The sequence below is a fragment of the Escherichia sp. E2748 genome (assembly GCF_005781125.1).
In the GTDB taxonomy this organism is placed as follows: Bacteria; Pseudomonadota; Gammaproteobacteria; order Enterobacterales; family Enterobacteriaceae; genus Escherichia.
Map to the genome: position 1 here is coordinate 115,344 of NZ_VATP01000003.1, position 56,920 is coordinate 172,263.

At 51.4% G+C, this 56,920-nt stretch carries 53 protein-coding genes, 1 tRNA gene, 2 pseudogenes and 1 riboswitch (1 of these 57 running past the window's edge); of the genes and pseudogenes, 29 read left to right on the plus strand and 27 right to left on the minus strand.

Features of this window, described 5'->3' with window-relative positions:
- From FEK42_RS06235 to ygiW, 3 genes and pseudogenes are all read right to left on the minus strand, one after another.
- A pseudogene (locus FEK42_RS06235) lies at positions 1-848 on the minus strand (ABC transporter substrate-binding protein); its annotated part reaches 127 nt to the left of the window's first position; the annotation flags it as partial.
- Between the two features lie 27 nt (positions 849-875).
- Complete coding sequence (locus tag FEK42_RS06240) at positions 876-1,358, minus strand: GyrI-like domain-containing protein (protein ID WP_130210337.1); 483 nt, start codon at positions 1,356-1,358, stop codon at positions 876-878.
- 51 nt (positions 1,359-1,409) lie between these two features.
- Positions 1,410-1,802 carry an OB fold stress tolerance protein YgiW gene (gene ygiW / locus FEK42_RS06245; protein ID WP_096251400.1) on the minus strand — a complete coding sequence of 131 codons (393 nt, stop codon included), beginning with the start codon at positions 1,800-1,802 and terminating at the stop codon, positions 1,410-1,412.
- A 151-nt stretch (positions 1,803-1,953) separates the two neighbouring features.
- Here ygiW and qseB point away from each other — a divergent pair, with 151 nt between their 5' ends.
- The 4 genes from qseB to FEK42_RS06265 all read left to right on the plus strand — a co-directional run bounded on the left by qseB (position 1,954) and on the right by FEK42_RS06265 (position 4,995).
- Complete coding sequence (qseB, locus tag FEK42_RS06250) at positions 1,954-2,613, plus strand: quorum sensing response regulator transcription factor QseB (protein WP_135492252.1); 660 nt, start codon at positions 1,954-1,956, stop codon at positions 2,611-2,613.
- A complete protein-coding gene (gene qseC, locus FEK42_RS06255) occupies positions 2,610-3,959 on the plus strand; it encodes a quorum sensing histidine kinase QseC (RefSeq protein WP_135492251.1) in 1,350 nt (449 codons plus the stop codon). Before qseB ends, qseC begins: the two co-directional genes overlap by 4 nt.
- Before the next feature lie 109 nt (positions 3,960-4,068).
- Positions 4,069-4,650: an NADPH:quinone oxidoreductase MdaB gene (gene mdaB / locus FEK42_RS06260; protein ID WP_000065430.1), complete on the plus strand. Its 582-nt coding sequence runs from the start codon at positions 4,069-4,071 to the stop codon at positions 4,648-4,650.
- A 30-nt stretch (positions 4,651-4,680) separates the two neighbouring features.
- Positions 4,681-4,995, plus strand: coding sequence for a putative quinol monooxygenase (locus FEK42_RS06265; RefSeq protein WP_000633737.1), 315 nt, complete (start codon positions 4,681-4,683; stop codon positions 4,993-4,995).
- A 44-nt stretch (positions 4,996-5,039) separates the two neighbouring features.
- Here FEK42_RS06265 and FEK42_RS06270 read toward each other — a convergent pair whose 3' ends face one another.
- The 5 genes from FEK42_RS06270 to FEK42_RS06290 are packed head-to-tail and all read right to left on the minus strand — an operon-like array spanning position 5,040 to position 9,717.
- Entirely contained in the window at positions 5,040-5,927 is an 888-nt protein-coding gene (locus tag FEK42_RS06270) for a MurR/RpiR family transcriptional regulator (protein ID WP_000614953.1), read from the minus strand.
- Complete coding sequence (locus tag FEK42_RS06275) at positions 5,924-6,871, minus strand: iron-siderophore ABC transporter substrate-binding protein (protein ID WP_135492249.1); 948 nt, start codon at positions 6,869-6,871, stop codon at positions 5,924-5,926. The genes FEK42_RS06270 and FEK42_RS06275 overlap by 4 nt, the downstream gene beginning before the upstream one ends.
- 10 nt (positions 6,872-6,881) lie before the next feature.
- Complete coding sequence (locus tag FEK42_RS06280) at positions 6,882-7,919, minus strand: iron ABC transporter permease (RefSeq protein ID WP_001490512.1); 1,038 nt, start codon at positions 7,917-7,919, stop codon at positions 6,882-6,884.
- A gap of 8 nt (positions 7,920-7,927) precedes the next feature.
- Positions 7,928-8,911, minus strand: coding sequence for an iron ABC transporter permease (locus FEK42_RS06285; RefSeq protein WP_135492247.1), 984 nt, complete (start codon positions 8,909-8,911; stop codon positions 7,928-7,930).
- Positions 8,908-9,717, minus strand: coding sequence for an ABC transporter ATP-binding protein (locus tag FEK42_RS06290; RefSeq protein ID WP_135492245.1), 810 nt, complete (start codon positions 9,715-9,717; stop codon positions 8,908-8,910). The genes FEK42_RS06285 and FEK42_RS06290 overlap by 4 nt, the downstream gene beginning before the upstream one ends.
- Positions 9,718-10,090: 373 nt before the next feature.
- On the opposite strand from FEK42_RS06290, the gene FEK42_RS06295 reads away from it, so the two are divergent.
- The gene (locus FEK42_RS06295) at positions 10,091-12,232 is read left to right on the plus strand and encodes a TonB-dependent siderophore receptor (protein WP_131162526.1); all 2,142 of its coding nucleotides are present in this window, start codon (positions 10,091-10,093) and stop codon (positions 12,230-12,232) included.
- A 63-nt stretch (positions 12,233-12,295) separates the two neighbouring features.
- Here FEK42_RS06295 and parE read toward each other — a convergent pair whose 3' ends face one another.
- Genes parE through nudF form a run of 5 tightly spaced genes read right to left on the minus strand, consistent with a single transcriptional unit; the run spans position 12,296 to position 16,702 of the window.
- Complete coding sequence (parE, locus tag FEK42_RS06300; RefSeq protein WP_130210353.1) at positions 12,296-14,188, minus strand: DNA topoisomerase IV subunit B; 1,893 nt, start codon at positions 14,186-14,188, stop codon at positions 12,296-12,298.
- A gap of 28 nt (positions 14,189-14,216) precedes the next feature.
- A complete protein-coding gene (gene yqiA / locus FEK42_RS06305) occupies positions 14,217-14,798 on the minus strand; it encodes an esterase YqiA (RefSeq protein WP_000105733.1) in 582 nt (193 codons plus the stop codon).
- Positions 14,798-15,625, minus strand: a complete 828-nt coding sequence (cpdA, locus tag FEK42_RS06310) for a 3',5'-cyclic-AMP phosphodiesterase (RefSeq protein ID WP_130218206.1) — start codon at positions 15,623-15,625, stop codon at positions 14,798-14,800. The genes yqiA and cpdA overlap by 1 nt, the downstream gene beginning before the upstream one ends.
- Before the next feature lie 24 nt (positions 15,626-15,649).
- On the minus strand, positions 15,650-16,072 hold the full coding sequence (locus FEK42_RS06315) for a DUF1249 family protein (protein ID WP_000833390.1): 423 nt from the start codon (positions 16,070-16,072) through the stop codon (positions 15,650-15,652).
- A complete protein-coding gene (gene nudF, locus FEK42_RS06320; protein ID WP_021564655.1) occupies positions 16,073-16,702 on the minus strand; it encodes an ADP-ribose diphosphatase in 630 nt (209 codons plus the stop codon).
- Positions 16,703-16,906: 204 nt separating this feature from the next.
- On the opposite strand from nudF, the gene tolC reads away from it, so the two are divergent.
- The 6 genes from tolC to dsbI all read left to right on the plus strand — a co-directional run bounded on the left by tolC (position 16,907) and on the right by dsbI (position 24,024).
- A complete protein-coding gene (tolC, locus tag FEK42_RS06325; protein ID WP_130210361.1) occupies positions 16,907-18,388 on the plus strand; it encodes an outer membrane channel protein TolC in 1,482 nt (493 codons plus the stop codon).
- 147 nt (positions 18,389-18,535) lie between these two features.
- Complete coding sequence (locus FEK42_RS06330; RefSeq protein WP_000831534.1) at positions 18,536-19,207, plus strand: DUF1190 family protein; 672 nt, start codon at positions 18,536-18,538, stop codon at positions 19,205-19,207.
- A 5-nt stretch (positions 19,208-19,212) separates the two neighbouring features.
- Complete coding sequence (locus tag FEK42_RS06335) at positions 19,213-20,373, plus strand: glutathionylspermidine synthase family protein (protein ID WP_135492243.1); 1,161 nt, start codon at positions 19,213-19,215, stop codon at positions 20,371-20,373.
- A gap of 482 nt (positions 20,374-20,855) precedes the next feature.
- Positions 20,856-22,652: an aryl-sulfate sulfotransferase gene (locus FEK42_RS06340; protein WP_135407891.1), complete on the plus strand. Its 1,797-nt coding sequence runs from the start codon at positions 20,856-20,858 to the stop codon at positions 22,650-22,652.
- A gap of 17 nt (positions 22,653-22,669) precedes the next feature.
- The gene (locus FEK42_RS06345) at positions 22,670-23,338 is read left to right on the plus strand and encodes a thiol:disulfide interchange protein DsbA/DsbL (protein WP_000040018.1); all 669 of its coding nucleotides are present in this window, start codon (positions 22,670-22,672) and stop codon (positions 23,336-23,338) included.
- A gap of 14 nt (positions 23,339-23,352) precedes the next feature.
- Positions 23,353-24,024: a protein-disulfide oxidoreductase DsbI gene (dsbI, locus tag FEK42_RS06350; RefSeq protein WP_130218214.1), complete on the plus strand. Its 672-nt coding sequence runs from the start codon at positions 23,353-23,355 to the stop codon at positions 24,022-24,024.
- 47 nt (positions 24,025-24,071) lie between these two features.
- On the opposite strand, the gene ygiD is transcribed toward dsbI, so the two are convergent.
- A complete protein-coding gene (gene ygiD, locus FEK42_RS06355; protein WP_167852517.1) occupies positions 24,072-24,860 on the minus strand; it encodes a 4,5-DOPA dioxygenase extradiol in 789 nt (262 codons plus the stop codon).
- A gap of 142 nt (positions 24,861-25,002) precedes the next feature.
- Between ygiD and zupT the strand changes: the two genes are divergently transcribed.
- Entirely contained in the window at positions 25,003-25,776 is a 774-nt protein-coding gene (zupT, locus tag FEK42_RS06360; protein ID WP_135492241.1) for a zinc transporter ZupT, read from the plus strand.
- Positions 25,777-25,831: 55 nt separating this feature from the next.
- Here the strand turns inward: zupT and yqiD are convergent, their stop codons facing one another.
- Both yqiD and ribB read right to left on the minus strand, forming a co-directional pair.
- A complete protein-coding gene (gene yqiD, locus FEK42_RS22765) occupies positions 25,832-26,002 on the minus strand; it encodes a protein YqiD (RefSeq protein WP_165382779.1) in 171 nt (56 codons plus the stop codon).
- Between the two features lie 263 nt (positions 26,003-26,265).
- Complete coding sequence (gene ribB / locus FEK42_RS06365) at positions 26,266-26,919, minus strand: 3,4-dihydroxy-2-butanone-4-phosphate synthase (RefSeq protein ID WP_113305203.1); 654 nt, start codon at positions 26,917-26,919, stop codon at positions 26,266-26,268.
- Between the two features lie 103 nt (positions 26,920-27,022).
- Positions 27,023-27,171: riboswitch (FMN riboswitch) on the minus strand.
- A 121-nt stretch (positions 27,172-27,292) separates the two neighbouring features.
- Here ribB and ubiK point away from each other — a divergent pair.
- Positions 27,293-27,592, plus strand: a complete 300-nt coding sequence (gene ubiK, locus FEK42_RS06370; RefSeq protein WP_064529620.1) for a ubiquinone biosynthesis accessory factor UbiK — start codon at positions 27,293-27,295, stop codon at positions 27,590-27,592.
- 34 nt (positions 27,593-27,626) lie between these two features.
- Here the strand turns inward: ubiK and glgS are convergent, their stop codons facing one another.
- On the minus strand, positions 27,627-27,827 hold the full coding sequence (glgS, locus tag FEK42_RS06375; protein WP_130210460.1) for a cell surface composition regulator GlgS: 201 nt from the start codon (positions 27,825-27,827) through the stop codon (positions 27,627-27,629).
- Positions 27,828-28,093: 266 nt separating this feature from the next.
- On the opposite strand from glgS, the pseudogene FEK42_RS06380 reads away from it, so the two are divergent.
- The 4 genes and pseudogenes from FEK42_RS06380 to ibsE all read left to right on the plus strand — a co-directional run bounded on the left by FEK42_RS06380 (position 28,094) and on the right by ibsE (position 31,086).
- A pseudogene (locus FEK42_RS06380) lies at positions 28,094-28,724 on the plus strand (OB-fold-containig protein).
- Between the two features lie 26 nt (positions 28,725-28,750).
- Complete coding sequence (locus tag FEK42_RS06385; protein WP_135492238.1) at positions 28,751-30,412, plus strand: flotillin family protein; 1,662 nt, start codon at positions 28,751-28,753, stop codon at positions 30,410-30,412.
- A 238-nt stretch (positions 30,413-30,650) separates the two neighbouring features.
- A complete protein-coding gene (locus FEK42_RS06390; RefSeq protein ID WP_104917541.1) occupies positions 30,651-30,710 on the plus strand; it encodes a type I toxin-antitoxin system Ibs family toxin in 60 nt (19 codons plus the stop codon).
- Positions 30,711-31,026: 316 nt separating this feature from the next.
- Complete coding sequence (gene ibsE / locus FEK42_RS06395; RefSeq protein WP_001387082.1) at positions 31,027-31,086, plus strand: type I toxin-antitoxin system Ibs family toxin; 60 nt, start codon at positions 31,027-31,029, stop codon at positions 31,084-31,086.
- A 119-nt stretch (positions 31,087-31,205) separates the two neighbouring features.
- On the opposite strand, the gene hldE is transcribed toward ibsE, so the two are convergent.
- From hldE to ygiF, 3 genes are read right to left on the minus strand one after another with little or no spacing between them, the layout of a single operon-like run.
- Positions 31,206-32,639, minus strand: a complete 1,434-nt coding sequence (hldE, locus tag FEK42_RS06400; RefSeq protein ID WP_130218220.1) for a bifunctional D-glycero-beta-D-manno-heptose-7-phosphate kinase/D-glycero-beta-D-manno-heptose 1-phosphate adenylyltransferase HldE — start codon at positions 32,637-32,639, stop codon at positions 31,206-31,208.
- 47 nt (positions 32,640-32,686) lie between these two features.
- A complete protein-coding gene (gene glnE / locus FEK42_RS06405; protein WP_138211769.1) occupies positions 32,687-35,527 on the minus strand; it encodes a bifunctional [glutamate--ammonia ligase]-adenylyl-L-tyrosine phosphorylase/[glutamate--ammonia-ligase] adenylyltransferase in 2,841 nt (946 codons plus the stop codon).
- 22 nt (positions 35,528-35,549) lie between these two features.
- Positions 35,550-36,851 (minus strand): inorganic triphosphatase, encoded by a 1,302-nt coding sequence (ygiF, locus tag FEK42_RS06410; protein ID WP_135492236.1) that lies wholly within the window; start codon positions 36,849-36,851, stop codon positions 35,550-35,552.
- A gap of 243 nt (positions 36,852-37,094) precedes the next feature.
- Between ygiF and FEK42_RS06415 the strand changes: the two genes are divergently transcribed.
- Positions 37,095-37,715: a TIGR04211 family SH3 domain-containing protein gene (locus FEK42_RS06415; protein WP_130210468.1), complete on the plus strand. Its 621-nt coding sequence runs from the start codon at positions 37,095-37,097 to the stop codon at positions 37,713-37,715.
- Between the two features lie 63 nt (positions 37,716-37,778).
- Entirely contained in the window at positions 37,779-39,017 is a 1,239-nt protein-coding gene (gene cca / locus FEK42_RS06420) for a fused tRNA nucleotidyltransferase/2',3'-cyclic phosphodiesterase/2' nucleotidase/phosphatase Cca (protein WP_135410472.1), read from the plus strand.
- A 362-nt stretch (positions 39,018-39,379) separates the two neighbouring features.
- On the opposite strand, the gene bacA is transcribed toward cca, so the two are convergent.
- Together bacA and folB are read right to left on the minus strand one after the other, a co-directional pair.
- Positions 39,380-40,201, minus strand: a complete 822-nt coding sequence (gene bacA, locus FEK42_RS06425; RefSeq protein ID WP_130210446.1) for an undecaprenyl-diphosphate phosphatase — start codon at positions 40,199-40,201, stop codon at positions 39,380-39,382.
- 90 nt (positions 40,202-40,291) lie between these two features.
- Positions 40,292-40,660, minus strand: a complete 369-nt coding sequence (folB, locus tag FEK42_RS06430) for a bifunctional dihydroneopterin aldolase/7,8-dihydroneopterin epimerase (protein WP_130260136.1) — start codon at positions 40,658-40,660, stop codon at positions 40,292-40,294.
- A 104-nt stretch (positions 40,661-40,764) separates the two neighbouring features.
- On the opposite strand from folB, the gene plsY reads away from it, so the two are divergent.
- A complete protein-coding gene (gene plsY / locus FEK42_RS06435; RefSeq protein WP_130210442.1) occupies positions 40,765-41,382 on the plus strand; it encodes a glycerol-3-phosphate 1-O-acyltransferase PlsY in 618 nt (205 codons plus the stop codon).
- A gap of 12 nt (positions 41,383-41,394) precedes the next feature.
- Here plsY and ttdR read toward each other — a convergent pair whose 3' ends face one another.
- Positions 41,395-42,327 (minus strand): L-tartrate utilization transcriptional activator TtdR, encoded by a 933-nt coding sequence (gene ttdR / locus FEK42_RS06440; RefSeq protein WP_130260137.1) that lies wholly within the window; start codon positions 42,325-42,327, stop codon positions 41,395-41,397.
- 206 nt (positions 42,328-42,533) lie between these two features.
- On the opposite strand from ttdR, the gene ttdA reads away from it, so the two are divergent.
- Genes ttdA through ttdT form a run of 3 tightly spaced genes read left to right on the plus strand, consistent with a single transcriptional unit; the run spans position 42,534 to position 45,559 of the window.
- Positions 42,534-43,445 (plus strand): L(+)-tartrate dehydratase subunit alpha, encoded by a 912-nt coding sequence (gene ttdA / locus FEK42_RS06445; RefSeq protein WP_135492991.1) that lies wholly within the window; start codon positions 42,534-42,536, stop codon positions 43,443-43,445.
- A complete protein-coding gene (gene ttdB / locus FEK42_RS06450; RefSeq protein WP_021559517.1) occupies positions 43,442-44,047 on the plus strand; it encodes a L(+)-tartrate dehydratase subunit beta in 606 nt (201 codons plus the stop codon). The genes ttdA and ttdB overlap by 4 nt, the downstream gene beginning before the upstream one ends.
- Before the next feature lie 48 nt (positions 44,048-44,095).
- On the plus strand, positions 44,096-45,559 hold the full coding sequence (gene ttdT, locus FEK42_RS06455; protein WP_138211770.1) for an L-tartrate/succinate antiporter: 1,464 nt from the start codon (positions 44,096-44,098) through the stop codon (positions 45,557-45,559).
- A gap of 42 nt (positions 45,560-45,601) precedes the next feature.
- Here the strand turns inward: ttdT and tsaD are convergent, their stop codons facing one another.
- Entirely contained in the window at positions 45,602-46,615 is a 1,014-nt protein-coding gene (gene tsaD / locus FEK42_RS06460) for a tRNA (adenosine(37)-N6)-threonylcarbamoyltransferase complex transferase subunit TsaD (protein ID WP_001264352.1), read from the minus strand.
- 237 nt (positions 46,616-46,852) lie between these two features.
- Between tsaD and rpsU the strand changes: the two genes are divergently transcribed.
- The 3 genes from rpsU (at position 46,853) to rpoD (ending at position 50,960) form a co-directional block, all read left to right on the plus strand.
- The gene (rpsU, locus tag FEK42_RS06465; protein ID WP_001144069.1) at positions 46,853-47,068 is read left to right on the plus strand and encodes a 30S ribosomal protein S21; all 216 of its coding nucleotides are present in this window, start codon (positions 46,853-46,855) and stop codon (positions 47,066-47,068) included.
- A gap of 110 nt (positions 47,069-47,178) precedes the next feature.
- The gene (gene dnaG / locus FEK42_RS06470; protein ID WP_131162535.1) at positions 47,179-48,924 is read left to right on the plus strand and encodes a DNA primase; all 1,746 of its coding nucleotides are present in this window, start codon (positions 47,179-47,181) and stop codon (positions 48,922-48,924) included.
- A gap of 194 nt (positions 48,925-49,118) precedes the next feature.
- Positions 49,119-50,960 carry an RNA polymerase sigma factor RpoD gene (rpoD, locus tag FEK42_RS06475; protein WP_064529606.1) on the plus strand — a complete coding sequence of 614 codons (1,842 nt, stop codon included), beginning with the start codon at positions 49,119-49,121 and terminating at the stop codon, positions 50,958-50,960.
- A gap of 78 nt (positions 50,961-51,038) precedes the next feature.
- Here rpoD and mug read toward each other — a convergent pair whose 3' ends face one another.
- Positions 51,039-51,545: a G/U mismatch-specific DNA glycosylase gene (gene mug / locus FEK42_RS06480; protein WP_135492992.1), complete on the minus strand. Its 507-nt coding sequence runs from the start codon at positions 51,543-51,545 to the stop codon at positions 51,039-51,041.
- A 125-nt stretch (positions 51,546-51,670) separates the two neighbouring features.
- Between mug and FEK42_RS06485 the strand changes: the two genes are divergently transcribed.
- Positions 51,671-51,746 (plus strand) — tRNA-Ile (locus FEK42_RS06485).
- A gap of 53 nt (positions 51,747-51,799) precedes the next feature.
- Here the strand turns inward: FEK42_RS06485 and nfeF are convergent.
- Positions 51,800-52,564: an NADPH-dependent ferric chelate reductase NfeF gene (gene nfeF, locus FEK42_RS06490; protein ID WP_135492993.1), complete on the minus strand. Its 765-nt coding sequence runs from the start codon at positions 52,562-52,564 to the stop codon at positions 51,800-51,802.
- Positions 52,565-52,840: 276 nt separating this feature from the next.
- Between nfeF and nfeR the strand changes: the two genes are divergently transcribed.
- The gene (gene nfeR / locus FEK42_RS06500) at positions 52,841-53,464 is read left to right on the plus strand and encodes a DNA-binding transcriptional regulator NfeR (protein WP_000017991.1); all 624 of its coding nucleotides are present in this window, start codon (positions 52,841-52,843) and stop codon (positions 53,462-53,464) included.
- A 119-nt stretch (positions 53,465-53,583) separates the two neighbouring features.
- On the opposite strand, the gene aer is transcribed toward nfeR, so the two are convergent.
- Entirely contained in the window at positions 53,584-55,104 is a 1,521-nt protein-coding gene (gene aer, locus FEK42_RS06505; RefSeq protein ID WP_138211771.1) for an aerotaxis sensor receptor Aer, read from the minus strand.
- Between the two features lie 417 nt (positions 55,105-55,521).
- Between aer and ygjG the strand changes: the two genes are divergently transcribed.
- Entirely contained in the window at positions 55,522-56,901 is a 1,380-nt protein-coding gene (ygjG, locus tag FEK42_RS06510) for a putrescine aminotransferase (protein WP_167852532.1), read from the plus strand.
- Positions 56,902-56,920 lie beyond the last annotated feature (19 nt).

The following is a 56,920-nucleotide window of genomic DNA, read 5'->3' on the forward strand; positions in this document are numbered from 1 at the left end:
TGCTGGTTGATAATGGCCTCGGCCTGTTGATACAGCACGTTACGTTTCCCCGCATCAGTGGTTTGCGCCGCCTGATTCAATATCGCGTCATACTGCGTGTTTTTCCAGTCACCGACGTTCTCTTCACTATCGCTTTTAAGCGTGTTCAGGAAAGTGGAAGCATCATTGTACGTCGCATCCCACGACTGCCGCGACAACATGAAATCACCGCTACGCCGGGCATCAAGATACGTTTTCCACTCCATCGTGCGCAGCGTCACCTGTGCGCCAAGCCATTTTTTCCATTCGGAAGACAAGGCTATCGCCGTTTTCTCATGCAGATCGTATTTGTTGTAGAACAGTTCAAAGCGTAGCGGGTGAGAGGCGTCGTATCCCGCCTGTTTCAGCAAGGCTTTTGCCATCGCGACGCGCTCACTCATTGGCTGTTGCAATTCATCGAACGTCGTCGCACTAAAAACTTCTATCTCTGGCGGCGTCAGCGTGGTTGCAGGCGTTCGCAGCCCGAGTACCTTTTGCGCGATTAACGGCCTGTCGACCGTCAGATATAGCGCCCGCCGGACACGCACGTCGCCAAACGGCGGTTTCTGCGTGTTGAAATTGTAATATTCGCTGTTCAGACGCGGGATAATCTGCAGCTCGCCAGGCCGTGATTTTTCAATAGCGGGAATTTGCTGCGCCAGAACCCAGGTAAGATCGACCTCTCCCGCGCGATAGCGGTTATAGCCAGTGACCGAATTATCCAGGGCCAGATACTCGACCTGCTGCAAAACGGTATGCTCTGCATCGCGGTACTTAGAATTTTTGCGAGCAGTAATCTTTTCGTTAACGACCCACTTATCAAGCACAAAGACACATTTGGCTCACAAGATTCCCCATCACACCAACGGCACATAAACATCCGTTTCCAGTCGCTGCTCTGTCATCCCTTCGGCAAGATTGGTGTAGTGAAACAGGAGCGGTGCTTTACGCATTTTCTCACCACTTTCAGGAAGCCAGCGGCGAATGATGGCCCAGATGGTATGAGATATGTTATCCGGATCGCCAACATGGCGGGCAACGGCATAGCGCCCCGAAGTAAGTTCACCATTACTCACGCCATAACGATTCTCCGGAATCGGTTCGTTAACACTGCCGCAGATATCAAAGCGAAACGCATCTGGTGCGGTGGTGGCAGGATCGTCCCAGGCGACGCCAAAGGTCTGGCTTTGATTAACAGGGGAAAGCCCCGTCTCTTTGCGCCACATGATAAATTTCGCCACGCTGTAGTTGAGCAACTCAGGACTACCGCGATGCGGCAAAATCGCCACATGGGTGGATGGAAAATCGATAACACTTACTTTCAAGGTCTGGTTTTTCATTTTGCCTCCCTGCGAAATTATTCCCGGGAACGCGTCCCGGGAGCGGTAAAATTACGGGTTTACTTTGCGGATCTGTTTAACGTCAATTTCAACAGAGTTCCAGTCTTTATCCACTTCGCCCTGAATCTCAACCGTATCTTTCGGCGTTACCGTCACACCGTTCCAGCGTTTGTGGTCGATATCTACATTGATGGTGCCGCTGGCATCTTTGAACAGGTACAGATCGTCAGAGATGCGCTCAACGATATTCCCGCGCAAGGTTACCCAGGTGTCGTCACGCAGAGATTTCGCGTTTTCTACGTTAGTTACGCTGCCGTTCGGCCCCTGGAATCCTCCGGTCTGACTTTGTGTTGCCGATGGGCCAGAAAAACCACCCTGCTCTGCTGCCATTACCGGTGCGCTGCACAGGGCCATTACTGCAATTGCTGCTGCGAATTTTTTCATGTTTGTTACTCCCTTTAATGTCTGTTTCCGAGCATTAAACAAGATAGTCCTTAACAACTTCTTAAGGAAAAAAAAGAAAATTTAGGGCTGTACAGAGCACGTTACAACACGGTTTACTTGCAACAAATACAGTTATCGCAGGGATGAAAAGATGCGAATTTTACTGATAGAAGATGACATGCTGATTGGCGATGGCATCAAAACAGGTCTGAGTAAGATGGGTTTTAGCGTCGACTGGTTTACGGAAGGTCGTCAGGGAAAAGAGGCGCTCTATAGCGCACCTTACGACGCGGTAATTCTGGATTTAACCTTACCGGGAATGGATGGCCGCGATATTTTGCGCGAATGGCGAGAAAAAGGTCAACGTGAGCCGGTACTGATCCTGACCGCGCGCGACGCACTGGCGGAGCGCGTAGAAGGTTTGCGCCTGGGGGCCGACGATTATCTGTGCAAACCTTTTGCGCTGATAGAAGTCGCCGCCCGGCTGGAAGCCCTGATGCGTCGAAGCAACGGGCAAGTCAGTAATGAGTTACACCACGGCAACGTCATGCTCGACCCCGGCAAACGTATCGCCACGCTGGCTGGCGAACCCTTAACGCTGAAACCAAAAGAATTTGCCCTGTTGGAATTACTGATGCGTAACGCTGGTCGGGTACTGCCACGCAAACTGATTGAAGAAAAACTGTATACCTGGGACGAAGAGGTCACCAGCAATGCCATTGAAGTGCATGTACATCATCTGCGGCGCAAACTTGGCAGTGACTTTATTCGTACCGTTCACGGTATAGGCTACACATTAGGTGAGAAATGAAATTTACCCAACGCCTTAGTCTGCGAGTCAGGCTGACGCTGATCTTTTTGATTCTGGCCTCGGTGACCTGGCTGCTTTCCAGTTTTGTCGCCTGGAAGCAAACAACGGATAACGTCGACGAGTTGTTCGATACCCAGTTAATGCTGTTTGCCAAACGGTTAAGTACGCTCGATCTCAACGAAATCAACGCGGCAGATCGTATGGCAAGAGCGCCGAAGAAATTCAAACACGGTCATGTAGATGATGATGCGCTAACCTTTGCCATCTTTACCCACGATGGAAAAATGGTGCTCAACGATGGCGACAACGGGGAGGATATTCCCTATCACTATCAACGAGAAGGATTTACTAACGGTCAACTGGTAGATGAAGATGATCCCTGGCGTTTTGTCTGGATGACGTCGTCTGATGGTAAATACCGCATTGTTGTAGGTCAGGAATGGGAATACCGTGAAGACATGGCGCTGGCGATTGTCGCCGGGCAATTGATCCCGTGGCTCGTTGCGTTACCCATTATGTTAATCATCATGATGGTACTGCTGGGTCGTGAACTCTCGCCGCTGAACAAACTGGCGCTTGCGCTACGTTTGCGCGATCCCGACTCAGAAAAACCACTTAACACCGCAGGTGTACCCAGCGAAGTGCGTCCACTGGTCGAGTCGCTGAATCAACTGTTCGATCGTACACATGCGATGATGATCCGTGAGCGGCGCTTTACCTCTGATGCAGCTCACGAACTGCGCAGCCCATTAACGGCGCTGAAAGTGCAAACCGAAGTCGCACAGCTTTCCGATGATGATCCACAGGCACGGAAAAAAGCACTAATGCAATTACATTCCGGGATCGATCGCGCTACCCGCCTGGTTGATCAGTTGCTCACCCTGTCGCGGCTCGACTCACTGGATAATCTTCAGGACGTCACGGCGATTCCGCTTGAGGATCTCCTGCAATCGGCAGTGATGGATATCTACCACACGGCGCAGCAGGCAAAAATTGACGTGCGGCTGACGCTCAATGCCCACGGCATCAAACGCACCGGGCAACCGCTATTGCTAAGTCTACTGGTCCGAAATCTGCTGGATAACGCAGTACGTTACAGTCCACAGGGCAGCGTGGTGGACGTCACTCTGAATGCAGATAATTTCACCGTAAGAGACAACGGTCCCGGTGTGACGCCAGAGGCACTGGCGCGAATTGGTGAACGTTTCTACCGCCCCCCTGGACAAACCGCTACCGGCAGCGGGCTTGGGCTGTCGATTGTCCAGCGAATCGCCAAATTGCATGGCATGAATGTTGTGTTTGGGAATGCGGAACAAGGTGGATTTGAGGCGAAGGTGCGCTGGTAGTGGTGATATTTTTGCAAAATTCGCAAAAGACTTTGCACATTTTGCTAATTTCACCGCACAGCTCTGTGACGTACTATAGTCGGCAAACGTCTCACCTTGAGGATAAAAAATGAGCAACATCCTGATTATCAACGGCGCGAAAAAATTCGCCCACTCCAATGGTCAACTGAACGACACCCTGACCGAAGTCGCGGATGGCACGCTGCGCGACCTCGGGCATGATGTCCGCATCGTTCGCGCCGACAGCGACTACGATGTCAAAGCCGAAGTACAAAACTTTCTCTGGGCTGATGTGGTGATCTGGCAGATGCCAGGCTGGTGGATGGGCGCACCGTGGACGGTGAAGAAATATATCGATGATGTGTTCACCGAAGGTCACGGCACGCTGTATGCCAGCGATGGTCGTACCCGCAAAGATCCGTCGAAAAAATACGGTTCTGGCGGCCTGGTACAGGGCAAAAAATATATGCTTTCCCTGACCTGGAACGCACCAATGGAAGCCTTCACCGAAAAAGACCAATTCTTCCACGGCGTTGGCGTTGACGGCGTGTATCTGCCGTTCCATAAAGCAAACCAATTCCTGGGTATGGAACCGCTGCCGACATTTATCGCTAATGATGTGATAAAAATGCCTGATGTTCCCCGCTATACTGAAGAATATCGCAAGCATCTTGTAGAGATTTTTGGTTAACTAGGGCTCTGGCTTTAGAAGGAGTTAACCATGATTACAGTAATCGCAGAAATCCGTACTCGTCCTGGTCAACATCACCGTCAGGCGGTATTGGATCAATTTGCTAAAATCGTTCCAACCGTACTGAAGGAAGAAGGTTGCCACGGCTATGCGCCGATGGTGGATTGCGCTGCTGGCGTGAGTTTCCAGTCTATGGCGCCGGACTCTATCGTGATGATTGAGCAGTGGGAAAGCATCGCGCATCTTGAAGCGCACTTGCAGACCCCGCACATGAAAGCGTACAGCGAGGCCGTAAAAGGCGATGTGCTGGAGATGAATATCCGCATCCTGCAACCGGGGATTTAACATTCCTGAAAAGAGGCCGGTGTTGCTACCGGCCTCAGGTCAGATTAGCCATTCTTTCTTCCCGTTTTCAAACCCCGATGGAAATCGTTAATTCGCTTAATGGTTTTAACCGCACGCTGCGGCATCGCGGAAGCCACCGACCAAACAATCATTTCCAGGCACAACAATACCGTACCATGTAGTGGCGTTTTCCCCTTTTCATCCCCGCGCGGAACATGAATCACGATACTGGCGTCTTTGCTAAAACGTGAATCCAGCGCGTTTGTCAGCAAAATAACAGGGATCCCCAGCCGTCTCGCTTCACGCAGCGTTGTCAGCCCTTCCCGGTGCGCAGATTTTTGCGCCATCATGATCAGAACATCACCTCGCTGAAGCGCGATCAATTGCTCGGCAAGGCCAATACCCGTACGGTTTAGCGCCGTGGCAGGCAAGCCTATGCGGTTGAATAGTCGTGCGGTATAGTCCGCCAGAATCCCCGAAGCGCCAATGCCAAAAATTGCGACTTGCCGTGCCTGCACCAACAACGCTACCGCTTGCGCAAGCGCGTGGCGGTTTTCAGGCTCTGACAGGACATTACAGGTATACAAATGCCCTTCAAGAACAAAGTCGATTGCGGTGTTAACATCGCTCGTCAAGTTACTCACCGTCGTAGACATCTTTTCGCTGGAGCTAAGGGCTGGACCAAGCCACTGTTCCAGAGTGCGTTTTAGATCACGCAGCCCGGCAAACCCCAGGGCCTGTATAGCCCTGATAACTGTGGCATCGGAAGTGTTCAACGTGGCCGCAATTTCCATCGCTGTTTGCTCGAGAACCACTTCACGATGCTCATTAATGTAGCTGGCGACAGCTCTTAACCCAGGCGTTAACTGACTCGCGCGAGTGCGAAAACGCTCACCATAAATATCAACCCGCGTTTTGTCTTTCTGGATCATTTAGCCTCCGGTAGAGGTCGTCCCGCAATTTGTGATTGTATCTGCGCAGCCATCAGCCCCAGAGATGCAAAGGAGTTAGAAATCGCCTCTTCACGAGAAATCAACACATAGCGCCCTGAACGACAGGCCGTCAGAAACTGACACCACCCCGGCATGACTTTTTCCATTGCTGCCAGCTCATCCTGAGGTTTACCACCAGTGTCGCCGCGCCAGGTTGCAAAAACAAAATCGGCATCCAGTTCAGGCAAACGCTCCGCGCTCACATCCATTCGCCCACCTTCAGGAATGCTCTCAATCAGCGGCGGAAAGCGAAAACCAGCATCGCGTAATACCCGCCCCAGCGAATGATAGCTATGCATCACATTAATTTTTCCCTGATTTGCCTGAATCACCGATACCGTTATTTTTTGGCTGTCCAGCGTCGCCTTCAGCGCATTGATTTGTGCCTGATAGCGGCGTTCAAGTATCGCCAGCTGCGCCTGTGTTCCTGTAAGTTCTGCCAGCTTGCGGTAGATTTCTGGCGCCCCCCCTTTGAGATGATCAATGCTCACCGTGGGCGCAATTTTTTCCAGTTGTTCAATAGGCGTATTACGGGTCGGTTCTGTGATGATCAGGTCAGGCTTTGCCGCCACAATCGCTTCAATATCAATGTCGGCTGTTCCAATGAAGGCGATCGATGAATTATCGAAGTCGATACCTGTCAGTAATGCGCCTGATCGAATGAAATGGCTACCGTCAGGCCGTGTTCGCCCGTGGCTGGCGACAGGAGGTACACCAAGCTCAATCAGAGGAATAGTGATATCAAGATCGTGTAAAGAGACAATTCTCTTTGGATGTGCGGGCACTGTGACTTTGCGCCCTAAATCATCGGTAAACACCTGAACAGGTTCTGTCGCGCGGGCAAAAAATGACAACAGTATCAGCAGAGAAAAAAATAAACGCATATAACTCCCGTTAAAAACTGTTCCTGCGCTGCCAGAGCAGTAGCAAAAAGAATGGTCCACCAATCAATGAAATAATGATTCCGGCAGGCAGTTGCAAAGGCAAAAAAGCCAAACGACCAATGCTATCCGCCAGGATGACTAACAACGCCCCCGATACGGCGCTCCCCAGCAGTAATGTCGTCTGCCCGCCACGTAGAATAAAACGTGATATATGGGGTGCTATCAATCCGACAAAACCGATGTTACCAACACACGAAACGCAGACGGCTGTCAGGATTATTGGTGCGGCTACACGTAACAACGCCAGACGAGAACTATTCACCCCTAACCCGGTTGCAACCTGATGACCAAGCAGAGCGATATCCGCCGTCCTGGCGGTGAACAGCAATAAAAGAGCGGCTGGCAACATCCAACAGGCTGAAATACCGACTAACATCCAGTTAGCTGCATGCAGGCTTCCCGATAACCACATCAATGCAGTTTGTACATCTCGAACATCTGCAGTGGTCATAAATACACCGATACCGGCGGCGAAAAACCAGGAAACACCAATGCCAATCAGAACAAATCGCGGGCGGGAAATATCGCGCGCACAAAAAATCACGATTAAAGCCACCAACAAGCCACCAGCAAGACCAGCCACTGGACGCCAGAACATTCCCAGCATGGGAAACTGGAAAATCAGCCACAGCACCGCCACGCTACATCCTTCTTTGACGCCGATTAAACCGGGATCGGCAAGGCCGTTACGCGCAATGGATTGCATTGCGGCCCCCGCCATACCTAACATGGCCCCGCATAGCAATGCCATGATGACTCTCGGCAAGCGAATATCCTGCACAATATAACGTGCGTCTGTGCTTACGTTTTCTGGAGCAAACAACGCTCGCCCTACTTCCGATGCTGGGACGGAGAAAGAGCCATGCATCAGACCGAATATCAGTATTCCAACTGCAAACAGAAACAGCCCACCAAGCAACACCAGATTTTTAGGGCGTACCAGCGTCGAAAACTTACCAACACGTAGTGGGCGTAGCCCGACGTTCATTATCCGACTCATTTGAACATCCTCGTCGCCATAATGACAAAAACGGGCGCACCAACTAACGCCGTCATGACACCGGTCGCTAACTCATGGGGCGTGAAAAGCGTCCGGGCAATAATATCTGCCAGTAATAGCAGTAAGGCACCGACACAGGCTGAAAGAGGGAGCAGAACGCGCAGATCCGCTGATACCAGACGCCGGACAATCTGCGGTACCAACAGGCCGACAAAACCAATGGGGCCAGCAATCGATACGGCTGCGCCACAGAGCAACGCGATCGCAAGCAGGGTGAATGTTCGCGTGCGGAGTACCGAGACGCCCAGCCCCTGCGCCATGCGATCGCCCAGTGCCAACATGTTAAGAGAGGGCGCAAGGTAAAGGGCTAACACAAATCCCCCCAGAGAAAACCAGCCGGACGTACCCAACGTCGCCCAATCCTGCCCCGCTAAATCACCCGCTAGCCATGTCCGCATTGCCAGCAAGGTTTGTTCGTCAAGAATCAGGATTGCCGCCGTTATTGAGGACACGAACGCCGATAGCGCCACGCCGCATAAGGTAACTTTCATTGGCGTCAACCCTGAACGCCCTGCGGAGGAAAGCAGCAATATCAACAGGAACAATAACGCGCCTCCCGCAGATGCCAGCAGTGGACGTCCAACAGGAAAGGCCAGTCCAAGCGCGCTGGAGGCAACGACAGCGAGGGCTGCTCCGGCATTTAAGCCTAAAATATGTGGCTCTCCCAATGGGTTACGAATGACAGCCTGCAACAAAGCACCAGCAACACCAAGAGAAGCACCGGTGAGCAATGCTGCAGCTAAACGCGGCAAACGGAGTCTTACAATCACGTTGTGATCGAAGTTTTGCGGTTCAAAATGAAGAAATGACTGCAACACCGTTTGTGGTGCAATAAATCGGGCACCTATCCCTGGATATACCACGCATCCCACCAACAGTAAGGCGAGGAAAAAAACAGTAACCAGCCCCGTGCGCATCATACTTTTTCTACACCACGAAACGGCATGAAAAACGGTTTTCCCGTCAGAGGATTTATTGATGCGTGAACATCAACGTCAAAGACAGCTTTTACCAGCTCAGGCGTGCAATTTTCCCCCTCATTTAACACACGCACCACTTTCCCCTGGCGTAAAAATATCAGCGTATCGCCATAATTCACGGCAAAATTCAGATCATGCAACACCACGACGACAGTACGCCCGTGATGACGCGTTAAATCATGTAATAACTCAAGAATTTCAACCTGATAACGTAAATCAAGCCAGGTTGTGGGTTCATCCAGCAGGATATAAGGCGTCTTTTGCGCCAACACCATCGCAATCCAGCATCGCTGGCGCTGCCCCCCGGAGAGTTTTTCAACCGGTAAATGTGCAAACTCCTGCGTACCGGTTAATTTCAGAGCCTCTTCTACCGCCTGCTCATCGGCGTCGCTCCATTGACGTATGAAATTCTGCCAGGGAAAACGCCCACGCGACACCAGTTCATAAACGGTTAAGCCCTCCGGCAATAATGGCGACTGCGGCAAGATCCCAAGTCTGCGGGATAACGTTTTCGTTGGTTGCTCGTGAATCGCTTTACCATCCAGCAATATCGCGCCGCCCATGGGTTGCAAGATACGTGCAATGGTGCTGAGCAACGTCGACTTTCCACAGCCGTTTGCCCCAACCAGAACGGTCATTTTTTCTGTGGGAACGGAGAAAGAAACACCATCAACAATGATTTTCTTGTGATACCCGGCAGAAACATTGTCGAGGATCAGCCCCTGCCCTTTTGCGTTATGTGCCACGTGTACGCCAACTTAATCAAAGACAAACAAAAATAAAACTCATTCTCCTTTGAGAGTTTGACGCCACAAAATGTAGTAGTCAAGAAGTTAAAAGCCATACAAAAACAAGGTAAATAACAGGTGAAATATTTTTAATAATAAAAATAAAATCATTAAATATTAACAGGTTAATATCAATTTAATTGCATTAACCTCTCATAAAAACACATGTAGCAATTTTTTGTTATTTCTCATTTACTACTACATCACCGCGTGATTGAATGATTCTCAATTACATATCCGATGGCGAAATAACAAACGGATAGTGCTTAGTGAGCAACAAGAAACAATTTTCACTCGCGACAATCCGTGAGTTTTTGGGATAACAGACTAAATGGCTAAGTTCACACCTTCATTCTCAGGAATCAAAGGTCGGGCGCTCTTTTCACTGCTCTTTGCAGCACCGATGATTCATGCAACCGACACTGTAACGACCAAAGATGGCGAAACAATCACTGTTACAGCGGATGCAAATACCGCAACTGAGGCGACCGATGGTTATCAACCCCTGAGCACCTCCACGGCGACATTAACCGATATGCCGATGCTGGATATCCCGCAGGTGGTCAATACGGTTAGCGATCAGGTTCTGGAAAATCAGAACGCGACGACGCTGGATGAGGCGCTTTATAACGTCAGTAACGTGGTACAGACCAATACATTAGGCGGAACTCAGGACGCCTTTGTACGTCGTGGGTTTGGTGCTAACCGGGATGGCTCCATCATGACCAATGGTCTGCGAACCGTACTTCCTCGTAGCTTCAACGCTGCAACTGAACGTGTGGAAGTGCTAAAAGGTCCGGCCTCCACGCTGTATGGCATTCTCGATCCTGGCGGACTGATTAACGTCGTGACAAAGCGCCCGGAAAAAACATTCCATGGTACTGTCTCAGCCACTTCCTCCAGTTTTGGCGGAGGCACTGGGCAACTGGATATCACAGGCCCCATTGAAGGTACTCAGCTGGCATATCGCCTGACGGGGGAAGTGCAGGATGAAGATTACTGGCGGAATTTCGGTAAAGAGCGCAGCACATTTATTGCCCCATCACTCACCTGGTTTGGTGATAATGCAACAGTAACCATGCTCTATTCACATCGGGATTATAAAACGCCGTTCGATCGTGGAACGATTTTCGACCTTACGACGAAACAGCCCGTCAACGTTGATCGAAAAATACGTTTCGACGAACCGTTTAATATTACAGATGGTCAGTCCGATCTGGCGCAACTCAACGCAGAATATCATCTCAATAGCCAGTGGACAGCGCGCTTTGATTACAGCTACAGCCAGGATAAATACAGCGATAATCAGGCTCGTGTTACCGCGTATGATGCAACGACAGGAACGCTGACACGGCGTGTTGATGCAACTCAGGGATCTACCCAGCGTATGCATTCTACTCGTGCGGATCTGCAAGGGAATGTTGATATTGCTGGATTCTATAATGAGATTCTGGGTGGGGTGTCATATGAATATTATGATCTTCTGCGCACAGATATGATTCGCTGTAAAAACGCTAAAGATTTCAATATCTACAACCCTGTTTATGGCAATACCAGCAAATGCACAACGGTTTCGGCGTCGGACAGCGATCAGACGATCAAACAGGAGAGCTACTCAGCTTATGTACAGGATGCGCTCTATCTGACCGATAACTGGATTGCCGTCGCCGGGCTCCGCTATCAGTATTACACGCAATATGCGGGTAAAGGCCGTCCTTTTAATGTCAATACTGACAGCCGCGATGAACAATGGACGCCCAAACTGGGGTTAGTCTACAAACTGACGCCATCGGTATCCTTATTTGCGAATTATTCGCAAACATTTATGCCGCAATCGTCAATTGCCAGCTACATCGGCGATCTTCCACCGGAATCATCTAATGCTTACGAAGTCGGGGCAAAATTCGAGCTGTTCGATGGTATAACCGCAGATATTGCGCTGTTTGATATCCATAAACGTAACGTGTTGTATACCGAAAGTATTGGTGATGAAACCATCGCCAAAACGGCAGGCCGCGTTCGTTCAAGAGGGGTAGAAGTCGACCTTGCAGGAGCATTAACAGAAAACATTAATATCATTGCCAGCTACGGCTATACCGATGCTAAGGTTCTGGAAGATCCTGATTATGCAGGAAAACCATTGCCGAATGTTCCTCGTCATACCGGTTCGCTATTCCTGACCTATGACATTCATAACATGCCTGGCAATAACACACTAACGTTTGGCGGTGGCGGACATGGCGTAAGCCGTCGTTCGGCAACCAATGGGGCTGACTATTATCTGCCAGGCTATTTTGTTGCCGATGCCTTCGCCGCATACAAAATGAAATTGCAGTATCCAGTCACTCTGCAATTAAACGTCAAAAACCTGTTTGATAAAACGTATTACACCTCTTCCATCGCCACAAATAATCTGGGTAATCAGATTGGCGATCCGCGTGAAGTACAATTCACGGTGAAAATGGAATTTTGATAAAAAAAGCCCGGTATACGCGTGTATACCGGGCTATGTTTTATTCTCCTGACGGGAAGATCATCAGACCTCAATCTCCGCCATGTCACCTTTCTCTTGCAACCAGTTACGGCGGTCTTCCGAGCGTTTCTTCGCCAACAGCATGTCCATCATCGCGTCGGTACGCTGATCGTCTTCATCGTCGATGGTCAACTGCACCAGACGGCGAGTGTTCGGGTCGAGCGTGGTTTCACGTAGTTGCAGCGGGTTCATTTCACCCAGACCTTTAAAACGCTGGACATTTGGCTTGCCTTTCTTGCGTTTTAATTGTTCGAGCACGCCCTCTTTCTCTTCTTCCGTCAAGGCGTAATAGACCTCTTTACCAAGGTCAATGCGGTAGAGCGGTGGTAGCGCTACATATACGTGACCATGTTTCACCAGCGTACGGAAGTGTTTTACAAACAAGGCGCAGAGCAACGTGGCAATGTGCAGACCATCGGAATCAGCATCCGCCAGGATACAGATCTTGCCATAACGCAGTTGGCTAAGATCGTCGCTGTCAGGATCGATACCGATCGCTACCGAAATATCGTGTACTTCCTGTGAGGCCAGCACTTCGTCGGAAGAAACTTCCCAGGTGTTAAGGATCTTACCTTTCAGCGGCATGATCGCCTGATATTCACGATCGCGCGCCTGCTTGGCAGATCCACCTGCGGAGTCCCCTTCCACGAGGAACAGTTCGGTACGGTTAAGATCCTGCGCGGTACAGTCTGCCAGTTTGCCAGGCAGTGCCGGGCCGCTGGTCAGCTTTTTACGCACCACTTTTTTGGCCGCACGCATACGGCGCTGGGCGCTGGAAATCGCCATCTCCGCCAGCAGTTCAGCCGCCTGAACGTTCTGGTTCAGCCACAAGGTGAAGGCATCTTTCACCACGCCCGAAACGAATGCCGCACACTGACGCGAAGAGAGACGCTCTTTGGTCTGCCCGGCAAACTGCGGATCCTGCATTTTTACTGACAGCACATAGGCGCAGCGATCCCAGATATCTTCCGCCGACAGCTTCACGCCGCGCGGCAGAATGTTGCGGTATTCGCAAAACTCACGCATCGCGTCCAGCAGCCCCTGACGCAGACCGTTAACGTGCGTACCGCCCTGCATCGTTGGGATCAGGTTGACGTAGCTTTCGGTCAGCAGTTCGCCACCTTCCGGCAGCCACAAGAGCGCCCAGTCCACCGCTTCGGTATCGCCAGAAAAATTACCGATAAACGGTTTTTCCGGCAGCGTCGGCAGACCATTTACCGCTTCCGCCAGGTAATCATTCAGACCGTCCTGGTAGCACCAGCGTTGTTCGGTATTGTTGATCTCATCTTTAAAAGTGATCTCAACGCCAGGGCACAGTACCGCTTTGGCTTTCAGCACATGTGTAAGACGGGAAACAGAGAAGCGCGGGCTGTCAAAGAAAGTTTCATCCGGCCAGAAGTGCACGCTGGTGCCTGTGTTGCGTTTACCGCAAGTACCAACAACCTGTAAATCCTGCACCTTTTCGCCATTTTCAAAGGCGATGTTATAAATCTGACCATCGCGGCGCACGTTAACTTCTACGCGCTTCGACAGGGCGTTAACCACCGAGATCCCCACGCCGTGCAGACCGCCAGAGAACTGGTAGTTTTTGTTAGAAAATTTACCGCCCGCGTGCAAACGGCAAAGGATCAGTTCTACCGCCGGAACACCTTCTTCCGGGTGAATATCCACCGGCATCCCACGGCCATCGTCAATCACTTCCAGCGACTGGTCAGCATGTAAAATAACGTCCACGCGTTTTGCGTGACCGGCCAGTGCTTCATCCACACTGTTATCAATGACTTCTTGCCCCAAATGGTTAGGGCGAGTGGTATCGGTATACATCCCCGGACGGCGGCGAACCGGCTCAAGCCCGGTGAGTACCTCAATGGCATCAGCGTTATAAGTTTGCGTCATGGTTTAAGTTAGTAATTCGAGTTGATCGTCAGAGATGGTGCAGACCAAGAAAATCGACGATCGGGTTGAAATAATCTTCGAAGCCCGTGAATGCGTGGTTGCCGCCTTCTATAACAGTCTGGCGGCAGGAAGCGTAGTACGCCACCGCCTGGCGGTAATCCAGCACTTCATCTCCCGTCTGTTGCAGCAGCCAGATCAAATCCGGCGCTTCCAGCGGGTCAATCTGCATGACTTTAAGATCGTAAATATGGCGAGACTCTAGCACATATTGCTGCCCGGTGTAGGGGTTCTCGTTCTGACCGAGATAGTCAGTAAGCAGTTCAAACGGGCGCACCGCCGGGTTTACCACCACTGCGGGCAGCATAAAACATTGCGACAACCAGGTGGCGTAATATCCCCCCAGTGACGAACCGACAATACCCAGCGAATCGCCGCCATGTTCCAGGACAATGGATTCCAGCAGTTCTGCCGCATCGGAAGGATACGGCGGTAACTGCGGAATAATCATCTCAACGTCAGGGTGATGTTCCGCCAGCCAGTTTTTCAACAAGCTCGCTTTCGCAGAACGCGGCGAACTATTGAAACCGTGTAAATAAAGAAGCGTCGACATCAGTAACCTTCTGAAGCGGTATCTGGTTGGAAACGGGAGTCTGCCAGGCGGTGTACTTCTGTGGTCAGCGTGCCATCGGCATGGAGTTCCAAGGTACGCCAACCGGGCGCGATGGTGTCCAGCGTGAAGTTGGAACAGTGCGGCTTAAACTGCACGCAGGTCGATGGCGTTGCCAGCAGGCGACGACCGTTCCAGTCGAGATCCAGTTCCTGATGGATATGGCCGCATAACAGATATTTGACGTGCGGAAACTTCACCAGCACGTTATCCAGTTCGCCCGCGTTACGCAGACTGTGTTGGTCAAGCCAGCTACAGCCCGCAGGCAACGGATGATGATGCAGCAAAAGCAAGGTATGGCGCTCTGGCGCATCAGCCAGTTTACGTTCCAGCCACTCGAGTTGAAACTCGCTTAGCTCACCGTGCGGTACGCCAAACACCTGGCTGTCCAGCAACAGGATTTGCCACTGTTCACCGATAAACACGCGTTTCGCTGAAGATATACCCGCGTCCTGTAGCGCGCTGTACATCGCAGGCTGGAAATCATGGTTGCCCGGCAGCCAGACGCAGGGCGCACGAAAACTTGCGATGCCTTCAGCGAAGTGCTGATAGGCCGCAGCCGTTTGATCCTGCGCTAAATCACCTGTCGCGACAATCAGGTCGAATTCGTGCTGGTGTGGGCGAATCGCCTCCAGCACCGCCTGGTAACTTTCCCAGGTGTTCACCCCTAACAGGGCTTCGTGCTTTTGCGCAAACAGGTGAGTATCGGTAATTTGTAAAATCCTGACTCTGGACTCACCAGCCAGAGGAAGGGTTAACAGGCTTTCCAAATGGTGTCCTTAGGTTTCACGACGCTAATAAACCGGAATCGCCATCGCTCCATGTGCTAAACAGTATCGCAACCAGTCCGCTAAAAACTGATTAATTTGATGCTTTTCGTCGCGTTGATGCAACTTTTTATTAGGATAATCATACCGCGCTTTGAAGCGAAAAATCTGCTGACTTGAACACACTTCAGCCACCATCGCGTCATGATACAGACGCACAGTCATCGACGGAAGGCTCCAGTAACTGATCGCTGGCGCAATCTGTTCAATAGTCACCAGGGTAGTGTATCGGGTCGATTCCACAATCGTTAGCCGATATTGTGCGTTTGCCACCTGATAGCTTACGGTTTCACCGGGTGCGTCATTGCGCGGTAACAAACGGCGCAATTGTGAAAAGTTCATCTCGCACAGGCGCATCATTTCAGGAAAGTCAGGTGTGTAACGCTTCATTTATGCCCACTCATTTTTTAACGCTTGATGATGCAGTTGCAGCCATTGCAAAGCGATGACCGACGCTGCGTTGTCGATTTTCCCCTCTTCTACCCATTGGTATGCCTGTTCCCGACTTACCACATGAACGCGAATATCTTCGTTTTCATCAGCCAGACCGTGAATGCCGCTTGCGGTCGTGGCGTCCACTTCGCCCACCATAATTGACGAACGCTCGCTGGTGCCGCCTGGGCTTGCCAGGAAACTTAACACCGGTTTAGTCCGTTTCACTTTTAGTCCCGCCTCTTCAATCGCTTCGCGACGGGCAACATCTTCCACACTCTCACCTTCTTCAATCATCCCGGCAACCATTTCCAGTAACCAGGGCGTTTCGCTGGTGTCATACGCGGCAATTCGTATCTGCTCAATCAGTACAACTTCATCGCGCACTGGGTCAAAGGGTAGCAAGACTGCGGCGTGACCGCGTTCAAAAATTTCCCGCCGGACCTCATGACTCATTTGCCCGTTGAATAAACGATGACGAAATCTATAAAGATCTAATGAAAAAAAGCCGCGATAAAGTGTTTCTCGTGCAATAATTTCTACATCGTTTTTGCCAAATGTAACGGGCAGGTTGTCTGGCTTAAGCATGGCTAATGTCCTGGCACTAATAGTGAATAAAATGTGAATTTCAGCGACGTTTGACTGCCGTTTGAGCAGTCATGTGTTAAATTGAGGCACATTAACGCCCTATGGCACGTAACGCCAACCTTTTGCGGTAGCGGCTTCTGCTAGAATCCGCAATAATTTTACAGTTTGATCGCGCTAAATACTGCTTCACCACAAGGAATGCAAATGAAGAAATTGCTCCCCATTCTTATCGGCCTGAGCCTTTCTGGGTTCAGTTCGTTGAGCCAGGCCGAGAACCTGATGCAAGTTTATCAGCAAGCACGCCTTAGTAACCCGGAATTGCGTAAGTCTGCCGCCGATCGTGATGCTGCCTTTGAAAAAATTAATGAAGCACGCAGTCCATTACTGCCACAGCTAGGTTTAGGTGCAGATTACACCTACAGCAACGGCTACCGCGACGCGAACGGCATCAACTCTAACGCGACCAGTGCGTCCCTGCAGTTGACCCAGTCCATTTTCGATATGTCGAAATGGCGCGCACTGACCTTGCAGGAAAAAGCAGCAGGGATTCAGGACGTCACGTATCAGACCGATCAACAGACCTTGATCCTCAACACCGCGACCGCTTATTTCAACGTGTTGAATGCCATTGACGTGCTTTCTTATACTCAGGCACAAAAAGAGGCAATCTACCGTCAGTTAGATCAAACCACCCAACGCTTTAACGTGGGCCTGGTGGCGATCACCGACGTGCAGAACGCCCGCGCACAGTACGATACCGTGCTGGCGAACGAAGTGACCGCACGTAACAACCTCGACAACGCCGTTGAGCAGCTGCGTCAGATCACCGGTAACTACTATCCGGAACTGGCGGCGCTGAATGTCGAAAACTTCAAGACCGACAAACCACAACCGGTTAACGCGCTGCTGAAAGAAGCCGAAAAACGCAACCTGTCGCTGTTACAGGCACGTTTGAGCCAGGATCTGGCGCGCGAGCAAATTCGCCAGGCGCAGGACGGTCACTTACCGACTCTGGATTTGACGGCCTCTACCGGAATTTCTGACACCTCTTACAGCGGTTCAAAAACCCGTGGTGCGACAGGTACCCAATATGACGACAGCAATATGGGTCAGAACAAAGTGGGCCTGAGCTTCTCGCTGCCGATTTATCAGGGCGGAATGGTTAACTCGCAGGTGAAACAGGCACAGTACAACTTTGTCGGTGCCAGCGAGCAACTGGAAAGCGCCCATCGTAGCGTCGTGCAGACCGTGCGTTCCTCCTTCAACAACATTAATGCATCTATTAGTAGCATTAACGCCTACAAACAAGCCGTGGTTTCCGCCCAAAGCTCTTTAGACGCGATGGAAGCGGGCTACTCGGTCGGTACGCGTACCATTGTTGACGTGTTGGATGCGACCACTACGCTGTACAACGCCAAGCAAGAACTGGCGAATGCGCGTTATAACTACCTGATTAACCAGCTGAATATTAAATCAGCTCTGGGTACGCTGAACGAGCAGGATCTGCTGGCACTGAACAATGCGCTGAGCAAACCGGTTTCCACTAACCCGGAAAACGTCGCGCCGCAAACGCCAGAACAGAATGCTATTGCTGATGGTTATGCACCTGATAGCCCGGCTCCAGCCGTTCAGCAAGCATCCGCACGCACTAACACCAGTAACGGTCATAACCCTTTCCGTAACTGACGACGACGACGGGGCTTCGGCCCCGTCTGAACGTAAGGCAACGTAAAGATACGGGTTATCTGCCGCATTCTTCCCCCTTCTCGCTTCAATTTCGACCAGCCATCCTCTATTCTGATGGGTATTTACCACTGGTCCTGGAAGACAAAAATGAAACGGACAAAATCCATACGCCACGCATCGTTCCGCAAAAACTGGAGCGCACGCCACCTGACACCTGTCGCTCTCGCTGTTGCTACTGTTTTTATGCTGGCAGGCTGTGAAAAGAGTGATGAAACAGTGTCTCTCTATCAAAATGCTGACGACTGTTCAGCTGCAAACCCAGGCAAAAGCGCCGAATGTACCACCGCGTACAACAATGCGCTGAAAGAAGCAGAACGTACTGCGCCGAAATACGCCACTCGTGAAGACTGTATTGCCGAATTTGGTGAAGGTCAGTGCCAGCAGGCACCAGCCCAGGCTGGCATGGCACCTGAAAACCAGGCGCAGGCCCAGCAATCCAGCGGGAGTTTCTGGATGCCGCTGATGGCCGGCTACATGATGGGACGTCTGATGGGCGGCGGCGCGGGATTTGCACAGCAGCCGCTGTTCTCCTCGAAAAACCCAGCCAGCCCGGCTTACGGTAAATATACCGACGCGACTGGTAAAAACTATGGCGCAGCCCAGCCAGGCCGCACCATGACCGTACCGAAGACGGCAATGGCACCAAAACCGGCGACCACCACTACCGTTACCCGCGGCGGTTTTGGTGAATCTGTTGCCAAACAAAGCACTATGCAGCGTAGCGCAACCGGCACCTCTTCTCGTTCAATGGGTGGCTGATACCGATGGAAAGAGTCAGTATTACCGAGCGCCCAGACTGGCGTGAAAAAGCCCACGAATACGGTTTCAATTTTCACACCATGTACGGCGAGCCGTACTGGTGTGAAGATGCTTACTACAAGTTGACCCTCGCCCAGGTTGAAAAGCTGGAAGACGTCACCGCCGAACTGCACCAGATGTGCCTGAAAGTGGTGGAAAAAGTGATCTCCAGCGATGAGCTGATGACCAAATTCCGCATTCCAAAGCACACGTGGAGTTTTGTGCGTCAGTCATGGTTGACGCACCAGCCGTCGCTTTATTCACGCCTTGATCTGGCGTGGGATGGCACTGGCGAACCTAAACTTCTGGAAAATAACGCTGATACGCCCACGTCACTGTATGAAGCAGCATTCTTTCAGTGGATCTGGCTGGAAGATCAGCTTAACGCGGGCAACCTGCCGGAAGGCAGCGACCAGTTTAACAGTCTGCAAGAAAAGCTGATCGATCGCTTTGTCGAGCTGCGTGAACAGTATGGCTTCCAGTTGCTGCATCTCACCTGCTGTCGTGACACGGTGGAAGATCGTGGCACCATCCAGTATTTGCAGGACTGCGCGACGGAAGCTGAAATCGCTACCGAGTTCCTGTACATCGACGATATTGGTTTAGGCGAAAAAGGTCAGTTCACGGATTTGCAGGATCAGGTGATTGCTAACCTGTTCAAGCTTTATCCATGGGAATTTATGCTGCGCGAGATGTTCTCCACCAAGCTGGAAGATGCTGGCGTACGCTGGCTGGAACCGGCGTGGAAGAGCATTATCTCCAACAAAGCGCTTCTGCCGCTACTGTGGAAGATGTTCCCGAATCATCCGAACCTGTTGCCCGCTTATTTTGCGGAAGATGATTATCCAGAAATGGAAAAATATGTGGTTAAGCCAATCTTCTCGCGTGAAGGCGCAAACGTGTCGATTATCGAGAATGGCAAAACCATTGAAGCAGCAGAAGGTCCGTATGGCGAAGAAGGCATGATTGTTCAGCAATTCCATCCGTTACCAAAATTTGGCGACAGTTATATGCTGATTGGTAGCTGGCTGGTGAACGATCAACCCGCCGGAATTGGCATTCGTGAAGACCGTGCGTTGATCACCCAGGATATGTCTCGGTTTTATCCACATATTTTTGTTGAATAATACTGCTTAATATTGCCCCGATAATCGGGGCAACTTTTCATAATCCATCATTTATAATCTCCATCAATATATAAATCCATACATCTCCAACTTTTATTTAACATTAATAACCAATTTAATGTTAAATCGTCATATGTAAGTGGTATTGCAATTAAAGTAAGTAAATAAATCACCGCATAACACATTGATATATATTAAATATTTTATCTTCACCTCTTCATATTTTAATTTAATAATTAAAAAACAATGTCGCAGAGATCACACTACGCAATATTGAACATTGTTATTGATATATCGCCACCCTACTATCCATTAAAAATAAATAGTTGTTTCAACAAATAACAACATATTCAAAAGCAGCAAAAAATTCTCATATTTTATTAGAGTTACATTATTCATTCACAAAACAAATTTATTAGTACCATCTCAACAGTCGATATTCATCATTATTATATATTTGCGTTATATAAGGAGATATATCCATGTTTGATAAATATAGAAAAACACTAGTAGCCGGAACAGTAGCATTAGCCCTGGGGTTGTCTGCAACTAGCGTAATGGCGGCGGGTTTTAAACCTGCACCACCTGCCGGGCAACTCGGTGCAATCATTGTCGATCCCTACGGCAATGCACCACTGACCGCTCTGGTTGACTTAGATAGCCACGTCATTTCTGACGTCAAAGTTACCGTCCACGGGAAGGGCGAAAAAGGCGTTGAAATCAGCTATTCCGTGGGCCAGGAGTCACTAAAAACTTACGATGGTGTACCGATTTTTGGTCTTTATCAGAAATTTGCCAACAAAGTGACCGTTGAGTGGAAAGAAAACGGCAAGGCCATGAAAGATGATTACGTGGTGCAAACTTCAGCCATCGTCAACAATTACATGGATAACCGTTCCATCTCTGATCTACAGCAGACCAAAGTCGTTAAAGTCGCACCTGGTTTTGAAGATCGCCTCTATCTGGTTAATACCCACACCTTTACTGCACAAGGTTCCGATCTCCACTGGCACGGTGAGAAAGATAAAAATGCAGGGATCCTCGATGCAGGTCCGGCCACCGGCGCACTGCCCTTTGATATCGCGCCCTTTACTTTCATTGTCGATACCGAAGGTGAATACCGCTGGTGGCTGGATCAAGACACCTTCTACGATGGCCGTGACCGTAATATCAACAAACGTGGTTATCTGATGGGTATCCGCGAAACACCACGCGGCACCTTTACCGCAGTACAAGGCCAGCACTGGTACGAGTTCGACATGATGGGTCAGGTGCTGGAAGATCATAAACTGCCGCGCGGATTCGCTGACGCCACTCATGAATCCATTGAGACGCCTAATGGTACGGTACTGTTGCGCGTAGGTAAAAGTAACTACCGTCGCGATGACGGCGTACACGTCACCACCATTCGTGACCATATCCTCGAAGTCGATAAATCTGGTCGTGTTGTCGATGTATGGGATCTGACGAAGATCCTCGATCCGAAACGTGATGCTCTGCTCGGTGCACTGGATGCAGGCGCAGTTTGCGTCAACGTTGACCTTGCTCACGCCGGACAGCAGGCAAAACTGGAGCCAGATACACCGTTTGGCGACGCGCTGGGTGTAGGACCAGGTCGTAACTGGGCGCACGTCAACTCCATCGCCTATGACGCGAAAGATGACTCAATTATCCTCTCTTCTCGTCACCAGGGCGTTGTGAAAATTGGTCGTGATAAACAAGTGAAATGGATCCTTGCCCCCTCGAAAGGCTGGGAAAAACCATTGGCCAGCAAATTGCTGAAACCCGTTGACGCTAACGGTAAGCCGATCACCTGTAACGAAAATGGCCTGTGTGAAAACTCAGACTTCGACTTTACCTATACCCAGCATACCGCATGGATCTCCAGCAAAGGTACACTCACTATCTTTGATAACGGCGACGGTCGCCATCTGGAACAACCTGCCTTACCAACCATGAAATATTCCCGTTTTGTGGAATATAAGATTGATGAGAAGAAAGGTACCGTTCAGCAAGTTTGGGAATACGGTAAAGAACGTGGTTACGATTTCTATAGCCCAATCACCTCCATTATCGAATACCAGGCTGACCGTGACACCATGTTCGGCTTCGGCGGCTCCATTCATCTGTTTGACGTCGGTCAGCCGACCGTCGGCAAGTTGAACGAGATCGACTACAAAACCAAAGAAGTGAAAGTGGAAATCGACGTGATGTCTGATAAACCCAACCAGACTCACTACCGTGCGCTGTTAGTCCGTCCAAAACAGATGTTTAAATAATCAAGAAGGGAATAAAAATGTCGAAATTAGGGATCTCATCACTGTTTAAAAGCGTACTGCTTACTGCGGCTCTGGCGGTTTCATTTACTGCTTCTGCATTTACCGAAGGCACGGATTATATGGTACTGGAAAAACCGATTCCGAATGCCGACAAAACGCTGATTAAGGTATTCAGCTACGCCTGCCCGTTCTGTTACAAGTACGACAAAGCGGTTACCGGTCCGGTATCGGAAAAAGTGAAAGATGTCGTTGCTTTCACGCCGTTCCATCTGGAAACCAAAGGCGAATACGGCAAACAGGCGAGCGAAGTCTTTGCTGTCTTGATCAATAAAGATAAAGCAGCAGGTATTTCCTTATTTGATGCTAACTCTCAGTTTAAGAAAGCCAAGTTTGCCTACTACGCGGCTTATCACGACAAAAAAGAACGCTGGTCTGACGGTAAAGATCCCGCTGCCTTTATCAAAACGGGTCTGGATGCTGCTGGTATGAGCCAGGCGGATTTTGAAGCTGCACTGAAAGAGCCAGCGGTACAAGAAACACTGGAAAAATGGAAAGCCTCTTATGAAGTCGCCAAAATCCAGGGGGTTCCGGCTTACGTCGTTAATGGTAAGTACTTGATCTACACCAAGAGCATCAAATCCATCGACGCGATGGCAGACCTTATCCGTGAGTTAGCAAGCAAATAACAGGGAAACAGGCTATGGGTATTAAGGGAATGTGGAAAGACCTTCGCACATCACCAGTCGACACACTGGTCAGATGGCAGGAGCAACGCTTTTTGTGGTTGTTAATGGCCGTTGCGATGGGCGCGTTAATTATCCTGGCGCACTCTTTCTTCCAGATCTATCTCTACATGGCCCCCTGTGAGCAATGTGTATACATTCGCTATGCCATGTTTGTGATGGTTATTGGAGGATTGGTTGCGGCGATCAACCCGAAGAACATCATCCTTAAGCTAATTGGCTGCGTGATGGCATTTTACGGCAGCATCATGGGGCTGAAGTTTTCATTCAAACTGAACGATATCCACCATGCGGTGCATAACCCGGATCCCGATTCACTGTTTGGCGTTCAGGGTTGCTCTACCGATCCAACTTTCCCATTTAACCTGCCGCTGGCACAGTGGGCACCAAACTGGTTCAAACCTACCGGGGATTGCGGCTATGATGCGCCAATCGTTCCCGATGGCGTCACACTGAGCAGTATGCAGCAGTGGTTTGTGGCGATGTATCAGCAATCTGAAGGCTGGTATCTGCTACCACCGTGGCACTTTATGAACATGGCTCAGGCCTGTATGTTGGCTTTTGGTCTTTGCTTATTGCTGCTATTAGTGATGAGCGGCGCATGGGGACTCAAGCTGCTGAGAAAGTAAGGTAATGCAAACCGAAGCCAGAAATTGGCTTCGGTTTTCTTCATCTATTAACCTACCTGCACCGACAACATACTTAAACTGCCCATTTCTATACCATCGACCGGAATGGTAATTGGCTCCTGCCCATCCCATGCACCTAAAACATACAATAGCGGCAGGTAATGCTCCGGTGTTGGATTCGATAACGCGCCACCTTCATGGTCGAGATAATTCACCAGAGGATGCTGCTCCACCGGTCCTTGCCACGTCAGATTCGCTTTCACATACTCATTAAACGACGTCGCCCACGGATAGGGGGAACTATCGCCATGCCATTTCACCGTGCGCAGGTTATGCACCACGTTACCGCTGGCGACCAACATTATTCCTTCATCTCGCAGCGCTGCCAGTTTACGCCCCATCTCAAGGTGCCAGGCGGCGGGTTTGGTGCTATCAATACTTAACTGCACCATCGGGATATCCGCTTGCGGATACATCTTAATCAGTACGCCCCACGAGCCGTGGTCAAAGCCCCAGGCTTCTTTATCCAGTGTGACAGGCACTGGCGCTAACAGCTCAACCAATCGCTGAGCCAAAGCCGGTGAGCCAGGAGCCGGATAATGGGTGTCGTACAGCGCCTGCGGAAAGCCGCCAAAGTCATGAATCGTTGGCGGCGTCTCCATCGCAGTCACTCCTGTACCACGGGTAAACCAGTGAGCCGAAACCACGACAATCGCTTGCGGGCGTGGCAATGTCATCCCCAACTTCTGCCAGCTGCGGGTATACAAATTATCTTCCAGCACGTTCATCGGACTACCGTGACCTAAAAACAATGCTGGCATACGTGTTGAAGACATGATGATATCCTTAACTAAAGGTGTCATTTTGATATCCTCACAATACGCTCGTTCGGCGGAGTAAGAACCCGGATAACGATGATGATCATCATCAGTTATTTTGACGATCTGCCTGAAGGTGAAGATTTATAAGGAGTTGTCGATGTCAGTACCTCTCATTCTGACCATACTGGCGGGGGCAGCCACATTTATTGGCGCGTTTCTCGGCGTTCTCGGGCAAAAACCCTCGAACCGACTGCTGGCATTTTCGCTAGGGTTTGCGGCGGGGATCATGTTGCTTATCTCATTGATGGAGATGCTCCCTGCCGCATTAGCCGCCGAAAGAATGTCCCCCGTTCTGGGCTACGGGATGTTTATTTTTGGTCTGCTGGGCTATTTTGGTCTGGACCGCATGTTGCCGCATGCGCATCCGCAGGATTTAATGCAAAAATCGGTGCAACCGTTGCCCAAATCGCTCAAGCGCACTGCTATTCTGCTCACTCTTGGAATCAGTCTGCATAACTTCCCGGAAGGGATTGCCACCTTTGTTACGGCAAGCAGTAACCTGGAGCTGGGCTTTGGCATCGCGCTGGCCGTGGCTTTGCACAATATTCCTGAAGGTCTGGCGGTTGCGGGGCCGGTTTACGCGGCAACGGGGTCGAAACGCACCGCAATTCTGTGGGCGGGGATTTCTGGGCTGGCGGAAATTCTCGGCGGCGTTCTGGCGTGGTTAATCCTTGGTAGCATGATTTCCCCGGTGGTCATGGCGGCAATCATGGCGGCGGTTGCAGGAATCATGGTGGCGCTCTCCGTGGACGAATTAATGCCGTTAGCCAAAGAGATTGATCCCAATAATAATCCCAGCTATGGCGTGCTGTGTGGGATGTCAGTAATGGGATTTAGTTTAGTGCTGTTACAAACGGCGGGAATTGGTTGAAAACAACTTCAGATGTTGTCCAGCATGGACAACATCTGCAGGCATCGCAGAAGCACTACTCCAGCTTTTCTGCTGTCTCTTCTCTCGCACTGTTTAAGTATTTGTTTCTCGCTTCAAGCAGTGCGTCTCTGTCCTGGCGAAACGCCCGACAATAACGTTTCAAATGCAGGAAATACCCCACCACAACCAGCGCAATCAATACAATCCAGTACCAGGAGATAAACATCCTTTTTACCCTTAATATTTAACAATACCAAACATTTAGCGCATAAATTTCACATATCCATATTCGGATATATTTATATGGTCGCATAATATCGGAACATTTATATGATTTTGATCATAATGAAAAAGGTTGTCTGATATTAGTGAAATTTACTCATAGATAAAGCGGTGAAATTTACATTCAGCAGGGTAAGGGCAAAATAAAACCGAAGCCTTCTACAGCTTCGGTTTCTTTGATTATCGCACCAGTCTTAGCAGTTATTTTCAGCTAGCTTTGCGCTCATGCGCCTGACGGTATGCAACCAGATCCTCAATAGTGACCAGCGCCATATTGTGTTTGTTGGCAAACTCGATGCACTCTGGCGCGCGGGCCATGGTGCCATCGTCATTAGTCAGTTCACACAGCACACCTGCAGGTTTAAAGCCTGCCAGCGTCATCAAATCAATAGTCGCTTCGGTATGACCGCCACGAGTCAGTACACCACCCGCCTGTGCGCGCAATGGGAAAACGTGACCAGGGCGATTCAAGTCTGAAGGTTTAGCACCATCAGCAATCGCAGCGCGAACAGTCGTGATACGGTCAGCGGCAGAAACACCGGTAGTCACACCTTCAGCAGCTTCAATGGTCACGGTAAAACCAGTGCCATAGGCGCTGGTATTATTTTCGACCATCATTGGCAGATCGAGTTGTTTACGGCGTTCTTCGGTTATGCACAAGCAAACAATACCGCTACCGTGGCGAATGGTCAGAGCCATCTGCTCAACGGTCATGGTTTCTGCCGGGAAGATCATATCGCCTTCGTTTTCACGGTCTTCATCATCAAGCACCATCACACCGCGTCCTTCACGCAGCGCAGCCAGTGCATTTTCAACACGTTCGAAAGGCGTACCAAAAGAGGAAAGTAGCGTCTGATTCATGGTAAAAAAACCTCACTAAAATTATGGTTACCAGAATCAGGGCAGTCTTAGGAGTGGCGGCATATAGCCAAAATAACGTGAGCGGGTCCATGCCCGACAGAATCGTTACTCTCTCCCATCCGGACTCTAACCGTCGGCCCCGGAATTACACCGGATCTGCTGTCCTTTGAGTTTGCACCCAAAGCGCTCGCGGGCTTTCAACTGAGTTGATTTACCGCCGGTGGGGAATTTCGCCCCGCCCTGAGAATAAGCGGATTCACTATAACGCTAATGATTAGCGGCAGCAACGCATAGGTTCACATAATTCTGGTTTATGACTTACCCTTATCGCACTACAATGGCACCAAACACCTATCAGTACAGGGAAACTACAATGATTGACCCGAAAAAAATTGAGCAAATTGCTCGCCAGGTTCACGAATCAATGCCTAAAGGAATCAGGGAGTTCGGGGAAGATGTGGAGAAAAAAATCCGCCAAACCCTACAAGCACAGCTGACTCGCCTCGATTTGGTAAGCCGCGAAGAATTTGATGTGCAGACGCAGGTCCTGTTACGGACTCGTGAGAAACTGGCGTTACTGGAGCAGCGCATCAGTGAACTGGAAGCTCGTAGTAATCCGGCAGCAGAAGTTCAATCTCCTCCCGCCATCCCGCCAGTTGATAAAGCAGAATAAAGCACCACAAAAACGGGCCTGACGGCCCGTAATCTCAATGTTCTAGTTCCAGTTCTCTTGACTGTGTCATTTGCTGACAATACCAGGCATAACGAGCGCAAAACCAGGTTCTGTGTTCTTCATCCATATTACCAGTGACGGCCAGAATATCGACCGGTCGACCTTCAGCATTCATTCTGGCAAAACTACGCGCCAGGAAATCGAAATTATTTAAAGAATTAAGACCATGATCCATAAGCACATCCTCCGGTTATCGCATACCTTTTAAGGCCATATGCTTTTTCTGATTTCAGTATTCCTTAATCAGTGTAGTGCCTTTAAACATAACGTGCGTAAATATATTGTTTTGGATCACACTTTTTATTGAAAATAATTACAACGTTAAAAGACTTTCCCTTTTAAAATTTCACTAACACATGTTATTATTAGCAAAGATAAATGTAAGAAAGGAAATCATACCATAGTAAACAATGCGTCACTGAATGGACGATGGAGTGACTGATGATTTTATTTGCCGACTATAACACACCTTATCTTTTCGCTATTTCCTTTGTACTTTTGATCGGCCTGTTAGAAATTATTGCTATTGTCTGCGGTCACATGCTCTCCGGTGCTCTTGATGCACATCTTGATCATTACGATTCCATAACCACAGGTAATATTAGTCAGGCACTTCATTATCTTAATATTGGAAGGCTACCAGCCCTCGTCATCCTCTGCCTGTTAGCTGGTTTTTTTGGCCTTATCGGCATCGTTCTACAGCATGCCTGCGTGACGGTCTGGAAAGCTCCACTCTCAAACCTGTTGGTGGTTCCTGTTTGTTTACTGCTCACTGTTATTACAGTGCATTATATCGGCAAGGCGATCGCCCCCTGGATTCCTCGCGATCATAGTTCTGCTATTACAGAAGAAGAATATATTGGCTGCATGGCATTAATTACCGGTCATCAGGCAATATCAGGCAGACCCTGTGAAGGAAAACTTACCGATCAATTTGGTCAAATACACTATTTATTACTGGAACCTGAAGAAGGAAAAAACTTCACCAAAGGTGACAAGGTATTGATTATTTGCCGACTTTCTGCAACACGATATTTAGCAGAAAAAAAATCCCTGGCCAAATATATTGTAAATATTTAAACAAAAGGAAATTTAATAATGGATGATATCGTTAACTTAGTACCGTCATGGATGTTTATGGCGATTGTTGCCGTATGTGTTCTGTTTATTATCGGTATTATTTTCGCGCGACTTTATCGTCGGGCATCTGCCGAGCAGGCATTTGTTCGTACCGGGTTAGGCGGGCAAAAAGTGGTAATGAGCGGCGGCGCAATCGTAATGCCGATCTTCCACGAAATCATTCCTATCAATATGAATACGCTTAAGCTGGAAGTCAGCCGTTCTACTATTGATAGCCTGATTACGAAAGATCGTATGCGTGTTGATGTTGTAGTGGCTTTCTTTGTACGGGTAAAACCGTCAGTAGAAGGCATCGCCACTGCGGCCCAGACGTTGGGGCAACGCACTCTATCACCAGAAGATTTACGTATGCTGGTCGAGGATAAATTCGTCGATGCCCTACGCGCCACCGCTGCGCAAATGACCATGCATGAGTTACAGGATACCCGCGAGAACTTCGTGCAGGGTGTACAAAATACCGTGGCAGAAGACTTGTCGAAAAACGGACTGGAACTGGAAAGTGTTTCACTCACCAACTTTAACCAGACTTCGAAAGAGCATTTTAACCCGAACAACGCTTTTGACGCCGAAGGTTTGACCAAACTAACCCAGGAGACGGAACGCCGTCGTCGCGAGCGTAACGAAGTTGAACAGGATGTAGAAGTTGCGGTGCGTGAGAAAAATCGAGACGCTCTTTCGCGGAAGCTGGAGATTGAACAGCAAGAAGCGTTTATGACGCTTGAGCAGGAGCAGCAGGTTAAAACCCGTACCGCTGAGCAGAATGCGAAAATTGCGGCTTTTGAAGCTGAACGTCGTCGTGAAGCAGAGCAGACGCGAATTCTGGCTGAACGACAGATTCAGGAAACGGAAATCGACCGCGAACAGGCCGTCCGCTCAAGAAAGGTTGAGGCTGAACGTGAAGTTCGCATTAAAGAGATCGAACAGCAGCAGGTCACCGAAATCGCCAACCAGACGAAATCGATCGCTATTGCGGCAAAATCTGAGCAACAATCACAGGCAGAAGCGCGTGCCAACCTCGCACTTGCAGAAGCGGTAAGCGCGCAACAAAACGTAGAAACCACTCGCCAGACAGCCGAAGCCGATCGTGCCAAGCAGGTGGCGCTGATTGCCGCAGCGCAAGACGCAGAAACCAAAGCGGTCGAACTGACCGTCCGAGCAAAAGCAGAGAAAGAAGCCGCAGAGATGCAGGCGGCAGCGATCGTTGAGTTAGCCGAAGCTACGCGTAAAAAAGGTCTGGCGGAAGCAGAAGCGCAACGTGCGCTGAACGATGCAATCAACGTGCTTTCTGATGAACAAACCAGCCTTAAATTCAAACTGGCGCTATTACAGTCGTTACCTGCGGTAATAGAGAAATCCGTTGAACCGATGAAGTCTATCGACGGCATCAAGATTATTCAGGTAGATGGATTGAACCGTGGTGGCGCTGCGGGGGATGCGGCATCAGGCAGCGTTGGTGGCGGAAACTTGGCGGAACAGGCATTGTCTGCCGCCCTTTCTTACTGCACACAGGCACCGCTGATTGACTCCTTGCTCAATGAAATTGGCGTTTCAGGCGGCTCGCTGGCGGCATTGACTTCACCCTTAACCTCAACAACTCCCGTCGCAGAAAACGTAGAATAAATTTTCATCAATGAACATCCCTGGCCCAAAAATCCGGGGATTTTTTATATCTGCGTTCCGCTAAAAAGTGCAAATGCTCAGGTTGTTGCAGCATTTTGCGTGACCGCTCGGGGAAGGCAAAACTGCTTCAGGGAAAGCGTTGCGTGGGGTCAGGCGCTAATCAACAATCGGGGAGCCAACAAGGGGCTGAAACGGGAAAGCCCCTCCCGAGGAAGGGGCCTTACAGAAGGGAAGGGTTATGATGAAGCTCGTCATCATACTGATTGTGTTGTTACTGATAAGTTTCCACGCTTACTAACAGCCAATCAGAGGGGGGAGAAATCCTCCCTCACCCTTGTTCCTTTACTTTAGGTTGAAAAAAAATCAGCGTCAAGAAGGTTTCATTAACGCATATCCCTGGCCCAAAAAGCCGGGGATTTTTTATATCTGCATTCCGCTAAAAAATGCAAATGTTCAGGCTGTTGCAGCGTTTTGCGAGTCGACTCGGGGAAGAGAAAACTGCATCAGGGAAAGCGTTGCGCGGGGTCAGGCGCTAATCAACAATCGGGAAGTCAGTAAGGGGCTGAAACGGGAAAGCCCCTCCCGAAGAAGGGGCCTTATAGAAGGAAAGGGTTATGATGAAGTTCGTCATCATACTGGTTGTGTTGTTACTGCTAAGCTTCCCAACTTACTAACAACTGATCAGAGGGGGGAGAAATCCTCCCTTACCCTTGTTCCTTTACTTTAGGTTGAAAAAACAACAGCGTCAATAGGTCTACCTGGCACGAAGCGAGATCTGTGAACCGCTTTCCGGTTAACCTTTTTTATCCTGTTGGATCTTCTTGATAATGTTAGTGGTCGAGCAACCGTCTTCAAAGTTGAGCACCAGCACTTCGCCGCCGTTGGCCCAGACTTCTTTACTCCCGGCAATCTCTTCTGGTTTATAGTCGCCTCCTTTTACCAGCAGATCTGGCAGGATCCCGGCGATCAGGCGCTGCGGCGTGTCCTCTTCAAACGACACCACCCAGTCGACCGCTTCCAGTGCGCCCAGCACAATCATACGCTGTTCGAGCGGGTTAACCGGGCGAGAATCCCCTTTCAGGCGTTTGGTGGAGGCATCGCTGTTCACGGCGACAATCAAGCGGTCACCCAGCTTGCGGGCATTTGCCAGATAAGAGACATGCCCGGCGTGGAGAATGTCGAAGACGCCGTTGGTCATCACTACTTTTTCGCCACGTTTACGCGCCGCCGCTACAGCCAGCTTCAGCTCATCTTCGGTCATCACGCCAAAACCGGTGTCTGCACGTCCACGTACTGCGTTTTCCAGCTCGATCGGCGAAACCGTGGATGTCCCCAGTTTGCCGACCACCACACCAGCCGCCGCATTGGCAAAGAAGCAGGCTTCTTCCAGCGAATTACCAGCCGCCAGCGTTGCCGCAAGCACGCCAATCACCGTGTCGCCTGCACCGGTAACGTCATAGACTTCTTGCGCCTGAGTTGGCATATGCAGCGGCTCTTTACCCGGTTGCAGCAGCGTCATCCCCTGCTCGGAACGGGTTACCAGCAGCGCAGAGAGTTCGTAGTCGGCAATCAGTTTCATGCCGCGTTCAACAATCTCTTCTTCGGTTTTACATTTACCAACAACAGCTTCAAATTCCGAGAGATTAGGCGTTAAAAGCGTAGCGCCGCGGTAGCGTTCAAAATCGGTGCCTTTTGGATCAATCAACACCGGAACGCCCGCTTTACGCGCCAGTTGGATCATCTGCTGTACGCTTGCCAACGCACCTTTCGCATAATCAGAAAGCACCAGCGCGCCAATCGTACCGAGAGCCTGATTAATCCGCTCATGCAGCGGCTGCGGATCAACACCTTCGAAACCTTCTTCAAAATCCAGGCGGATCAACTGTTGGTTACGAGAAAGCACCCGCAGTTTGGTGATGGTCGGATGCGTCGGCACAGAAACGAAGTCGCATTTTACGTTCACGTCCGCCAGCGATTTACTGAGCGCGCGCGCCGCATCATCAATACCTGTCAGTCCCACCAGGCGTGCGTTTGCACCGAGAGAAGCGATGTTCATCGCCACGTTGGCCGCGCCGCCCGGACGTTCTTCGATGGTATTCACTTTAACCACGGGTACTGGCGCTTCCGGCGAGATACGGCTGGTGGGACCGTACCAGTAACGATCCAGCATTACATCACCAACCACCATCACTCCTGCACGTTCAAACTCTGGCAGCGTTACTTTCATTCCTGTCTCCTGAGAGATTCAAAATTTGCGCGCGATAATACCATATTTCATTCCTCCACCAGCCACTTCTGCCAGCTTGCCCGCACCAGTTCACGCTCTGCGGTGAAGTAATCCTCCGGCACATGGCCCGGCAACTCTTGTAATGCCAGATGATGAAGTTCATCGCGCAGCGTAGTGTAAGCACGGGTCAGCGCCATCGCTTCCTGCTCTTCCATAATGTCGTTTTGCGCCAGTAGTTCCAGAATGCGCACGTTGTCTGACCAGCGCGTTAACTTCGGTTTTTCATGGGCGTAGCGCAACACCAGATATTGGGTAATAAATTCGATATCGGTAATTCCGCCTTCATCGGCTTTGATATCAAAGCGATCGCGATGTTTATTGCCGAGATGGGCGCGCATTTTCTCGCGCATTTCCCGCACTTCTGTCTGTAAAGTTTTGCCTTCACGCGGCAGCGTCATAATCTCCCGGCGTACTGCGTCAAATTGAGCGGTCAATTGTGGATCACCATATACCACGCGAGCACGTACCAGCGCCTGATGTTCCCACGTCCAGGCCTCGTTTCTCTGATAATCGGCAAACGCTTCTGCGGAAGTAACCAGCATTCCCGCCGCCCCGGACGGGCGTAGCCGTGCATCCACTTCGTACAAAATACCGGAAGACGTGCGCGTGCTGAACAAGTGCATAATGCGTTGCGCCAGACGCAGGTAAAACTGCCGCCCGTCGATTTCCCGCTCGCCATCAGTCATCACATCCATTGGACAATCATGGAGGAATATCAGGTCAAGATCGGAACTGTAGCCTAACTCCCAACCGCCCAGCTTACCGTATCCAACCACCGCAAAGCCGCGACCTTCACGTTCGTTCAGGTGGGTCGGTTTTCCGTAACGGGCGACCATTTGAACCCACGCCTGCTGAACGACGGCATCTATCATGGCTTCTGCCAACCAGGTTAAGTGATCGCTCACTTTCATTACCGGTAGCGTACCGGCAATATCCGCTGCGGCGATGCGTAACAGCTGCGCCTGTTTGAACTGACGCAGCGCCTCAAGTTGTTGTTCTTCGTCATCTTCTGGCACGCGCAGCAAATACTGGCGCAATTCGTCGCGATAGGCATCCGTCGCTGTCGGCTGGTAGAGGGTGTTCGGATCGAGCAGTTCATCCAGCAATAATGGATAGCGCGCCAGTTGACTGGCAATCATCGGCGATGCGGCACACAGAGAAATCAAATGCTTAAGCGCCGCGGGGAATTCACTGAGCAATTCTAAATAGGTGGTGCGGGTAACAATCCCCACCAGCAAGGCGGTGATGCGCGACAGCGTGACAGCAGCGTCTTCACGCGCACATACGTCACTTAACAAATGCGGCATGAGATGGTCGAGCACCTGACGTCCGCGCGGCCCGATAGTGCGCTTATCCAGCTCTTTGCGGAAATCGGCAATCAGCGTCAGCACCTGTTTGCGATCATCTTCTCTAAGATGCGCCAGCACTGGCGTGGTGTCATCTTCCTGCAATGCATCCTGCCACAGCTCACGCCACTGCTCCGACAGAGTCTCTTCCTGGGGTTCGCTTTCGTCGTCACCAATCAGATCGTTAAATACCCGACGCACATTAGCCATATGTCCGGCCAGCGCTCCGGTCAGTTGCTGCCAGTCAGCGAACTCCATCCCCCACGCCAGCCGCGCACGGTTAAGCTCATCTGCAGGAAGCGTCTGGGTTTGTTCGTCATTAATGCTTTGCAGCAGGTTTTCCTGGCGCCGCAGGAACAGATACGCCACTCGCAATTGTTCGGCATCATTCTCAGAAAGCAGATGCAGCGCGGCAATGGCGCTGAGCGTTGGCAGTAAAGAGCGCGATTGCAGCGACGGTTCGCGCCCGCCGCGAATAAGCTGGAACACCTGGACGATAAATTCAATTTCGCGAATACCGCCCGCGCCCAGTTTAATGTTGTCGGTCAAACCGCGGCGACGCACTTCACGGGCAATCATCCCTTTCATGTTGCGCAGAGACTGAATCACACTGAAATCGATGTAACGACGAAAAACAAACGGGCGCAGCATCGCACGCAACTCGTTAGCATAGACGCCTTCGCTATCGCCCATAATCCGCGCCTTGACCATCGCGTAACGCTCCCAGTCACGCCCCTGCTCTTGGTAATAATCTTCCAGCGCTGCAAAGCTCAGCACCAGCGGGCCACTTTCGCCAAACGGACGCAGCCGCATATCTACGCGATAGACAAAGCCATCTTGCGTTGGTTGATCCAGCACTTTAATCAACCGCTGCCCCATGCGGGTAAAGAACTGAGCGTTGTCCAGTTCCCGGCGTCCGCCCTGCGTACAACCATGTTCCGGCCAGGCAAAAATCAGATCGATATCTGAGGAGAAATTCAGTTCCCCGCCGCCCAGCTTACCCATGCCTAAAATCAGCAGCGGTTGCGCTTCGCCCTGCGCATTACACGGCGTTCCCCACTCGCGGCAGCAGGCGTCATACAACCAGTCACGCGCCGCGACAATCAGCGTCTCAGCGAGATGGCTGAGCTGCTGCAATATGCTCTCTTCAGTAACCAGTGCCAGCGTTTGCGCCCAGGCGATACGTACCATAATGCGCCGCCGGAACAGCCGCAGTTCACGCATTAACCCAGCCTCGTCACTCACGTTACTGAGCGCCTCCTGTAACCACTCGCCGTAATACTGCCATTCATCGGCTTGTGGCGGCTCGCTTTCCAGCTCCGTCAGCCACTCTGGATGCGCAATTACACTGTCCTGCACAAAATCACTAAAAGTAAGTACTGACTTCGCCTGTGCGCTAAGTGATTCCTCGGCTAAAGGCGCTGGCAGCCGCTCAACAACGGTCTGCCAGTACTGCTGTAACGGTGAAGAGAGCGGCTTCATAAGCGATTTTATCCTTGCCTGATTAACGTTTTCCGCTGTGCAACCAGAACGGTTCCTGATTGTTTGCTTCATTACGGAAATGTTCAATTTCAATGCGTTGCCCGCTCGCAATAGCGTGACGCAGCCCCTGCCAATTCTCCAGCCAGGCTTGCGCGACGACAGGATCGTAGTAACCCGCCAGTAACAGTATTGAGTCAATGTCACGTGTCAGGCGTGGCAACTGGTCACGGTAGCGATCGCCCAACGGCTGGCAAAAAACGCTTTTCAGTTCAGCGGCATGGCGGGAAAGATGGATATCGGCAAAGCGTTTGAAGGAATCGCTGATTTTGCCCTGCGCTTTGGCATCTAAAAACGGCTGCCAGGCTTTGCTTACCAGCCATTCGGTCAACGCCAGTTTCGCCATTGCCGTTTCGGTAGAATAGACCGCCGTCACGGCGGAAACCGCAGAAGCAATGGTCGCCTCGCATTGAGTCAACAGATCACGTAAGTGAGTGCTCGCTTTACGCGGCACGATACCGCCGAACAGCATCAGAGTATGGCGAACCAGGCCGATTGCTGCCAGCACCTGCTCTTTCGCCGCCTCGTTGCCGCGTATCCACAACTCTTCATGGTACTGCCATTGTGCTAACGCCAGCTCGAGCGCCGCTTCCAGCCCCTGTTCCACATCGGCTTTTGCCGCAACATGCAAAATGGTGGTGGGTTTGATTTCACGCGCGGGATTTCCCTGCGCCAGATGATAGCCACGCGCCGCCTTGCTCAGGCTGCCCTGGCGTAAACCAGTTTGCGATACCAGTTGGTTTGCCAGTTTCAGCACCGCGCGCGTTTCGCCGCTAAGCAGTTCCAGTTCAAGCTCGCAGATAGGCTCAGCAAATTCCCCAGCTTTCACTTCCCCCTGGTCGAGGGCAATTTCAATCTGACTGCCATCGACCTCCACCAGCCATTTTTCGCGATAAAAATCGGTGCTGAACAGCGGTTGTACGCGGGAAGCGAGATCGGCAGGTAACTCGCCGTTCGGCCAGACTTCCGTCGGAAACTGCGCCAGGTCGAGCGTCGGTTCGCTCAACGCCACATTATATTCCGGGCGCTGGTGTAAACCGCCAGTCACTCGCCCGGCGACTTTCATCGTCATTTCATAGCGACCATTTTCGCCACGAATACGCAAGCCCATATCGTGCCCACGCAGCCAGTTATCCGGCGTTTCGTAGTAAATATTCAGCAACTGCACGGGGTCATGGTGCTCGCCGCCCAGCGTATTGAGATGGTCACGCAACGCCTCAACGGCACTGTGATTAACAATAAACTTTAATTCGATTTCCTGAGCCATGGCCTTTACTTATCCGGTTATGTCACATTAGTGACGATGAACGGCGAACTTAATGCGATCTTTTTTGTCAGTAGATAGTATTTTGCGCCAAATTGCCATGCAACGGGCAATTTGACGGGCGTAAAAGATTGAAGCTGTGGCAAGACCTGACACAGAGGATTCCGATTGATAGCGAATGCTTTGCGTAGCGACACTGATGCCACTACTATCGTTCCACTTTTCCCAGACAATAACGACAGCCTGATGCCAAAATTACGCCTGATCGGATTAACTATACTTGCACTTAGCGCCACTGCCGTCTCGCACGCCGAAGAAAAGCGCTATGTTTCTGACGAACTGAACACCTGGGTCCGCAGCGGTCCGGGGGATAATTATCGCCTCGTGGGCACAGTTAACGCGGGCGAGGAAGTAACCTTATTACAAACTGACGCCAACACCAATTATGCCCAGGTGAAAGACAGCTCCGGCCGTACCGCCTGGATCCCGTTAAAAGAACTTAATACCGAGCCAAGCCTGCGCACTCGTGTACCGGTGCTGGAAAATCAGGTCAAAACGCTGACCGATAAGCTCACCAATATTGATAACACCTGGAATCAGCGCACTGCAGAAATGCAGCAAAAAGTGGCGCAAAGTGACAGCGTGATCAATGGGTTAAAAGAAGAAAATCAGAAGCTGAAAAACGAACTGATTGTCGCACAGAAAAAGGTCGATGCCGCCAGCGTGCAGTTAGATGACAAACAGCGCACCATCATCATGCAATGGTTTATGTATGGCGGCGGCGTGCTGGGGCTTGGCTTGCTGCTCGGGCTGGTATTACCGCACCTGATCCCAACGCGCAAACGCAAAGATCGCTGGATGAACTAAATCGCCTTCTTCGTTGCACTGTCTTATTATTAGGAATTGTGTATTTGACGAAGGGAAGATGGCGTGAAGATTTATCTGGTCGGTGGTGCGGTACGGGATGCATTGTTAGGGCTACCGGTCAAAGACAGAGATTGGGTGGTTGTCGGCAGCACGCCACAGGAGATGCTCGACGCGGGCTACCAGCAGGTAGGCCGCGATTTTCCTGTTTTTCTGCATCCGCAAACGCATGAAGAGTATGCGCTGGCACGTACCGAACGGAAATCCGGCTCCGGTTACACCGGTTTTACCTGCTATGCCGCACCGGATGTCACGTTGGAAGATGATCTTAAGCGTCGCGATCTGACCATTAATGCGCTGGCCCAGGACGATGACGGCGAGATTATCGACCCGTACAACGGTCTGGGCGATCTGCAAAATCGTCTGTTACGCCATGTTTCCCCCGCTTTTGGCGAGGATCCGCTACGCGTGCTGCGCGTAGCGCGTTTTGCTGCGCGTTATGCCCACCTTGGTTTTCGTATTGCTGATGAAACCCTGGCGCTGATGCGCGAAATGACCCACGCGGGCGAACTGGAACATCTTACGCCTGAACGGGTGTGGAAAGAGACGGAAAGCGCCCTCACCACCCGCAATCCACAAGTGTTCTTCCAGGTGCTGCGCGATTGCGGCGCACTGCGCGTTTTATTCCCGGAAATTGACGCCCTGTTCGGCGTTCCGGCCCCCGCCAAATGGCATCCGGAAATCGACACCGGGATTCATACCTTAATGACGCTCTCCATGGCGGCGATGCTAAGTCCGCAGGTCGATGTCCGTTTCGCGACGTTATGCCACGATCTCGGTAAAGGGCTGACGCCGCCAGAGCTTTGGCCGCGTCATCACGGTCACGGTCCGGCGGGTGTGAAATTAGTGGAACAACTGTGCCAACGTCTGCGTGTGCCTAATGAAATTCGTGACTTAGCCAAACTGGTGGCTGAGTTTCACGATCTCATTCATACCTTCCCCATGCTGAACCCGAAAACCATCGTCAAATTATTCGATTCCATTGACGCCTGGCGTAAGCCGCAACGTGTAGAGCAACTGGCGCTGACCAGCGAGGCAGACGTGCGCGGCAGAACCGGTTTTGAATCGGCGGACTACCCGCAAGGCCGCTGGTTGCGCGAAGCCTGGGAAGTGGCGCAGTCAGTGCCGACAAAAGCCGTCGTTGAAGCAGGATTTAAAGGTGTAGAGATTCGCGAAGAGCTGACCCGCCGACGAATTGCAGCGGTAGCCAGCTGGAAGGAACAGCGTTGCCCAAAGCCTGAGTGAGTGTTGGGCACTTTGCCGGATGCGACGTGAACGCCTTATCCGGCTACATGCAACGACGGTTGTAGGCCTGATAAGACGCGCAAGCGTCGCATCAGGCGTTGATTGCCGGATGCGATGTAAACGCCTTCTCCGGCTGCATGTCAACGACGGTTGTAGGCCTGATAAGACGCGCAAGCGTCGCATCAGGCGTTGATTGCCGGATGCGATGTAAACGCCTTCTCCGGCTGCATGTAAACGACGGTTGTAGGCCTGATAAGACGCGCAAGCGTCGCATCAGGCGTTGATTGCCGGATGCGGCGTAAACGCCTTATCCGGCCTACGCAATCGTGGACAATTCCAGGCATCCGACACTATTCTTCACATCAAAAGAATACGACGTACACCGCAGCCGCCACAATAAAGCGATAAATGGCGAATGGGATAAACGAAATCCGCTTAATTAATTGCAGGAAGGTTTTAATCGCTATCAGCGCCACTACGAAGGCAGTGATAAACCCAACAGCAAACATCGGGATATCGCCGGTTGTCAGGAAGCCCCAGCTTTTGTAGAGATCAAGCGCCGTTGCGCCCATCATCATCGGCACCGCCAGCAGGAACGAGAACTCAGAAGCCGCGTAACGGCTCACCCCCATCAGCATCCCACCTGAAATGGTCGCCCCGGAGCGAGAGAATCCCGGCCACAGCGCCAGACACTGGAAGCAGCCAATCATAAACGCCTGGCGATAGGTCATATCATCCAGACCCGGCGCACGCGGCTCTTTCGGCTTCAGGCATTCGGCGGCAATCAGCAACAAACCGCCGACGACCAGCGCATACATGACATTTATCGGGTTAAACAATGATTTAATCATGTCGTGGAACAACAGTCCCAGCACCACCGCTGGGATCATCCCCAGCAAAATGTGGATCAGCGTTAAACGACCTTTGCTTTCTCCTTCGTGCTGCAACGGGCGTCCAAAGTGAATGCCAATCAGACCAAACAGACGCCGCCAGAACATCACTACTACCGCCAGAATTGATCCTAACTGGATCACGACTTCAAAGGTTTTCGCCGTGTCGCCCTCAAACCCCAACAAGTGACCGACAATAATCATATGGCCCGTGCTGGATACCGGCAGAAATTCTGTCAATCCTTCGACCACACCCAATATTGCCGCTATCAGCAGCGAGTGCATATCGCTCATCAATAAACCCCTAAATTATTAAAATGTACCGCTTGTCCGAACTACTGCAGTATGACCAGGATATAACCGTTTGGTTTAACAGCTGTAAAATTAATTATTTTCTTTCAGATTATTGCCACGCTCAATGATTACGCCAACATTCGCCGCCCGCGCCACTGCGCCTGGCTTGCTAAGTTTGATGCGAACCCACGGCGAATTAAAGCGAGTTAACAGCAGTTCCGCCACTTCTTCCGCCACGCGTTCCACCAGTGCAAAACGCGCCCCCTCGACGTGGCTGACTATCGTTTCTGCAATGTCAGCGTAACTGAGGCAATCCGCCACATCATCACTTTTCGCCGCTTTACGGTTATCCCACGCCATTTCGATATCGAACACCAGCTTCTGTTCGATGGTCTGTTCCCAGTCGTAAACACCAATAGTGGTGATTACCGAAAGTTGCTCTATAAATACAATATCCATCACGTCCTGCCTGCTTTTTGGCTAACCGGATACCACTTCCGGCGAAATGTGCGTATTATCCACAGATTCATCGTTGAACACGAATTTTCAAAACGGAACAGCTTATGAGTGCAATCGCGCCTGGAATGATCCTCATCGCGTACCTCTGCGGCTCCATTTCCAGTGCCATTCTGGTTTGCCGCCTTTGTGGCTTGCCCGACCCGCGAACCAGCGGCTCCGGTAATCCTGGCGCGACCAACGTTTTACGCATGGGTGGCAAAGGAGCAGCCGTAGCAGTGCTGATCTTTGACGTTCTAAAAGGTATGTTGCCTGTCTGGGGAGCATATGAATTAGGCGTCAGCCCATTTTGGCTGGGATTAATTGCGATTGCCGCCTGTCTTGGACACATCTGGCCCGTTTTCTTCGGTTTTAAAGGGGGAAAAGGCGTTGCCACCGCTTTTGGCGCTATTGCTCCGATCGGCTGGGATTTAACGGGCGTGATGGCAGGGACCTGGTTGCTTACCGTGCTATTGAGTGGATATTCGTCGCTGGGGGCGATTGTCAGCGCGCTGATTGCTCCGTTTTATGTCTGGTGGTTCAAGCCACAATTCACCTTCCCGGTTTCGATGCTCTCTTGCCTGATCCTGCTGCGTCATCATGACAACATCCAGCGTCTGTGGCGTCACCAGGAGACAAAAATCTGGACGAAATTCAAAAGAAAGCGTGAAAAAGATCCCGAGTGATTTATGACGAGCCTACATAACCTGATAGCCCTCGTCAGGTTTACCCAGCCGTTGCTGGCACCACGCCGCCAAAAATTCCACGCAGACACGTAATTTCATGCTGCGATAGAGCGGCTCCCGGTAAACAGCCCAGATATTGGCGCTTTGTGCATACTCCGGCAATACTCGCACCAGTTTGCCACTCTCCAGAAACGGCAAAACATCCCACTCGGAACGCAGCATAATCCCTTTGCCCTCCAGCGCCCATTGCAGCACAATCTCGCCGCTGTTGGAGGAAAGATGCCCACTAACCTTCACCGACTTTTTCTCCTGGCCGTTCCCTAACTCCCATATTCCGTGGGTCATGTCACGCTCTTTAGTCACCAGACAGTCATGGCGACTTAATTCCTGTAATGATTGTGGCGGGGAATATTTTTTCAGATACTCAGGTGCGGCGCATAATATTCTTTTATTTTTCGTTAACAGATGCGCGATATAATAATCAGGAATGTCATCATTAATACGAATATCAAGATCAATATTATCCTGCACTAAATCAATTTGCCGATCGAACAATTCAAAATGCACCTGTAATTCAGGGTAATTGCGCATCAGTTCGGTAATGGCTGGCGCAATATAACTGCGCCCAAAGCCAAAGCTGCAACCAATACGAATCATCCCCTCCGGGCGCGTTTTGATTTGCGTGACGTCATCGACCAGTCGCTGATATTGGGTGAGGATTTCCAGCGCATGTTCGTAACAACGTTGGCCACTTTCAGTCAGTGCCACGCCTCGGGCAGAGCGGTTCAGCAGTGTGGTTGCCAGCGTATTTTCAAGGATTTGGATCCGCTTGGTGACAAATGCAGGCGTTTGCCCAAGCGTTGCCGCAGCGGCGCTAAAACTCCCGCTATGGACGATTTCCACCAGTACCTGCAAGTCTTTGGCTAAAGGCCAGCTATTTAGCATCGTTAAATATCCGCAGTTTTGATAAACGCAGTGTATTTCGCAAAACATTGCCATTCCCTGCTCTGGCGCAATATTCGTTCTTATTTTCGTGTTGATTAACGAACTGTTAATTACATATTCACGGCGGCAAAAAATATAAAACCACATTTTTAGTGGTAGTTTGTGACGGTGAATTTTTCCAGACAAATACAGAAACTGGAGTTGCCATGATGAGCGAAAGTAATAAGCAACAGGCAGTGAATAAGCTGACGGATATTGTCGCTAACTTTACCGCTATGATATCTACCCGGATGCCTGATGACGTGGTGGATAAACTAAAACAGCTAAAGGATACCGAAACATCGTCGATGGGAAAAATCATCTACCACACGATGTTCGACAACATGCAAAAAGCGATCGACCTGAATCGTCCTGCCTGTCAGGACACCGGGGAGATTATGTTCTTCGTTAAAGTCGGTTCCCGCTTCCCGCTGCTTGGCGAGCTGCAAAGCATTCTTAAGCAAGCTGTGGAAGAAGCAACCGTCAAAGCGCCACTGCGCCACAACGCGGTGGAAATTTTTGACGAAGTGAACACCGGCAAAAATACCGGCAGCGGCGTACCGTGGGTTACCTGGGACATCATTCCCGACGGCGACGATGCGGAAATCGAAGTTTACATGGCAGGCGGCGGCTGCACGCTACCTGGCCGCTCGAAAGTGTTAATGCCGTCAGAAGGCTACGAAGGCGTGGTGAAATTCGTCTTCGAAAATATCTCCACCCTCGCCGTAAACGCCTGTCCACCAGTACTGGTAGGCGTGGGCATCGCCACCTCGGTGGAAACCGCCGCTGTACTCTCGCGTAAAGCCATTTTGCGCCCGATTGGCAGCCGCCATCCCAATCCAAAAGCGGCAGAGCTGGAGCTACGCCTGGAAGAAGGACTCAACCGTCTGGGGATTGGTCCACAAGGGCTGACTGGCAACAGTTCAGTGATGGGCGTACATATCGAATCTGCCGCCCGCCATCCGTCAACCATCGGCGTTGCTGTTTCTACAGGCTGCTGGGCGCATCGTCGCGGCACACTGCTGGTTCATGCCGATCTCACCTTTGAAAATCTGTCTCACACCCGGAGCGCGTTATGAAAAAGATCCTGACAACCCCGATCAAAGCTGAAGATCTGCAAGATATTCGCGTCGGCGATGTGATCTACCTGACCGGTACACTGGTGACCTGCCGTGACGTTTGTCACCGCCGCTTGATCGAACTGAAACGTCCGATCCCTTACGATCTCAACGGCAAAGCGATTTTCCACGCTGGCCCCATCGTGCGCAAAAACGGCGACAAATGGGAGATGGTGTCCGTTGGCCCGACAACCAGTATGCGTATGGAAAGTTTTGAACGTGAGTTTATCGAGCAGACCGGCGTGAAACTGGTGGTTGGCAAAGGCGGAATGGGGCCGCTGACCGAAGAGGGCTGTCAGAAATTCAAGGCGCTGCATGTGATTTTCCCGGCTGGCTGCGCGGTGCTGGCAGCAACTCAGGTGGAAGAAATTGAAGAGGTGCACTGGACAGAACTCGGGATGCCGGAGTCGTTGTGGGTCTGCCGGGTCAAAGAGTTCGGCCCGCTGATTGTCTCTATAGATACCCACGGAAACAACCTGATAGCCGAAAACAAAAAGCTGTTCGCCGAACGCCGCGAGCCCATCGTGGAAGAGATCTGCGAGCACGTCCATTACATCAAATAACCCTCACGGAGAGGCTCGCCCCCTCTCCTTTTTCGCAGGCATAACACGATGAAACCTTCCACTGAATGGTGGCGATACCTTGCGCCGCTGGCGGTCATCGCCATTATTGCTCTAATTCCGGTTCCCGCAGGGCTGGAGAGTCATACCTGGCTCTACTTTGCCGTTTTTACTGGCGTGATCGTTGGGCTGATCCTCGAACCCGTGCCGGGTGCCGTGGTGGCGATGGTGGGTATCTCCATCATCGCCATTCTCTCTCCCTGGCTGCTGTTCAGCCCGGAGCAGCTCGCCCAGCCAGGTTTTAAATTCACCGCCAAATCTCTTTCCTGGGCGGTTTCTGGTTTTTCTAATTCGGTTATCTGGCTGATTTTCGCCGCCTTTATGTTTGGCACTGGCTATGAAAAAACCGATCTTGGACGTCGCATCGCGCTGATTCTGGTGAAAAAGATGGGGCATCGCACACTGTTTCTCGGCTATGCGGTGATGTTCTCCGAGCTGATCCTGGCACCTGTAACACCGTCCAACTCGGCGCGCGGTGCGGGGATTATCTATCCCATCATCCGTAACCTGCCGCCGCTCTATCAATCACGGCCGAACGACAGCAGTTCGCGCAGTATTGGCTCGTACATCATGTGGATGGGGATTGTTGCCGACTGCGTGACCAGCGCCATTTTCCTGACGGCGATGGCACCAAACTTGCTGTTAATTGGACTGATGAAAAGCGCATCTCACGCCACGCTGAGTTGGGGCGACTGGTTCCTCGGGATGTTGCCGCTCAGTATTTTACTGGTTCTGCTGGTTCCCTGGCTGGCTTACGTACTGTACCCGCCGGTATTGAAGTCTGGCGATCAGGTGCCGCGCTGGGCAGAGACGGAACTGCAGGCAATGGGCCCGCTCTGTTCGCGTGAAAAACGGATGCTGGGGCTGATGGTGGGCGCGCTGGTGCTGTGGATTTTTGGCGGTGATTATATCGATGCCGCGATGGTCGGTTACAGCGTAGTGGCACTGATGCTGCTTCTGCGCATTATCTGCTGGGACGATATTGTCAGTAATAAAGCGGCGTGGAACGTTTTCTTCTGGCTGGCATCACTCATCACCCTTGCCACCGGACTCAACAACACCGGTTTTATTAGCTGGTTTGGCAAACTGTTAGCAGGCAGCTTAAGTGGTTATTCGTCGACGATAGTGATGGTGGCGTTGATTGTGGTCTTTTATCTGCTGCGCTACTTTTTTGCCAGCGCCACGGCGTATACCTCCGCCCTCGCACCGATGATGATTGCCGCCGCGCTGGCGATGCCGGGAATCCCGCTGCCGGTGTTCTGCCTGATGGTTGGCGCGGCAATTGGTCTGGGGAGCATTCTTACGCCATACGCCACCGGACCCAGCCCGATTTACTACGGTAGTGGTTATCTGCCAACGGTGGATTACTGGCGACTGGGGGCGATTTTTGGGCTGATATTCCTCGTGTTGCTAGTGATTACCGGCTTGCTGTGGATGCCCGTGGTGTTGCTTTAAGAAAGGAAGGTGCCGGAAGAGACTATCCGGCACCTGATAGTTTTACGCAGCCGGTAACTCCGCCAGCGGCCAGCGCGGGCGCACGCTAACGCCGAGATCCGCCGTCGCGCCTGCTTTAAACCGCACCATTCCGGCATAGGCGATCATCGCGCCGTTATCAGTACAAAATTCTGGACGCGCGTAGAACACTTCTCCACGGCGTTTTTTCATCATTTCCGCCAGTTTCGCCCGCAGCGTGCGGTTAGCACTCACGCCGCCTGCCATTACCAGTCGCTTAAAGCCCGTCTGATCCAGTGCTCGCTTACACTTAATCATCAGCGTATCGACCACCGCATCTTCAAAGGCGCGGGCGATATCAGCACGCGTCTGGTCGTCGGTGCCGTTGTCACGAATCGTGTTCGCGGCGAAGGTTTTCAGGCCAGAGAAGCTGAAATCCAGCCCCGGACGGTCGGTCATCGGGCGCGGGAAGACAAAGCGCCCGGCAGTACCCTGAGCCGCCATTTTCGACAGTAACGGCCCGCCTGGGTAATCCAGCCCCAGCAGCTTTGCGGTTTTGTCAAACGCTTCCCCGGCGGCATCATCGATAGACTCGCCGAGCAGCTCGTACTGACCAATGCCAGTCACGCTGATTAACTGCGTATGACCGCCGGAAACCAACAGCGCGACAAACGGAAATTCTGGCGGGTTATCTTCCAGCATCGGCGCTAACAGATGCCCTTCCATATGGTGTACCGGGATCGCCGGAACGTCCCAGGCAAACGCCAGAGAACGCCCCACGGTCGCGCCAACCAGCAGCGCACCGACTAATCCAGGACCTGCGGTATAGGCCACAGCGTCAATGTCTTTTGCCGTTAAACCAGACTCCTTCAGCGCTGCCTGGATCAACGGTACGGTTTTACGCACGTGATCGCGGGAAGCCAGTTCAGGCACGACGCCGCCGTAGTCAGCGTGCAATTTCACCTGACTATACAATTGGTTGGCTAACAAACCTTTTTCATCGTCGTAAATGGCGATGCCAGTTTCATCGCAGGAAGTTTCAATACCCAGTACACGCATGACTTGTTTTACCTCGCTTTATTACCGCGCAGTGTAGGACCAATGCGGGTTGATGTAAAACTTTGTTCGCCCCTGGATAAAGCCTCGTGTATACTCCCCACCCTTATAAAAGTCCCTTTCAAAAGAGGCCGCGGTGCTTTACAAAGCAGCAGCAATTGCAGTAAAATTCCGCACCATTTTGAAATAAGCTGGCGTTGATGCCAGCGGCAAACCGAATTAATCAAAGGTGAGAGGCACATGCCGGTAATTAAAGTACGTGAAAACGAGCCGTTCGACGTAGCTCTGCGTCGCTTCAAGCGTTCCTGTGAAAAAGCAGGTGTTCTGGCGGAAGTTCGTCGTCGTGAGTTCTATGAAAAACCGACTACCGAACGTAAGCGCGCTAAAGCTTCTGCAGTGAAACGTCACGCGAAGAAACTGGCTCGCGAAAACGCACGCCGCACTCGTCTGTACTAATTCCCCGAGAGCGTTGCTCTCCGATCAGACCGAGTTGTAGTTGTAAGGCCGTGCTTCCGAAAGGAATGCGCGGCTTATTTTCGTTTATGAATTGCTAAAAATCGGGGCCTATGGCTGGACGAATCCCACGCGTATTCATTAATGATCTGCTGGCACGCACCGACATCGTCGATCTGATCGATGCCCGTGTGAAGCTGAAAAAGCAGGGCAAGAATTTCCACGCGTGTTGTCCATTCCACAACGAGAAAACCCCGTCATTCACCGTTAACGGTGAGAAACAGTTTTACCACTGCTTTGGATGTGGCGCGCACGGCAACGCGATCGACTTCCTGATGAACTACGACAAGCTCGAATTCGTCGAAACGGTCGAAGAGCTGGCGGCAATGCACAATCTTGAAGTGCCATTTGAAGCAGGCAGCGGCCCCAGCCAGATCGAGCGCCATCAACGGCAAACGCTTTATCAGTTGATGGACGGTCTGAATACGTTTTACCAACAATCTTTACAGCAACCTGTTGCCACGTCTGCGCGCCAGTATCTGGAAAAACGCGGATTAAGCCACGAGGTTATCGCCCGCTTTGCGATTGGTTTTGCGCCCCCCGGCTGGGACAACGTCCTGAAACGGTTTGGTGGCAATCCAGAAAATCGTCAGTCATTGATTGATGCGGGTATGTTGGTCACTAACGATCAGGGTCGCAGTTACGATCGTTTCCGCGAGCGGGTGATGTTCCCTATTCGCGATAAACGCGGTCGGGTGATTGGTTTTGGCGGGCGCGTGCTGGGCAACGATACCCCCAAGTACCTGAACTCGCCGGAAACTGATATTTTCCATAAAGGCCGCCAGCTTTACGGTCTTTATGAAGCGCAGCAGGATACCGCTGAACCCAATCGGCTGCTTGTGGTCGAAGGCTATATGGACGTAGTGGCGCTGGCGCAATACGGCATTAATTACGCCGTTGCGTCGCTAGGTACGTCAACCACTGCCGATCACATACAGCTGTTGTTCCGCGCAACCAACAATGTCATTTGCTGTTATGACGGTGACCGCGCAGGTCGCGATGCCGCCTGGCGAGCGCTGGAAACGGCGCTGCCTTACATGACAGACGGTCGTCAGCTACGTTTTATGTTTTTGCCTGATGGCGAAGACCCTGACACGCTGGTGCGCAAAGAAGGTAAAGAGGCGTTTGAAGCGCGGATGGAGCAGGCGATGCCGCTCTCCGCATTTCTGTTTAACAGCCTGATGCCGCAAGTTGATCTGAGCACCCCAGACGGGCGCGCGCGTTTGAGTACGCTGGCACTGCCATTGATATCGCAGGTGCCGGGCGAAACGCTGCGAATATATCTTCGTCAGGAATTAGGCAATAAGTTAGGCATACTTGATGACAGCCAGCTTGAACGATTAATGCCAAAAGCGGCAGAGAGCGGCGTTTCTCGTCCTGTTCCGCAGCTAAAACGCACGACCATGCGTATACTTATAGGGTTGCTGGTGCAAAATCCAGAATTAGCGACGTTGGTCCCGCCGCTTGAGAATCTGGATGAAAATAAGCTCCCTGGACTTGGCTTATTCAGAGAACTGGTCAACACTTGTCTCTCTCAGCCAGGTCTGACCACCGGGCAACTTTTAGAGCACTATCGTGGTACAAATAATGCTGCCACCCTTGAAAAACTGTCGATGTGGGACGATATAGCAGATAAGAATATTGCTGAGCAAACCTTCACCGACTCACTCAACCATATGTTTGATTCGCTGCTTGAACTGCGTCAGGAAGAGTTAATCGCTCGTGAGCGCACGCATGGTTTAAGCAACGAAGAACGCCTGGAACTCTGGACATTGAACCAGGAACTGGCGAAAAAGTGATTTAACGGCTTAAGTGCCGAATAGCGATCGGGAAGCCCCCGACAGCCGCACTGAGAGGCAGCGGCAAATATATAAGTACGCCCTCGTAATTATCGTTGGCGGTAAACAGCCGTTGGATTTCAGCATTAACACCTGAAGGACATCGGGTCAATCGCCCAACACCAACCTCATGAAATAAGTGTGGATACCGTCTTATGGAGCAAAACCCGCAGTCACAGCTGAAACTTCTTGTCACCCGTGGTAAGGAGCAAGGCTATCTGACCTATGCCGAGGTCAATGACCATCTGCCGGAAGATATCGTCGATTCAGATCAGATCGAAGACATCATCCAAATGATCAACGACATGGGCATTCAGGTGATGGAAGAAGCACCGGATGCCGATGATCTGATGCTGGCTGAAAACACCGCGGACGAAGATGCTGCCGAAGCCGCCGCGCAGGTGCTTTCCAGCGTGGAATCTGAAATCGGGCGCACGACTGACCCGGTACGCATGTACATGCGTGAAATGGGCACCGTTGAACTGTTGACCCGCGAAGGCGAAATTGACATCGCTAAACGTATTGAAGACGGGATCAACCAGGTTCAATGCTCCGTTGCTGAATACCCGGAAGCGATCACCTATCTGCTGGAACAGTACGATCGTGTGGAAGCAGAAGAAGCGCGTCTGTCCGATCTGATCACCGGCTTTGTTGACCCGAACGCAGAAGAAGATCTGGCACCAACCGCCACTCACGTCGGCTCTGAGCTTTCCCAGGAAGATCTGGACGATGACGAAGATGAAGACGAAGAAGATGGTGACGACGATACCGCCGACGATGACAACAGCATCGACCCGGAGCTGGCTCGCGAAAAATTTGCGGAACTGCGCGCTCAGTACGTTGTAACGCGTGACACCATCAAAGCGAAAGGCCGTAGCCATGCAGCCGCTCAGGAAGAGATCCTGAAACTGTCTGAAGTGTTCAAACAGTTCCGCCTGGTGCCGAAGCAGTTTGACTACCTGGTCAACAGCATGCGCGTCATGATGGACCGCGTTCGTACGCAAGAACGTCTGATCATGAAGCTCTGCGTTGAGCAGTGCAAAATGCCGAAGAAAAACTTCATCACCCTGTTTACCGGCAATGAAACCAGCGATACCTGGTTCAATGCGGCAATTGCGATGAACAAGCCGTGGTCGGAAAAACTGCACGATGTCTCTGAAGAAGTACATCGCGCCCTGCAGAAACTGCAACAGATTGAAGAAGAAACCGGCCTGACCATTGAGCAGGTTAAAGATATCAACCGTCGCATGTCCATCGGTGAAGCGAAAGCCCGCCGTGCGAAGAAAGAGATGGTTGAAGCGAACTTACGTCTGGTTATTTCTATCGCCAAGAAATACACCAACCGTGGTTTGCAGTTCCTTGACCTGATTCAGGAAGGTAACATCGGCCTGATGAAAGCGGTTGATAAGTTCGAATACCGCCGTGGTTACAAGTTCTCCACCTACGCAACCTGGTGGATCCGTCAGGCGATCACCCGCTCTATCGCGGATCAGGCGCGCACCATTCGTATTCCGGTGCATATGATTGAGACTATCAACAAGCTCAACCGTATTTCTCGCCAGATGCTGCAAGAGATGGGCCGCGAGCCGACGCCGGAAGAACTGGCTGAACGTATGCTGATGCCGGAAGATAAGATCCGCAAAGTGCTGAAGATCGCCAAAGAGCCAATCTCCATGGAAACGCCGATCGGTGATGATGAAGATTCGCATCTGGGGGATTTCATCGAGGATACCACCCTCGAGCTGCCGCTGGATTCTGCGACCACCGAAAGCCTGCGTGCGGCAACACACGACGTGCTGGCTGGCCTGACCGCGCGTGAAGCGAAAGTTCTGCGTATGCGTTTCGGTATCGACATGAACACCGACCATACGCTGGAAGAAGTGGGTAAACAGTTCGACGTTACCCGCGAACGTATCCGTCAGATCGAAGCGAAGGCGCTGCGTAAACTGCGTCACCCGAGCCGTTCTGAAGTACTGCGTAGCTTCCTGGACGATTAATCGGTAGCCGGATAAAGCGTTTACGCCACATCCGGCACTTGTCCCTTTGCACAAACGCCACCTTTTCGGTGGCGTTTTTTATCGCCCACGCACCACCAGTGCCTGATCCAGTTCCCGATACGCCTCCACCAGCTCTTCCAGAGAAACTCGACTTAAACCGCTGGGATTTGGCAGTACCCAGATCTGCGTCGAACCAATAGTGAGCGTTTGTTTCCCCCACTGTGCGCCGCGCTGGCTGAATCCCTGCTCATAGGCCTGTTTGCCCAAAATCGCCAACGCCTGAGGCTGATAATCTTCAATTTTTTCAATCAACTTACGCCCGCCAGCGTGCAGCTCCTGCTTTGAAACTTCATTGGCTTGCACTGTTGGACGGTCTACCAGTTTGGTGACGCCACAACGATAATCCAGCAGATGCTGTGCCTCCTGCGGCTTCAACTGTCTGTCAGTAAACCCGGCCTGATAAATCACCTTCCAGAAACGGTTCGCCGGATGAGCAAAAGGAAAGCCAGTATCCGCAGATGAAAGCCCCGGATTGATGCCGCAAAACACCACGCGCAACCCTGGTGCAATAATATCTTCAACCATATTAACCCCTAAACAACACAACCAAGGGAAAGTATAACGAATTGAAAACACATTGTTTATAAAAACAGCAGGCGCGCGGTAATGGCTGGATTGCGACACGGAGTTACTTTATAATCCGCTACCATGGCCCCTTAGCTCAGTGGTTAGAGCAGGCGACTCATAATCGCTTGGTCGCTGGTTCAAGTCCAGCAGGGGCCACCAAATACAGTAAAGGCTGACGAGAAATCGTCAGCCTTTTTCTTTTCATATATCAGTTACTTCGCGTGCCAGTAAGCCGCTGCGCGTACCCGTTGAGGGTCATACTGTTCCGCTTCAAAGCGACGGCTTAAATTCTTCACCACCTTCCCTTCACCGGTTATCCAGATGAAGTAATCATCGGCAGGGATTTGCATCTGCGCCAGACGCGCATCTACCGCCTGCTCATCATGCGCCAACCATTCGATATTAAAACCATCAAGGTGCGCGAGATAATCCTGACAGGCGTTATCCCGCACGCTGACCAGCGCGGTAACTTGCGGTTTAGCAGCAAGTTTGCTCAACGTTTCCAGGCGGCGGCGTAGTGCGGGCATCCCGGACTCATCGCAAACATACAGCTGATACGCGTAATCTTCCGGCACCACCAGCGAACCGCGCGGTCCTGCCACCGTGAGTTTATCACCCGGTTGCGCCTGCATCGCCCAGCCGCTGGCGACCCCACCGTCGTGAATAAAGAAATCGATCGCCAGTTCATGGCGTTGTTCGTCATACAACGGCGTATAGTCACGCGACGGTGGGCGTGGTCCTTCCGGCCAGACGATCCCCTCTTCCGTTACCGTTGGCGGCACAAAGTGAGCGTCAGATTGAGGGAAGAAGAGTTTGCTGTGATCGTCAAAGCCACGCGACGTAAAGCCGTCCAGCGCCTCGCCGCCGAGGACAATGCGCTGAAAACCGGCGCTGATGCGCTCAGCGCGTAACACAGTCAGTTCACGGAAGCGCAGATCATTGCGAACGCGCTGCGGGTAGCGGGGGGAGTTATTCATTGTTATCGCCTTCGTGATGGTAATCAGATATATCTAAATAAATTTCGTAAATGATAATGATTGCTAATCATGATAAATGCAAGCGATTTGTAGAACTGATATATCTGAAGTATGTGAAGGCATTCAGCGCCATAGCAAGGCTGCCGGATGCGGCGTGAACGCCTTATCCGGCCTGGATGTTGAGTACATCTGCGTTTAAAAATCATTTTTACACTTGCAAGAACTCTCACATCAGATATAAATTAGATATATCTAATTAAGCAAAAGGAGGCTGATATGAGCCATCATCACGAAGGGTGTTGTAAACATGAAGGCCAGCCACGCCATGAAGGCTGCTGCAAAGGTGAGAAGCCAGAACACGAGCACTGCGGACACGGTCACCAGCATGAACACGGTCAATGCTGCGGTGGTCGCCACGGTCGCGGTGGCGGTCGTCGGCAACGTTTCTTTGGTCACGGTGAATTGCGTCTGGTGATTCTGGATATTCTCTCGCGCGATGACAGCCACGGCTACGAGTTGATTAAAGCGATTGAGAATCTAACCCAGGGGAATTACACCCCAAGCCCGGGCGTCATCTACCCGACGCTGGATTTTCTGCAGGAGCAGTCGCTAATTACCATCCGCGAAGAGGAAGGCGGCAAAAAGCAGATTGCGTTGACCGAACAAGGCGCGCAGTGGCTGGAAGAAAACCGCGAACAGGTGGAGATGATTGAAGAACGCATCAAAGCGCGTTGCGTTGGCGCTGCGCTGCGCCAGAACCCGCAAATGAAGCGGGCGCTGGATAATTTTAAAGCGGTGCTGGATTTACGCGTCAATCAGAGCGACATCAGCGACGCGCAGATAAAAAAGATCATTGCGGTGATCGACCGCGCCGCTTTTGATATTACGCAATTGGATTAATCACCGATTGCCGGATGCGGCATAAACGCCTTATCCAGCCTACGCGCCACGTTGGCCTGATAAGATGTGCCAGCATCGCATCAGGCATCGTGCTCCAACCGCCGGATGCGGCATACCGATTAATGCAGCACCGTCACCGCGTCTTCCAGTCGGCTGGCGCGGTGTTTCACCATCGCCGACACCTGCGCACTCTCTTCCACCAACTCGGCGTTTTTCTGCGTGATCAGGTTAAGCTCATCCACCGCACGGGTCAGGCAGGAAAGCCCATCGGCCTGTTCCAGCGTTGAATGGCTAATCTGGGCGATCAACTGCGTGACGTTTTTTACCTGCGCCACAATATCATCCATCGTCCGTCCGGCGGCGTGTACCTGCTGCGAACCGGATTGCACCTTATCAGCACTGGCATCAATCAGCTTGCGGATATCGTTGGCAGCATTGGCGCTGCGGCTGGCTAAATGACGCACTTCCCCTGCCACCACTGCAAAACCTTTGCCCTGTTCTCCGGCACGCGCCGCTTCCACCGCCGCATTCAGGGCGAGAATATTGGTCTGAAACGCAATATCGTTAATCAGCGAAGTAATGGTGCCAATGCGCTGGGTACTGTCGGCGATATCGTCCATCGTCTTGATCACCGTGGTCATAGCTTCCCCGCCCTGCACAGCCGCATTACTGGCGGTGATAGAAAGTTTATCGGCAGCCGATGCTGTGGCTGAGTTCTGTTTCACCGACGCCGCCATCTGGTTCATGGTCGCTACAGTTTGCTGGACATTATCTACCGTCTGCTGAGTATGCTCGTTCAGTTCATCAGTGCCTTTTGCCAGCGCCTCACTACCGTTTCTGACGCTGGAAACCTGGCTTGAGACATCATTAATCAACCAGCGACACATCAGGCCAAGCTGCCCTACCGCGCGTAATGTCAGCCCCAGCTCATCGCTGCGATTCAAATGCTCAACACTATTACGTTCTCCGGTAGCCACCTTCAGTGCCTGGCTGGCGACATTTTCTATCGGGCGTACAATTTGCCTTTCAAAACAGGCATTTCCCAACAACATCACTAACGCACAGAGGAAATACGTCACCACCGGGGCAGCGGCAAACCAGAGCATGGCCGCCAGCACGATAAACATCAGTGTCATCACTCCACGCACTCGCCAGCGAAGCGGTAATGACGGCAGTTTTCCCAACCAACCGTTACGTACCACCAGCCCTTTATGCATACGTTTATTGGTACGTCCAGCGTTCAGCGCCTTATACAGCGGCTCTACCGCCGCGATCTCTTCATCCGTCGCCCGGGAGCGAATCGACATATAGCCACTGATTTTGCCCTCGCGCACCATCGGCACCGCATTGGCCCGCACCCAATAATGGTCGCCATTTTTGCGGCGATTTTTCACGATACCGCTCCAGGGTTCCCCTTTTTTCAGGGTGTACCACATATCAGCAAACGCCGCTTTTGGCATATCAGGGTGACGCACCATCTTGTGCGGCTGGCCCTGTAACTCCTGCAAGGTATAGCCGCTTACTTGTACAAAAGAATCATTGGCGTGGGTGATATAGCTTTGCAGATCGGTAGTGGACATCAGGGTAGTATCGTCAGCCAGCGGGGTATTTTGCTGGGTGACATACGGATGAGAAGACATAATCGCGTCCTGTGCAGGTTATATGGTTGTTAACTTCTTGTCGGAGGTTATGTCGGCCCCGGCGCGGTTATCTTTAGCACTTTAATTTGATTTAGATCGCAATTTGCGTTCTAAGCACAAGCACTAATCCATTGATTTAAAATACTTTCACTCTGTTATTATCCGAAGCCGTTAATTATCTTGCCCAAAAATCAGGCATTTATTGCCCTGAAAGAGTGCATTTGCGCAGCGATAGCAAAATTCCCCCCCGATAAAATCGTGCAAAATAACGACAACAGTTAACGTTTAGCATTAAATGTTACACAAATGATAATACGATTTGTGTTTATCCCGATTTTCGCGATCGCAGCCGGAGTGGCGCAATCCCTGCAATACTTAAATCGGTATCATGTGATACGCGAGCCTCCGGAGCATATTTTGAACAGGTTACCTTCGAGCGCATCGGCTTTAGCGTGCAGCGCCCACGCCCTGAATCTCATTGAGAAGCGAACGCTGGATCATGAGGAGATGAAAGCACTTAACCGAGAAGTGATTGAATACTTCAAAGAGCATGTCAATCCGGGGTTTTTAGAGTATCGCAAATCTGTTACCGCCGGCGGGGATTACGGAGCCGTAGAGTGGCAAGCGGGAGGTTTAAATACGCTTGTCGACACCCAGGGACAGGAGTTTATCGACTGCCTGGGAGGTTTTGGAATTTTCAACGTGGGGCACCGTAATCCAGTTGTGGTTTCCGCCGTACAGAATCAACTTGCGAAACAACCGCTGCACAGCCAGGAGCTGCTCGATCCGTTACGGGCGATGCTGGCGAAAACTCTTGCTGCGCTAACGCCCGGTAAACTGAAATACAGCTTCTTCTGTAATAGCGGCACCGAGTCCGTTGAAGCGGCGCTGAAGCTGGCGAAGGCTTACCAGTCACCGCGCGGCAAGTTTACTTTTATTGCCACCAGCGGCGCGTTCCACGGTAAATCACTTGGCGCGCTGTCGGCCACGGCGAAATCGACCTTCCGCAAGCCGTTTATGCCACTGCTGCCAGGGTTCCGTCATGTGCCGTTTGGCAATATCGAAGCCATGCGCACGGCTCTTAACGAGTGCAAAAAAACCGGTGATGATGTGGCTGCGGTGATCCTCGAACCGATTCAGGGCGAAGGTGGCGTAATTCTGCCGCCGCCAGGCTATCTCACCGCCGTGCGTAAGCTGTGCGATGAGTTCGGCGCACTGATGATCCTCGATGAAGTACAAACGGGCATGGGGCGCACGGGCAAAATGTTTGCCTGCGAGCATGAGAACGTACAGCCGGACATCCTGTGTCTGGCAAAAGCCCTCGGCGGCGGCGTGATGCCGATTGGCGCAACCATCGCTACTGAAGAGGTGTTCTCTGTCCTGTTCGACAACCCGTTCCTGCATACCACCACCTTTGGCGGCAACCCGCTGGCCTGTGCGGCGGCGCTGGCGACCATCAATGTGTTGCTGGAGCAGAATTTACCGGCTCAGGCTGAACAAAAAGGCGATATGTTGCTGGACGGTTTCCGTCAACTGGCGCGGGAATATCCCGATCTGGTGCAGGAAACGCGTGGTAAAGGGATGTTGATGGCGATTGAGTTTGTTGATAACGAAATCGGCTATAACTTTGCCAGCGAGATGTTCCGCCAGCGCGTACTGGTGGCCGGAACGCTCAATAACGCCAAAACGATCCGCATTGAACCGCCACTGACACTGACCATTGAACAGTGTGAACTGGTGATCAAAGCGGCGCGTAAGGCGCTGGCGGCCATGCGAGTAAGTGTCGAAGAAGTGTAATATCAAATCGGATGGCGAT

What these genes read in the sequence shown, in the direction of transcription:
- ubiK (WP_064529620.1), top strand. Translation starts at nt 27,293, where the DNA reads ATGATTGACCCGAAAAAAATTGAGCAAATTGCTCGCCAGGTTCACGAA.
- nfeF (WP_135492993.1), bottom strand. Translation starts at nt 52,564, where the DNA reads ATGAATAACTCCCCCCGCTACCCGCAGCGCGTTCGCAATGATCTGCGC.
- rpsU (WP_001144069.1), top strand. Translation starts at nt 46,853, where the DNA reads ATGCCGGTAATTAAAGTACGTGAAAACGAGCCGTTCGACGTAGCTCTG.
- bacA (WP_130210446.1), bottom strand. Translation starts at nt 40,201, where the DNA reads ATGAGCGATATGCACTCGCTGCTGATAGCGGCAATATTGGGTGTGGTC.
- ygiF (WP_135492236.1), bottom strand. Translation starts at nt 36,851, where the DNA reads ATGGCTCAGGAAATCGAATTAAAGTTTATTGTTAATCACAGTGCCGTT.
- mug (WP_135492992.1), bottom strand. Translation starts at nt 51,545, where the DNA reads ATGGTTGAAGATATTATTGCACCAGGGTTGCGCGTGGTGTTTTGCGGC.
- FEK42_RS06285 (WP_135492247.1), bottom strand. Translation starts at nt 8,911, where the DNA reads ATGATGCGCACGGGGCTGGTTACTGTTTTTTTCCTCGCCTTACTGTTG.
- FEK42_RS06275 (WP_135492249.1), bottom strand. Translation starts at nt 6,871, where the DNA reads ATGCGTTTATTTTTTTCTCTGCTGATACTGTTGTCATTTTTTGCCCGC.
- ttdB (WP_021559517.1), top strand. Translation starts at nt 43,442, where the DNA reads ATGAAAAAGATCCTGACAACCCCGATCAAAGCTGAAGATCTGCAAGAT.
- dnaG (WP_131162535.1), top strand. Translation starts at nt 47,179, where the DNA reads ATGGCTGGACGAATCCCACGCGTATTCATTAATGATCTGCTGGCACGC.
- parE (WP_130210353.1), bottom strand. Translation starts at nt 14,188, where the DNA reads ATGACGCAAACTTATAACGCTGATGCCATTGAGGTACTCACCGGGCTT.
- FEK42_RS06415 (WP_130210468.1), top strand. Translation starts at nt 37,095, where the DNA reads ATGCCAAAATTACGCCTGATCGGATTAACTATACTTGCACTTAGCGCC.
- FEK42_RS06345 (WP_000040018.1), top strand. Translation starts at nt 22,670, where the DNA reads ATGTCGAAATTAGGGATCTCATCACTGTTTAAAAGCGTACTGCTTACT.
- ribB (WP_113305203.1), bottom strand. Translation starts at nt 26,919, where the DNA reads ATGAATCAGACGCTACTTTCCTCTTTTGGTACGCCTTTCGAACGTGTT.
- FEK42_RS06265 (WP_000633737.1), top strand. Translation starts at nt 4,681, where the DNA reads ATGATTACAGTAATCGCAGAAATCCGTACTCGTCCTGGTCAACATCAC.
- mdaB (WP_000065430.1), top strand. Translation starts at nt 4,069, where the DNA reads ATGAGCAACATCCTGATTATCAACGGCGCGAAAAAATTCGCCCACTCC.
- tolC (WP_130210361.1), top strand. Translation starts at nt 16,907, where the DNA reads ATGAAGAAATTGCTCCCCATTCTTATCGGCCTGAGCCTTTCTGGGTTC.
- FEK42_RS06330 (WP_000831534.1), top strand. Translation starts at nt 18,536, where the DNA reads ATGAAACGGACAAAATCCATACGCCACGCATCGTTCCGCAAAAACTGG.
- FEK42_RS06280 (WP_001490512.1), bottom strand. Translation starts at nt 7,919, where the DNA reads ATGAACGTCGGGCTACGCCCACTACGTGTTGGTAAGTTTTCGACGCTG.
- dsbI (WP_130218214.1), top strand. Translation starts at nt 23,353, where the DNA reads ATGGGTATTAAGGGAATGTGGAAAGACCTTCGCACATCACCAGTCGAC.
- FEK42_RS06385 (WP_135492238.1), top strand. Translation starts at nt 28,751, where the DNA reads ATGGATGATATCGTTAACTTAGTACCGTCATGGATGTTTATGGCGATT.
- qseC (WP_135492251.1), top strand. Translation starts at nt 2,610, where the DNA reads ATGAAATTTACCCAACGCCTTAGTCTGCGAGTCAGGCTGACGCTGATC.
- FEK42_RS06240 (WP_130210337.1), bottom strand. Translation starts at nt 1,358, where the DNA reads ATGAAAAACCAGACCTTGAAAGTAAGTGTTATCGATTTTCCATCCACC.
- folB (WP_130260136.1), bottom strand. Translation starts at nt 40,660, where the DNA reads ATGGATATTGTATTTATAGAGCAACTTTCGGTAATCACCACTATTGGT.
- FEK42_RS06335 (WP_135492243.1), top strand. Translation starts at nt 19,213, where the DNA reads ATGGAAAGAGTCAGTATTACCGAGCGCCCAGACTGGCGTGAAAAAGCC.
- hldE (WP_130218220.1), bottom strand. Translation starts at nt 32,639, where the DNA reads ATGAAAGTAACGCTGCCAGAGTTTGAACGTGCAGGAGTGATGGTGGTT.
- FEK42_RS06295 (WP_131162526.1), top strand. Translation starts at nt 10,091, where the DNA reads ATGGCTAAGTTCACACCTTCATTCTCAGGAATCAAAGGTCGGGCGCTC.
- FEK42_RS06315 (WP_000833390.1), bottom strand. Translation starts at nt 16,072, where the DNA reads ATGAAGCGTTACACACCTGACTTTCCTGAAATGATGCGCCTGTGCGAG.
- tsaD (WP_001264352.1), bottom strand. Translation starts at nt 46,615, where the DNA reads ATGCGTGTACTGGGTATTGAAACTTCCTGCGATGAAACTGGCATCGCC.
- yqiA (WP_000105733.1), bottom strand. Translation starts at nt 14,798, where the DNA reads ATGTCGACGCTTCTTTATTTACACGGTTTCAATAGTTCGCCGCGTTCT.
- nudF (WP_021564655.1), bottom strand. Translation starts at nt 16,702, where the DNA reads ATGCTTAAGCCAGACAACCTGCCCGTTACATTTGGCAAAAACGATGTA.
- nfeR (WP_000017991.1), top strand. Translation starts at nt 52,841, where the DNA reads ATGAGCCATCATCACGAAGGGTGTTGTAAACATGAAGGCCAGCCACGC.
- plsY (WP_130210442.1), top strand. Translation starts at nt 40,765, where the DNA reads ATGAGTGCAATCGCGCCTGGAATGATCCTCATCGCGTACCTCTGCGGC.
- ygiW (WP_096251400.1), bottom strand. Translation starts at nt 1,802, where the DNA reads ATGAAAAAATTCGCAGCAGCAATTGCAGTAATGGCCCTGTGCAGCGCA.
- glnE (WP_138211769.1), bottom strand. Translation starts at nt 35,527, where the DNA reads ATGAAGCCGCTCTCTTCACCGTTACAGCAGTACTGGCAGACCGTTGTT.
- FEK42_RS06270 (WP_000614953.1), bottom strand. Translation starts at nt 5,927, where the DNA reads ATGATCCAGAAAGACAAAACGCGGGTTGATATTTATGGTGAGCGTTTT.
- glgS (WP_130210460.1), bottom strand. Translation starts at nt 27,827, where the DNA reads ATGGATCATGGTCTTAATTCTTTAAATAATTTCGATTTCCTGGCGCGT.
- qseB (WP_135492252.1), top strand. Translation starts at nt 1,954, where the DNA reads ATGCGAATTTTACTGATAGAAGATGACATGCTGATTGGCGATGGCATC.
- aer (WP_138211771.1), bottom strand. Translation starts at nt 55,104, where the DNA reads ATGTCTTCTCATCCGTATGTCACCCAGCAAAATACCCCGCTGGCTGAC.
- ttdR (WP_130260137.1), bottom strand. Translation starts at nt 42,327, where the DNA reads ATGCTAAATAGCTGGCCTTTAGCCAAAGACTTGCAGGTACTGGTGGAA.
- ttdA (WP_135492991.1), top strand. Translation starts at nt 42,534, where the DNA reads ATGATGAGCGAAAGTAATAAGCAACAGGCAGTGAATAAGCTGACGGAT.
- rpoD (WP_064529606.1), top strand. Translation starts at nt 49,119, where the DNA reads ATGGAGCAAAACCCGCAGTCACAGCTGAAACTTCTTGTCACCCGTGGT.
- yqiD (WP_165382779.1), bottom strand. Translation starts at nt 26,002, where the DNA reads ATGTTTATCTCCTGGTACTGGATTGTATTGATTGCGCTGGTTGTGGTG.
- ygiD (WP_167852517.1), bottom strand. Translation starts at nt 24,860, where the DNA reads ATGTCTTCAACACGTATGCCAGCATTGTTTTTAGGTCACGGTAGTCCG.
- ttdT (WP_138211770.1), top strand. Translation starts at nt 44,096, where the DNA reads ATGAAACCTTCCACTGAATGGTGGCGATACCTTGCGCCGCTGGCGGTC.
- FEK42_RS06340 (WP_135407891.1), top strand. Translation starts at nt 20,856, where the DNA reads ATGTTTGATAAATATAGAAAAACACTAGTAGCCGGAACAGTAGCATTA.
- zupT (WP_135492241.1), top strand. Translation starts at nt 25,003, where the DNA reads ATGTCAGTACCTCTCATTCTGACCATACTGGCGGGGGCAGCCACATTT.